Raw genomic sequence first — 57,671 nt, 5'->3', positions numbered from 1 at the left:
GATGTCATATTTAAATTTAATTTTTCATTCACTTGTTCTAAGATTACTGGACTTTTAATAATAACCTTATATGTATTCGTTAATTGAATATTCGTTTGAACTTCACCGGCTTGAATCATTGCCCCTTCTTGCTTCTTCTGGTTAACAAGAATTTGCGTCGAAGATTGATAGATTGGTGTCATGAAGAAAAAGCTAATGATAGCACTTACAATAGCTGCACCAAAGGCGATTACGAGGATCATTGCTAAACGTTTTTTTAAGATATGAAATAATTCTTTTAGACTAATTGTTTCTTCCATAAGTTCCTCCAACTTTCTAAAATTTACACATAGGAAAAATTATAACATATAAATCTTACATTTTTTATTTTTAATAATTCAGTTCTGTATTTGTTCACAAGAAACAAGTTTAATCTTACAAAATAATCTTAAATATGACAACACATTCCAATCATTTTCCAAAATTTTTATTTTATCACGTTTTTCATACTGTGTAACTCGATAAATAATTTTCAGAAAATAACAAAAAGCTAACAAAATTTTTGTTAGCTTTTTATATTTTAGTAATAACCATACTGCTCTTTTTCTTCTCTTTTATCATTTAAAACGACACCTAGTATTTTTCCTGATGCTTTATCTAATATTTGTTTCGCTTTTACGATTTTATCTTTTTCCGTCTTTTCACTTCGTACAACGAGTACGATTCCATCACATTTATTCGCAAGTATTTGTGCATCTGTAACCGCAAGGACAGGTGGTGTGTCAATTAATATAATATCAAACATGTTATATGCTTCTAGCAACGCCTCGTCCATAGCCCGGCTCCCTAATAGTTCTGCTGGGTTTGGCGGGATTGGACCTGCTGCCATTAAGTATACGTTCTCTATATCTGTTTTTTGAATGCATTGCATAAGTTTTGCTTGTCCTGATAATAAGTTCGTTAACCCATTTGAACTATGAACGGCAAATAAGTTTTGTATCGTCGGCTTACGCAAGTCAGCTCCAATTAATAAAACTTTCTTTCCTTGTTGTCCGAAAACAACTGCTAAGTTTGCGATTGTTGTTGTTTTCCCATCACCTGGATCTGCTGAAGTAACAATAATAGAACGAACATGATTATCTACAGATGTAAACTCAATGTTTGTACGAATGTTACGGTATTGTTCTGTAATACGCGATTTAGGCTCTTTATGTGTAATTAATTGTCGTAATGGCTTTCTTTTCTTTCTCCCGAACATATTCATAATCTCCTTTTGTGAAATGCGACATTTCCCTTTTCTCTCTCTTATGCTCGATTTCATACGTCTAATTAATATTCTTGCTGATTTCCTCACATTTCATCATAATCAATAACATTCTACTTTGTCTTATTTAAGTACCTTAACAATATGACAATGCCCTTATTTCTTTATTACCTTTATCACTTATCCTGTTTTCTAGATAAACAATAAAGTAAGTATATGGTAATTCCCATCTATTTACAAGTAATTTTCTGATTAGTTTGTATATTATCGTTTCATCGTTATATAGCAGAAATTAAAAAAATCTCCTTGTCTTTTTACAAGGAGATTTTTTAGTACTATCTATTCTTTTTTATCACCAATCGCAAATGTAATTTCTGCCTCACATGCAACTTCACCATCTACTGTTGCGATTGCTTTTCCTTTTCCAATCGGGCCGCGTACGCGTGTCATTTCTACTTCTAGACGAAGCTGATCACCTGGGCGTACTTGTTTTTTGAAACGGCAATTGTCGATACCTGCAAAGAAAGCAAGTCTTCCGCGGTTTTCTTCTTTCTTTAATACTGCAACTGCTCCGACTTGTGCTAATGCTTCTACAATAAGTACACCAGGCATAACTGCATAGTCAGGGAAGTGTCCGTTAAAGAATTCTTCGTTTGCGGATACATTTTTAATCCCAACCGCTCTTTTGCCTTCATCTACTTCTAATATTTTATCAACAAGTAAAAATGGATAGCGGTGAGGAATGATTTCTTTAATTTGTTCTATATTTAGCATGTAACAATCGCCCCTTTTGTAATATTGGTCTTACCACTTGGACATATTGCTATTATCCCATTTTGTTTATTGTTTGTCATTACAAAGTAACATTTTATATTTAGCACAACTTCCTAAAAAAAAATGCACACACTCTATTCCATTGAAATAGTTGCACATTTTTGCAACTGACACGGAGGTGGAAAAGAGTGTATGCCCAAATTAGGGAAAGGCAATATGTATTGAAACATTATTTGCCTTAATGTCGTATTCGATTCATTATATTATAAACGTTTTCAATTAAGGAAATATTAAATTTAACCATATATATGAATATTTTACCTGTTTCCTTCATATTTCTCTATTTTCCTTCCATTTTCGCAAAAAAACAAAATAAAAAAATATAAAAACGAAAAAAAGAACTAAGGCATTAGCCTTAGTTCTTTCAAATTATCTCAAAGCACGCTTTGGTAATCTGTCGATATTCTCTAACATAATACCTGTACCAACCGCAACGCAGTGCATTGGATTTTCAGCAATTAATACTGGTACTTTTAGTTCTTCTGCTAGAAGCATGTCGATACCGTGTAGTAAAGCTCCACCGCCCGTTAGGATAACACCGCGGTCGATGATATCTGCAGATAATTCTGGTGGTGTGCGCTCTAATACGCCTTTTGCAGCTTGTACAATAACAGCTGCATTTTCTTTTAATGCTTCTGTAATTTCTTCAGAGCATACTGTAATTGTACGTGGTAAGCCTGTTACCATGTCACGTCCGCGAATTTCAAGTTCTTCGCTACGTGCACCTGGGAATACTGTACCAACTTTAATTTTAATATCTTCTGAAGTACGTTCTCCGATTAATAGCTTATACTTACGTTTAATATAGTTTAAGATCTCCATATCAAACTTATCGCCAGCCATTTTGATAGAGGAAGAGGTAACAATATCACCCATAGATAGTACAGCGATATCTGTTGTACCTCCACCAATATCAACAACCATGTTACCGCTTGGTTGGAAGATTTCCATACCAGCACCAACTGCGGCTACTTTTGGTTCTTCTTCTAAAAATACTGTTTTACCACCTGAACGTTCAGCAGCTTCACGAATTGCTTTTTGTTCTACTGATGTAATATTTGTTGGACAACAAATTAAAATACGAGGTTTTGAAAAGAAGCTCTTTACGTCCAATTTGTTAATGAAATACTTTAACATTGCTTCTGTAATTTCGAAATCTGCGATTACACCATCTTTAAGTGGACGAATTGCTACAATATTACCAGGCGTACGTCCCACCATACTTCTCGCTTCTTCACCGACTGCTAATACTTTACCACTATTACGATCAATGGCCACAACAGATGGCTCATTTAATACAATACCCTTACCTTTAACATGAATTAATACGTTAGCCGTACCTAGGTCAATTCCGATATCTCGCGCAAACATTCCCGTTTTTTCCTCCTCGATATTCAAAATCAGGTTACACCCGAATTCTTTTCACCTAATTTCTGATTTTATCATAAATTTAACAGAAACGTAATATTCGCAAAAAGAATTCTTCTGAAAAATATTACCGAATGTGAACGGAATGTTTGCTACTGTAACATTATTGACGTACAGGCTTCTCTACATCTTCTTTTCTATACTTTTGTTTTGTTGCTTCTCCACCTCTTAAATGACGAATAGACTTATGATAATCAAGAATTTCTTTTACTTCATTTGCGAGCTCTGGATTAATCTCTGGTAGACGTTCTGTTAAATCTTTATGGACTGTACTCTTTGATACCCCAAATTCCTTTGCAATGACACGCACTGTCTTTCTTGTCTCCACGATATACTTACCAATCTTGATAGTTCTCTCTTTGATGTAATCGTGCACACCACTCGCCTCCCTAATTTGGATGTGAGAAGGGTGAAATGAGCCTCGCTGCATATGACTAAGAAGTAAGTGTGAGTGCTGTTTGTAAGCGTTAAACATTCTTGGATTTATAATGAAATGATTCACGATTTCTCACCTCAAACACTCTCTTTGCTTTGGTTTATACCATTGTATTGCCCGCACTACTGATATATGCTACATGTTCACTATTTTTGCGGACTAAGTTAAGAAAAATTACGTTTTTTTGTGAGAAATACGTTAAAACTGACTATTATGGCCAAAAAAAAATGACACCTTGTATAAAAGGCGTCATTCTTCTCGTTCCAATTCTTCTTCTAACAACTGATGGTGGGGAACCTCTTTCTTACCGGCAATATAATAATATAAAGTGAATAAAACAAACAATAAAATAATAGCAGTCGACAGAACAAACAAAAATGACACAGTATCCCCTCCCTTTTGTAATATATATTCGAGAATCTCGTCATTTTTCCTTGTTTTTACAACTTTTTTCTCGAAATTGATTATTTTTATATAAAAATGAAAAAATCAATTCTCTTGATGAGAACTGATTTTTTCACTTTCTTATTCTTGTGAAGAAGAATCGTTAGATGATTCTGTAGAACCGTTTGTTGATTTTTCTTCTTTCTTCGGTTCTTCTTTTTTGTCACTAGTTGAACCGCTTGTTGATTTCTCTTCTTTTTGAGACTTGTCTTCTGTTTTATTTTCTGGTTTCGTGCTCGTTGACTTCTCTTCTTTTTGAGATTTGTCATCAGCTTTTTTACCAGAAGCATTCGTAGCCTTTGCAGCACCTGCATCAGCTTTAATTTCTGTTACTGATTTATTTAAGTAACGTTCAGGGTTCACAGCCACATTGTCTTTACGTACTTCAAAGTGAACGTGAGAGCCTGCCTCTTTATTCATTGCACTTAGACCGGATGTTCCTAATACTTCACCTTGTGCAACTCTTGCACCTTTTTCTACTTTCACACTGCCTAAGCTTTGATAAGATACCGCTACACCATTTCCACTATCAACTGTTACAACATAACCAAGAAGTGAATCTTTTTCAGCTTTCGTTACTGTACCACTTAAAGCAGCGGCAACATTGAATTCTTTTCCATTCTTCGCAGCAATGTCAATTCCTTTGTTTGGGGAATATGTGTTGTTATAAAAGACAAGTGCTTTTTCTTGTTCCGCCTCAGTTGCTGCATCTTCATAGAATTTCTTTTGTACGACTACTTCCGCATTCGCGGCAGCTGGCATTTTCACTACTTCTGAAGATTTCGTTACTGGTACTGCTGGATCTTCCGATTGTGTATACGGTGTTGCTTGATCGTGATTTGGAGTCTTCTTCGGATTAGCTCCTTGGAACCATAGCGCAACCATTAAGATTACCGCTGCACAAGCAATGTATAGTGCCGGAAACACCCATCTTTTTTGAAATAAATGTACTACCTTTTGCGACTTTTTATTATTTCTTCCTCGCATTCCATCATCACCTCAGCAATCATTTTGAACAATATTCACGTATCCTATACAACGTATAACTAATTACTTTTCGACAAAATTTGTAAAAATATGTATAAGAACTGTAAAATTTCCGAGGAAATGATAGAAAAAAGAAAAAACTGAGCGTTTCGGCTCAGTTTTTAGTCCATTTGTTTCTTCTTATATACGATTAAACACGCAATAAGCGCAATAATAAGCCACACTCCAACATTTAATACATGCCCACTAATACTACTAAACCCAGCTCCATCTACTAAGCTTTTGATTGCTTTTACAATATGAGATGTTGGAAGATACTCAATTAGTGTCTTAATTACTTTATTTTCAACCATCGGCTCAAATTGTACAGCTAAATACATCGTCATTAAAATAGGCATACCAATTAAAGATGTTTGTGGTACAGAAGATGCAAGTAATCCAATCATTGTTCCAAGCACGATAAACAAAATAGTTCCACATAAGAATACCAATCCTACCAATGGAAGATTAATATTTAACTGATCTAAAATGAATAAATTTGCAATACAAATGACCATCGTCAGACCCGATGTTAATAAACTCTTTCCAAGAAGAACTTCAACAGAAGATGCTGGGGATAACATCAACACACGCAGTGTATGTTTTTCTTTTTCTTCTGCAATTACCATAGATTGAACAAATCCTGCGACAAATAGGAAGGCCATTATAGTAGTAGTGCCTAACATTTCCTTTCCCACTCCAAATCTGCTAAACAAAAATGAAAGTATAATTGGTAAAAATGCCATTAATAACACTTGTGAATTTGTCTTAAAATCTTGGACTTCTTTCCGAAAAATAGCTGAAAATCTTCTCATTGAAAATGTCATTATAGTCCCCTCCCAGTAACTTCAATAAAGATATCGCCTAGCGTTGGTTCGTGTGAATGAATAGATAACAGTTCGCCCTTTTTCATCCATTCTGAAATACGTTTTGCGCCTAATTCATCTTTTTGCACTACTTCTTTTTGTTTATCTTTTAATACGACCTGTATTTGATTCTTAGCGTATTGTAAGCGTAGGTTCTCTGGCGTATCCAGCGCTACAATTTCTCCGCCACAAAGGAAGGCAATACGGTTACAAAGCGTTTCTGCTTCATCCATGTTGTGAGTCGTTAAGAAAATTGTCGTTCCTTCTTCATTTAAGTCTTTTAAGATTTTATGAATGTTTTGTACGTTTACTGGATCGAGTGCAGATGTTGGTTCGTCTAAGAAGAGGATATCTGGTTTATGAAGGATTGCTCTTGCCAGTGTGACGCGTTGCTTCATTCCCTTTGATAGTTTCTTTACTGGTGTTTTTTTATCATCTAATAAATTTACTTGTGTTAGTACTTCATCGATTCTTTCTTTTTTGCAATCGTATAAGTCACAAAATAATAGTAAGTTATCATAAATGCTAAGTCTTTCATATAAGCCGCTGTTATCTGTTAAAATACCAATTCGTTTGTAATCGATGCTACTTGGTCCTGTAATATCTTTCCCTAATACTCTTACCGTTCCAACACTATGAAGCAATTGAGAAGTTAAAATTTTTACTGTTGTCGTCTTACCAGATCCACTCGGTCCGAGGAATCCGAATATCTCTCCTTGCTTCACCTCAATATTTACATTTCGAAGTGCCGTTTTTCCACTGAAACTTTTCATTACATCTTTCATTTCAATTGCCAATGTCATTTCTTCATCCCCTTTGTTTTTCTTCTTTATAGATGAAAGTCGCTTTAGCGCTTTTTGTTTGTTTCGCTTTTCTTGACTCAATCATATGAAAAACAAAGGGTTTGCGCAGTAAAATACCGGTAAAAGGAGTATTTTTACCGGTGAATGAATCGCATGTTGAGCTTATTGGAGCACTTTTTATAGCCCAATCACGCCTTTTAATTCATCCATGCGTCCTTTTGAAAGCGGAATTGAACTTTTTCTTTCGTCATCCAAAATTAAACTGAAACTGTTACGAGTCCAAGTAATCACTTCTCGCACTCTTTGTAAATTCACAAGATACGAGCGATGACATCTAAAGAAACCAAAACCTGTTAATCTCGCTTCTAGTTCACTTAATGTTAATGCACATACAAAATCCCCTTCACGAACGTGAATATGTGTCACTCCGTTTTGTGTTTCAATGAAATGGATTTCCATCGGATCAAGTAAAATGATTTTATCGTTCACTTTCGCAGGTATTCTTTCTAACTTCATTTGCGGAATTATTTGAACGACCTTCTCTTCATCGACTTTTTCTGCTTCCTCTTGTTCAATTTCTACTTTTTTCACACCATCATTGTTTAGTATATATACATCTTCCGTTAACGAAAGGGCATCCGATAGGAAAGATGACGTAATAAAAATCGCCTTTCCTTGTTCTTTCATTTTCATGATTGCTTTTCGAATAATAACCGTACTCTCTATATCTACATTTTGCTCTGGCTCTTCCAAAATAACTAAATCCGGATTATGAATCATCACTCGCCCGATATGAAGACGGCGTTTCTCTGAAAATGATAATTTTTCTATTTTAACGTTTAGTTTATCTAGGAGACCAACAGACTGCACAACTTCTTCTATACTTATCTTTGATTCATAAAGCCCTAATAAAAATTTGAAGTATTCTTTCACCTTCAAACGATCATATGCCTCATCTTTCAAAAAACAAAAACCGATGCGGGAATAATTTTTCTTTCCAATTGCTTCCCCTTCAAACAGTACATTGCCAGTCGACGCCTCTTCTTCACCAATAATGATGCGATGTAACACTTTAGCTGTATGATTATTGCATTGCAAAACAATACATTGTCCCTTCTCCACCTCTAGCTCAATTGCCGGTAACTGGTTCGCCTTCCCTAATTGTTTCAACTCTAGTAACGCCATTTCATTTCCCCCAAATGCCTTTTTATCCTATTATATCAAACAGTTAATGGAAAATTATGATATTTTAAACAGGAAAAAATAGGTGCCAGAGTTCTGACACCTATTTCTTCACCATCAATTTTCCTTCATAATCATTCATCGTCTTTATTTCAACGCCTTTATAGTAATGAGCGACGATATCTGTATATTTCTTTCCTTCCGCTGCCATGCCGTTCGCCCCGTATTGACTCATACCAACGCCATGACCGAAGCCTTTCGTCGTAACGATGATTTTATCTCCTTGTTGTTTCCACGTGAAATCAGAAGAACGTAAATCTAACTTTTCACGAACTTCTTTTCCTGTTAATGTTTTTCCTTGAAAAGCTACATCCTTTACACGCTTTCCTTCCGTAAGGTCTTTAATGTTTCCAACCTTCCCGTCTGCTAGCACTTTCACACCGAGACGTTTTTGAAAATCAGCTACTGTAAATGTTTGCTCGCTCGTAAACTTTGGTGAGGCTTGATCCCACGGACTATCTACACTTTTCAAGTACGGATAATCATTTCCCCAATAGTCAGCTGCATTTTCTGTTCGACCATTACTCGTTGAAAAGAAGGATGCTGAAATTGGTTTTCCATCATACGTTAAAACTTGTCCTGCTGTTTTCGAAACAGCTTCTTCGATTTTCTTCAAATTATTTTCGTAGTTATTGCCCCATTGCTTCTTCAATTCATCTTTGCTTTTGTACACTTGATCTTTCACCGTATCTGTCACGTCTGCATTATTTTTCTTTCCTCCGCTTAGCATACGTTGTACTACAAATGTTCTTGCTGCTAATGCCTGTGCCTTTAGTGCCTCTATTTCAAAACTGGCATTCATCTCAGAAGCTACTACACCGGTCACATACTCCTCCATAGGTAATGATTCTACCTTCTTTTGTTTCTCACGATATACAGCAACTTGAACCGCTGTATCTACTTTTCCTGGAGCTGGTATACTTTCTATCGCTGGAGGAGTTTTAGAGGCCGTTTCTTCCCCTACTTTTGCTTTCGCAAATGGGATAACAAGAGCTGCAGGTACAATGATAACGAGCGCTATTAAGAGCGCTACTGTAATAAAAAGTGGCTTTGAAAATTTCATCCTATTTTTCCCCCAATATAAAAGCTTTACTCCATTCATTCTTATGGAACAACTCTTTCTTTTAGAACACACTTAAGGGGAAGAGCATAAAACGGAAATTTTCTAAATATTTTTACTGGTACGTGCATAAGTATAGAATTTATTGACTATAACAGTAATAACCCAAAAAAAATAGCCCCTATGTCAAAAGACATAGAGACTATTTCAATTAAGCGTGAAGATCAGAAACTTCTTGTTCTTTCACTTCTTCTACTTTTTCGTTTACACGTTCAATAGTTGCACCTAATGCAGCTAATTTCTTATGGAAATCTACATAACCACGGTCAAGATGTTTTAACTCAGTTACACGAGTATAACCTTCTGATACTAAACCAGCTAAGATTAATGCAGCTGCAGCACGTAAATCAGTTGCGCCTACTTCAGCACCTTGTAAGCTGTTTGGACCGTTCATAATAACAGAACGACCTTCAATTTTAATATCAGCATTCATACGACGGAATTCTTCAACGTGCATAAAGCGGTTTTCGAATACCGTTTCTGTAATCATGCTTGTTCCATCAGCTTGTAGTAATAATGCCATCATTTGTGATTGCATGTCTGTTGGGAAACCTGGGTGAGGCATAGTTTTAATATCAACCGCTTTTAACTTATCTGGGCCGATAACACGTACACCTTCGTTTTCCTCAATAATTTTAACACCCATTTCTTCCATTTTCGCTGTAATTGAGCGTAAATGTTCAGGTACAGCATTTTCAATTAAGATGTCTCCACCAGTAATTGCTGCTGCAACCATGAATGTTCCCGCTTCAATACGGTCAGGAATAATAGAGTGGTTTGCACCATATAATTTATCAACGCCTTCGATACGAATCGTTCCAGTTCCAGCTCCGCGTACTTTCGCTCCCATCGCATTTAAGAAGTTAGCTAAGTCAACGATTTCTGGTTCTTTCGCTGCGTTTTCAAGAATTGTTGTCCCTTTTGCTAATGTAGCTGCAGACATAATGTTTTCTGTCGCGCCTACGCTTGGGAAGTCTAAGTAGATTTTAGCTCCTTTTAGTTCTCCCTCAACATATGCCTCAACAAAACCGTTACCAACCTGTACTTTTGCTCCCATTGCTTCGAAGCCTTTTAAATGTTGGTCAATTGGACGTGAACCGATTGCACATCCACCAGGAAGTGCAATACGAGCACGACCGTTACGTGCTAATAATGGTCCCATTACTTGAACAGATGCACGCATTTTACGTACATATTCAAATGGTGCTTCAATGTTTAGTTCTTTAGAAGAATCGATTGTTACTTGATTATTTTCAAATACGACTTCAGCATTTAAATGACGTAATACCTCATTAATTGTGTATACATCAGACAAAACTGGTACTTCAGATAGTACATTCTTTCCATCACTCGCTAATAGGGCTGCAGCGATTATAGGTAATACAGCATTTTTTGCGCCCTCAACACGCACTGTGCCGTTTAACCGCTTTCCGCCACGGACGATGATCTTTTCCAAATTATTCCCCTCCGTGTCCTTTTTTCAGTATCTATTCACTCAATACTCAGAAGTTATGATCGGTGTGCCAACCACAATTGTATCTTTGTTGTCTGTAGAACGTATTGCTATTTGCACATTTATTTTCTCTCTATTTGTTGAAAGAGCGTCATCCCACTTTTTATTGTATGCGGAGACTGACACAAATGCTCTTTCTTCTACTTGTTCGATCGCTCTTGCTGAAAGATCTTTCAAAACCTGATTGGTTTTATTTTGCAAAACACCTTCAATCTTATCATTCAGTACACCTTGAACACAAGTGTAAATTATAGGTTTTTCACTAAAAATTTTATTTACTTTTTGAACATACTTCGGGTCCCATTTCGCCCCACTTACTTCAAAGATAATGAAAGTGTTTTCTTTAGTATTTTCTTTACTCCAAGTTACTACTACTCGTTCTTCATGAGAAGCAAACTTTTTATAGGATGTAGCTTTATATCCATCTGGAGATTGCTCTACTTCCCACTTTTGAATATTTGCCTTGTCCTTCACATCGTTTAACAACTTTTGAAACGTATGTATATTAGAAATTGTTTTTGTTTCTCTAGCTAACCATGACCATTTTTCTACTTTAGCATCATTTTTCTCTAAAGCCTTAATCATGCTCTCCATTTTCTGTTCATCGCTTATCGGTTTCATCTCTCTATATCCAACCAAAAATAAAACAACACTAAGTGCAACAATAAGAATGGCTTTAAGCTTCAATTTCATCCCCTCCTATCCCCATTGTTAACGGAGATTTGAGGTTCTATACACTTACTTTACTAAATACGTTAAACTCTTCGAATAGCCTAAATAATCAAGGAAAAAGTTACTTACAGATGTCCCAATTGCAATTGTAATTAAGATGAGTAATACTCGCGTCTGCAGCACTTTTCCGGACTTCATTAAACGCTCAATGTGAATGCCTTGCAAAGCCCACCACGTAATGGTAATAAACAATAAATGCGAAACAATGGCAATCAGTGCTTGTTGCCCTAAAAGTTGTGCCAAAAAATCGACCCCTTTTTACTCAGCTACTACTTATGAAAGAATATAAAAACGATACCATAATAAGTAGGAGCCACACTTTTTCAAATGCACATAGACATCTTACATTTTACATCGTGATTTTCTTTCAAAAAACGTATATCTACATTACAAGTTAACACAAAATAAAAAGCGCAGAGTACTGACTCCACACCTTTTATTTTCACTATTGTACCACGTTCCCTAAGAAGAAGAAATCTTTCATTAATGGAAAATATTCATAAAAGAAATTGTACCCAATCATCGGCATAATCCCTAGTATTACAATCGAAATTGCACAAAGGCTCATAACAACCTTTATATTTAATGGTAACCGTATCCTCTCTTCTGTCTCTCCGGTGCGGAAAAACATTTGTTGTAAAATACGGAAATAATATACGAATGAAACAACTGTCGTACCCATCATAATCGAAGTTAGTACGTAATGTGCTGGCTCTACATGAAGCGCGCCTAAAAAGATGTTAATCTTTCCAATGAAGCCAGCCGTCCCTGGTATCCCGGCCAGCGATAAAATAAAGATTGTCATCATGATCGCTGCAAATGGTGATCTCTTATATAATCCGGTGAAAATCGTTATGTTTTCCTTATCGTTTTGTAAGATTAAGCCGTGGATAATGGCAAACGCGCCTATATTCATAAGCATGTATGCCAGCATATAAAACCACATGCTATCCAGCGTAAATGGTGATAATGCCACAAGTGGAACGAGCAAATACCCAGCATGCGCAATGCCTGAATAAGCAAATAAACGTTTTATATTGTATTGTTTTAACGCGACTACATTCCCAACAATCATCGTAATACTTGCTAGCACCGCAATATATATACTCATATGCCCATATAAAGACTGCATATCTCCTTGTATTAATACACTTGCAAAAACCATAAGGAACAAACGAATAATGAGTAGGAACCCAGCAATTTTAGAAATCGTTCCAAGAAAAGCGGTAACAGGTGTAGTCGCTCCTTCATACACATCAGGTGCCCACATATGAAACGGCACTGTGGCAATTTTAAATGAGAGACCGACTAGCAATAAAAGAAATGCGAGAGCTAGCAATAACTGAATACCACTAGCGAGCTCCCCAGTGAGTACCTTTTGCATATCTACAATGTTAGTTGAACCTGTAATACCGTATAAATAACTCATTCCGAAGAGCGTGATCGCCGTTCCAATTCCTCCGCTAATGACATATTTCATTGCCGCTTCATTTGATGCACGGTTCTTTTTTCGTATTCCTACTAAAATATAAGAAGAAAGTGAAAGTAACTCTAAACCAACGAAAAGGGTGATAAAGTCAACACTAGAAGCCATGAACATCGCACCAAGAAGTGCCATTAAAAATAAGTAATAATATTCGCCCTTATCTTCAATCGGATTCTTCTTATCATCGCTCATTGCGATGCATAAAATGAGAGCTGAGGCGCCTAATAACAACGTTTTAAACCCTTTTGAAAATCCATCTAACACAAACGATCCATTTAAAATATCTCCAGCTGGTTCGCTATATAGCGTAATTAATGACACAATTGCTAATACGATGGCAGCGATCGCACCAAGAGCTACATATCTATGGTTCAGCTTAAAAAACAAATCACATATGGACAGAAGGATGGCGGCCCCGAGAATAATAAATTCTGGCACCATTAGATGCCACGATAAGCTAAGTAACGTATTCATATCCATCCTACTTCACCCCCAATGTTTTCAATGTATTTTGAAGCGGATCCCCTAGTATCTCTGGCATAACTCCAATTGCAATAATACAAAAGATAAGTAGTAAAACAGGGACGTACTCCCATCCGTGTATATCAGATTTTGCTTCCCACTCTTTCTTTCCAAATGTCACTTGAAGTGTCGCTCTTAATACGTATACAGCAGTTAAAATGATGCCAATCACACCGACTGCAGCAATGACGGGCTCTCCTTGAAATAAACCGAGAAAGGCAAGAAATTCACTAACAAACCCAGACATCCCTGGTAATCCAAGCGATGCCATTCCTCCTGCTAAGAAGAAGCCGCTAAGTACTGGGACACTTTTTGCGAGTCCACCAAGCGCTGTAATTTCTGATGTTCCGAAACGTTGTTCTATAACACCGAGTAAGAAAAACAGTAAGGCTGCAATTAAACCGTGCGATACAACCTGGAATAACGCCCCTTGTGTACCCGGTGCATTAAGTGACGCAAGTCCCATTAACACAATTCCCATATGCGAAATACTAGAGTAAGCCAGTACTTTCCTAAAGTCCGTTTGGATGAGCGCTAAAAAGGCACCGTACAATAAATTAATTACACCTAATATCGCAATTAGCGTTGCAACATCGTGAAAATATTCCGGGAATAGCCCTTTTCCGAAGCGAATAATACCGTACGCTCCAATCTTTAGCAAAACACCAGCATGAAGCATAACTACAGCTGGATGCGCTTCTATGTGCACATTGACCATCCAACGGTGCAACGGAAAAACAGGTAGTTTAATTGCAAAGGCAATCATTATGAAAATAAATACACCAAGCTGCAAGCTACTTGGGATGATGAGTTCTCCTTCTGCACTTACGCTTCTTAATATCTCTTTCAGCTCCACAATATTTGTTGTACCTGTTTTCGCGAACAAAATTGAGAAAACAATGAGCAAAATAGCTGAGCCAATACCGTTATATATTAAATAACTATACGCAGCCTTTTCGCTCGATAATTTCCCCCACTTCCCAATCAATAAGAACATTGGTGGCAACGTAATTTCAAAGAAGATAAAAAACAACATTAGATTTTGAGCAGCAAAGACGCCGAGCATCCCTATTTCTAGCATGAGTAACAGCATATAAAATGCTTTTAAATTTCTTTTAATAGAAAAGGCTGCAATTGCTGCGAGCATCGCTAGAAGAGCCGTCAGCACCATCATAACAAGCGACAAACCATCAATACCGAGCTCGTAATAAATAGAAAACCACCTTTTATCCACCGCTGTAAAATCTCCGAACTTAATCCATTTCACCTTTTCATCAAATAGTGACAAGCTCTTTCCAGAAGCATATGTACAAGCGAGGACGATAGCGATTCCAAATGGAAGTGCCGTCCCAAATAAGCCAAGCGCCCGCACTGTACGCAATTCCTTTTTCGGTGTTAATACAAGCAAGAAAATTCCTAAAAGCGGGGAAAAAATGAAGAACGTTAACAACAAATCATTCATCGTAAATCCCCTCCTGTATAGAGCAAAATAATGACGAGTACAGCGAGCGAAACAGCCGTTACAGTACCGTACACTTGTACATTCCCGTTTTGAAGTTTCGATCCAAGATTACTTGTGCCTTTAACTACGCTTCCAATTAAAACTGCAATTCCCTCGACTACATACACTTCAAATAAGCGAAGCACATGAGCGATTCCTTTTGTAATAGGGATCACCGTCATGGTGTATAGTTCATCCACATAATATTTTTCTTTCAAAAGATTATAAAGCGAGGTTTCCGTACCCCCAGCCCAATCTCTAGAAATTGATTTCTTGCCATATATAAAATATGCAAGAGCGATTCCCGCAAATGAAACGAGCGTCGCAACAATCATAATCCAAACTGGCCCATGCGCTTCTTCAACCTTGAACCCTACATCTTTCGTCAACCAATCTCCGAGAAACGTACCGAACCATGGTGTATTTATATATCCTGCCACTACTGCGAGAACGCCGAGAACAATCATTGGATACGTCATAACGCGGGGCGACTCATGCACATCTTCCTTCGTCTTCGTTTCTCCGGTAAAGACAAGAAAGTATAGGCGGAACATATAAAACGCTGTCAAAAACGCCGCAATTACTGCTAAAGTAAATAAAACGTAATTGCCATTCATCCAAGTCGCCGCTAAAATTTCATCTTTGCTGAAAAAACCGGAAAGGAGCGGAACACCGCTAATGGCAAGGGTACCTATTAGAAATAACGTACCAGTTACTTTCATCTTCTTCTGTAAACCGCCCATTTTATTAATGTTTTGCGTATGCACTGCATGAATTACACTTCCTGCTGCCAAAAATAGTAGTGCTTTAAAAAAAGCATGTGTCGTTAAATGGAAGACACCGGCTACATAACCTGCAGAACCTAACGCAAGCATCATATATCCAAGCTGGCTAACTGTAGAATAAGCAAGTACTCTCTTTATATCTGTTTGCACGAGACCGATAGAGGCCGCAAAGATTGCAGTGAAAGCTCCAACGATTGCCACGGTCTGCATCGCCACTGTACTTGCTGAAAATAGAGGGAACATCGTCGCTACTAAATATACGCCTGCTGCAACCATCGTCGCGGCGTGAATAAGTGCCGAAACAGGCGTTGGCCCCTCCATTGCATCTGGCAACCACGTATGAAGCGGGAACTGACCAGATTTCCCCATCGCCCCGATAAAAATTAATATCGCTGTTATCGTAATCATGTAAGGAGGTAAATCCCCTGTATAAATCGCCCTAAATATTGCGTCATATTCAAAACTACCTGCGTACCAAAAAATTAAAATCATCCCGATAAATAAACCAACATCCCCAATACGGGTCATAATAAAAGCCTTTTTTGCAGCAGCCTTCGCTTCTTCTTTAAAGAAATAAAAACCGATAAGTAAAAATGAGCCAAGGCCAACTAATTCCCAAAATATATAAAGCTGTAATAAATTCGTTGATATAACAAGCCCTAACATCGCAAATGTAAAGAGTCCTAAATATGCGTAAAAAGTTGGTAATCGTTCATCACCTTTCATATAACCTTTCGAATACACATGTACAAGCAGACTCACAAGCGTAACGATAAATAACATTAAAGCTCCTAATGCAGTCACCTCAAAGCCGAATGATATATCCACATCTCCAGCTCTAAGCCACACCCACTTATGCTTCACGCTTGCTTCTGAAAACCTTTCTATTAACACAAGTACCGCAAGTATAAAGGAGAGAAAGACGAAAAAAATACTAAGTACGCTGCTTCCTTCTCTAATTTTCTTCCCGAATATAATAAGTAACAAAAACGAAACGAGTGGGAAAAGCGGTATGAGCCATGCATAATCGATCATTGTTTCCTTCCCCCTTTTTCGGTCACAATGCTATCCTTTGAGCGTATCCATTTCATCTACCTGAACTGTCGTACGATTACGATACAAAGCAATTAAAATAGCGAGTCCTACCGCCGCTTCTGCTGCCGCTACAGCCATCGTAAACAGTGAGAAAATTTGACCTGTTAAATTCGGAAATAGGCCTAATTTACTAAACGCCACTAAGTTTAAATTGGCAGCATTCAGCATTAATTCGATACAAACTAATACGATTACTGTATTCCGCTTTGTTAAAGCTCCAAATAGACCGATGCAAAACAAAATAATCGCAAGTGTTAAATATGCAGAAGCCGGAACGCTACTCATTGGAATCCTCCTCTTTCTCGTCCTTTTTCGCAAGTATAATCGCGCCAACGAGTGCTACAAGTAAAATAACTGAAGTTAGTTCAAATGGAATAATATATTTTGAATAGAGAAGCGTACCGATTTGAAGTGTGTTGTTTTCATGGAGAGGTAAACTTCCTTGTGTGCTTTCATTTGCAAAATCAACATTATTAACAGCGAAATACATAACCGCTCCAAATGCTACAACTGCAAAGAAGATAATCCATTTTCGAAGAGTAAGACGCGATTCATTTTCCGCGTTATGTTTCGTTAACATAATGCCGAAAATCATAATAATTGTGATTGCACCAGAGTAAAGTAAAATTTGTGCAACGCCTATAAATTCAGCTGATAAAAGAAAATACAAACCTGCAATGCTGAGAAATGTCAGAACGAGAGCTAGCATCATGTGCATAACTTTCGTTAAGTTCAACATAAGAACACCGCCGATAATTGCAGACAAGGATAGTATAAAGAATGCTACAAACTCGCCATTCATGCCTTATTCTCCTTCCTGACGTTTTCGTCGTTTTCGTCAAGCCACTGCAAATTTTTAAATAAGTCATCACGTGAATATTCCGCGAGTTCAAAGTTATTTGTCATGACAATTGCCTCTGTCGGGCAAACTTCTGTACATAAATCACAAAGAATACAAATTTCAAAATTAATATCATACGTGTCGATAATTTTTCCTTTTTTCGTAGGATCTGGATGTTTCTTTCCTGTTAACTGAATACAGTCTGTCGGACAAATGTTAGAGCATTGATTACAAACAATACATTTCTCCGGATAAAATTTTTGAATCCCCCGAAAACGGTCTGGCAACGGCAACGGCTGATTTGGATAATCATACGTTACCTTCTTCTTGCTCAAATTACTTAATGTATATTTTAATCCTTTAAATAGTCCTTTCATCTCTTACTGGCACCCCCCTCATAGATTAGAAGAATAACTCCTTAATCAATGCCGTTAAGAAAATATTTGCAAGTGCAATCGGCAATAATACTTTCCATCCAAACTCCATTAACTGGTCACCTCTTATACGTGGGAACGTAACGCGGAACCAAATTAATAGAAAGACTACACTGCTAAATTTCAAAGCAAACCATACGGCACCTGGGATAAATCCAAGAAACATGACTGGATTCCATCCTCCTAAAAAGAGCACTGTAATTAACGATGCCATCCCGAAGAAATATACGTACTCTGAAAGCATGAAAAACGCCCAGCGAAAACCTGAGTATTCCGTATGGTATCCAGAAACAAGTTCTGACTCCGCTTCTGGCAAATCGAATGGCGTCCTATTTAACTCTGCAACTGCTGCGATTAAGAAAACGACGAAGCCAATTGGCTGTACGAAAATGTACCAAACCTTCTCCTGCGCCGCTACAATCTCATTTAAATTCAGGCTACCAGCTAACAAAACGATACCAATTACACTCATTACGAGCGGAATCTCATAAGAAATCATTTGCGCCGCCGCACGCATCCCTCCTAAAAGGGAATATTTATTATTCGATGCCCATCCCCCAGTTACAACACCTATCGTCGTAATACCGGAAACAGCAATATAATAAAGTAGCCCGACTCCAATATCTGCAAATTGAAATTTATCAGTGAACGGGATAACTGCAAGCACCATAAATGCTGGTGCAAATGCAATGACAGGCGCTAATATAAACAGCGGTTTATCTGCTGCTTTCGGAATACTATCTTCTTTCAATAATAGTTTTAAAACATCAGCTACCGTTTGCAGTAAACCGAATCGGCCTCCAACCTGGTTTGGTCCAATCCGCCCTTGCATAAACCCCATCACTTTCCGTTCTGCCAAAATTCCATATGTAACGAAGCCAAGGACTGCAAATAGTAGAAGCACCGCTAATCCGAAAAAAATGAAGAAATTCGTCCAGCTTGAAGGTGATTGTAAGAGCGTCTCAATCATTAGCCATCAACCTCCCCAAGTACAATATCAACTCCACCTAAAATCGTAATTAAATTAGCGATGTTTTCACCTTTTAATAACTTCGGTAAAATTTGCAAGTTATAAAAAGATGGTCTACGAAACTTCAAACGGTACGGCTCTTTCTTTCCATCACTTGCGATATAACAACCAATCTCTCCGCGCGGCGATTCTATACGTACGAATGCTTCTCCCTTAGGTGCCTTAATAATTTTCGGTACTTTTGCCAGCACAGCTCCATCTTTCGGGAACTGTTGAACCGCTTGCTCAACAATCTTTAAAGACTCCTCGATTTCTTGCATTCGGCAAACGTAGCGATCCCAAGCATCTCCCACGCTTCCAACAGGAATATCAAAATCAAAACGATCATAAATCGAATATGGCTCATCTTTGCGAAGATCCCAGTTTACTCCAGTGCACCGCAAATTTGCTCCGCTTAAAGAATACGAAATCGCTTCTTCCGCGCTATATATACCAACGCCTTTCACACGATTTAAGAAAATCTCATTACCGCTAACAAGATCATGATAACCTGCCAATTGCTCTCTCATATACGGAACAAACTCTTCCACCTTTTCAATCCAACCATCTGGCGCATCCCACTTCACACCACCAACTCTCATATAGTTAAAAGTAAGCCGTGCCCCGCATAATTCATTTAATAAATTTATAATCATCTCTCGTTCACGAAACGCGTACAGAAACGGGCTGACCGCTCCTATATCAAGAAGATTCGTCCCCCACCAAACGAGATGGCTTGCAATTCTTCCTAGCTCCATCGCAAGTACTCGCAAGTATTCGGCACGCTCTGGAATTTCAAGCCCCATCATCGTCTCTACAGCATGGCAAATGACGTAATTATTCGTCATGGCTGATAAATAGTCCATTCGATCTGTATAAGGAATAATTTGCGTATACTGTAAGCTCTCAGCAATCTTTTCCGTCCCGCGATGCAAATACCCAATAACCGGTGTAGCTTCTTTAATAATTTCCCCGTCAATCTTAATTACGAGCCTGAACACACCATGTGTACTCGGATGCTGAGGTCCTACATTCAAAAGCATCTCTTCCGTGCGGATCATAGCTACACCTCCACATCATACGGTTCATAGTCTTTTCTAAGCGGATATCCTACCCAATCCTCTGGCATTAAAATACGCGTTAAATTCGGATGCCCTTTAAATACAATGCCGAGCAAATCGTACGCTTCTCTCTCCGGCCAGTCAGCCCCTTTCCAAAGCGCTGTCACAGACTCGACTTGCGGCGCTTCCCGGTCTAGTTTTACCTTCACCGCTACCGATTGTTTCTTGCCATATGAAAACAAATGAACATACACTTCCATATGTGTCACAAAATCCGTCGCATGTAGCTCTGACATATAATCAAAAGCAAGTCCCTCATGGAATCGCAGTGACTCCATCACTTCATAATATTTTGCGGGATCCACCACAAGAGTTGGCACATCCTTTGACAATTTATTAATATAGGAATCTACTAATGCACCCTCTCCTAACTTCTCCCTAATAGCCTCAACATACTGATTTAAATGCGGTTGATTTACGGACGGTTCTTCCTGCTTCGGCTCATCCTCTTTCTTACCTTCAGCTCCCTTTGTCTTCGCTCTTGCAGCCGCTGCTGCTTTCGCTTTTGCAGCTGCAATTGCCTTGGCCTTTTCATCTCCCGAATCCGCATCACCTTGCGAGGCTTTCTGCTTCGCTAATGCTGCCGCTTTTGCCTTGGCCGCCGCCACCGCCTTCGCCTTGGCTTTCGCTTTTTCTTCTTCCGTTACTTCTTCCGTCCCTTCTCTTTTCTGTTTCGCTAACGCCGCCGCTTTTGCTTTTGCTTTTGCTTTTGCTTTTGCTTTTGCAGCTGCTGCCGCCTTCGCCTTGGCTTTCGCTTTTTCTTCTTCCGTTACTTCTTCTGTCCCTTCTCTTTTTTGCTTCGCTAACGCTGCCGCTTTTGCCTTGGCCGCCGCCACCGCCTTCGCCTTGGCTTTCGCTTTTTCTTCTTCCGTTACTTCTTCTGTTCCTTCTCTTTTCTGCTTCGCTAACGCTGCCGCTTTTGCTTTTGCTGCCGCTGCTGCCTTCGCCTTCACTTTCGCTTTTTCTTCTTCCGTTACTTCTTCTGTTCCTTCTCTTTTCTGCTTCGCTAACGCTGCCGTTTTTGCTTTTGCTGCCGCTGCTGCACGTCGTTTTGCTTCTTCTATAGTAATATCATCATTTTTTGGTAGCGCTTTCTCTTTTTCTCGATCTTCTGCCTCAAGCTCACTTATTTCCGCCCCGTGTTTCGCTACAAGGCGTTTTCTCGCTTCTTCTTTTGCACGCCTAGCTGCTTCTTTTTTCAGATCCTCTAAATCTTTGTTTGGATTACTCATTTATTCGTCACCTGCTTCCCGGTCTTTGCTTCGTAACGAATTTTTTCTTTTAATTTATTAATTCCATAAATTAAAGCAGCCGGATTTGGGGGACAACCAGGAATATACACATCAACTGGTACGATTTGGTCTACACCTTTCACAACAGCATATGAATTTACATACGGACCACCTGCTGTCGCACAAGATCCCATCGCAATAACCCATTTCGGTTCAGGCATTTGATCATATAAACGCCGAACAATAGGAGCCATCTTCTTCGTTACTGTTCCCGATACAATCATGACGTCCGATTGCCTTGGTGAAGTTCGAAAAAATGACCCAAATCGATCTAAATCATAATGTGATGAGCCTACTCCCATCATTTCAATTGCACAGCACGCCAGTCCGAATGTCATCGGCCATAAAGAATTGCTCCTCGCCCATCCTTTCAACTGTTCCAATGTAGAAAAAAAGATATTTCGTTCTAATTCTGCTCGCTCATTTGGATGTAATTCCTCAAAATTTATAACCATTGTAACACCTTCTTTTTCCAAGCATACGCTAATCCAACTAGCAACATTACAACAAAGATGAGCATCTCAATTAATGCAAATAAACCTAGCTTGTCATACGCAACAGCCCAAGGATATAAAAATAAAGTTTCTACATCAAAGATCACAAACAATAAAGCGAAAATATAATAACGAGCATGAAACCGAATATTTGCATCGTGAAAAGGCTCAATTCCACTCTCATACGTCGTCGCCTTTGCTGCACTTGGTTTATTTGGGCGCAGCATCCTTCCTAATGTAAGAGCCACTACCGGCAGCAATATACCTAATAGCAAGAAAATCAAAACGATCATATAACTATTTTCATATACACTTGCCATTGTGAAACCCTCCCCCCTAAATTAAGAACAAGTTCACATAGTAAACAATATGTCCTAGTTGCAGTAATTATTATTTTTAAATTTTTCTAAATAATGCAACTATTCTAATCATTATAGCAAACTTCAAATTCCTATGTCGATATGTTGGGAGACAGAAACAAGAATTATTAAAATCTATCTTTACAACTTGCTATAATTGTGCAAAATAAATATAAAACTTATATATGCTTTTCAAGGAACCGTAGGTGATATAAATGAAAAAACAAACACATGTAAGTATTCTTATAAGCATTGTATTGCTGTCCATAACGCTTCACTACGTAGCGATGCCTTTTCTATATGAATACTCATTTCCTTTTCAGCTATTAATCGGAACGAGTACCCTATTAATTGATATTATCGCTTGTAGTTATATTCTTTACTTTTCAAACGTGAAAGAAGGGCTACCTCGTTTATTTTGGATCATATTATCTGTTGGAGCTCTCTCTTATTTTATCGGTGATATAGTCGTTGCCTATCAGCGTTTAATTGTAAAGGACTTCTATACGTTCGTTGATCCGTCTGATTTTTTTTACTTACTTTTTTTAGTTAGTTTTGCCTTTGCCTTTCTATACGAAATCATTTACAACCGAGATTTATTAGAAAAACTTTTTATGCTATGTGATATTTGTATTATCGTTACAGCCCAATTTACTTTAAGTTACTACTTACTTATTGAACGAACCATTCACATCTTTACAACATCCTATATCGACATATTTGTTCAACTTACCTATCCAATGGCTGATTTACTCTTTCTCTTAATAGGAATCAATCTTTTATTCAAACCACTATCCTTATTACCTAAAAAGGTTGGTGCGCTTCTTGGCAGTGCTTTAATTTTATATGCTACTACCGATGCGATTTATGCTTATATAAAATACTTCATACCAGAGTATTCTATGTTTACAGTTACTCCTTTCTATCAAGTAACCTTAGTACTAGTAGCAATTGCCTGTATTCTCCATACAAAAGAACCTGAAAAACAAGAACAAGTACTACTAACACTTAAAATTGGTGAAGCAATCCGATTATCATTACCGTATATTTCGGTAGTAATGCTTATTGTTTTTATATTAGTCGAATACGTTTTTGCGCCTATTATAGTAATCGGACTGATAATAACTTTCTCTTTCGTTCTCATACGTCATAGTTTAGTTCGAAAACAAAATAAAATATTATTGCTAGCTCAAATGCAATTCAACTCAGAACTCGAGAAACAAATTGAACTACGTACAGAAGATTTAGTAGAACAGAAAAATGAACTCTATCATAATCAACAAATGTTTAAATCTTTATACGAGCATCATCCAGATCCAATCTTCACATTAGATTTGTACGGTAATTTTCTCAAAGTAAATAACGCTGGTACTACTTTACTCGGTTATCAAACGAATGAATTATTAAACCAGCCTTACTACTCACTCATATACGAAGAAGATTTAGAAGAAATGATTAACGCCTTTCATCGTGTAAAAAAGGGATATTCTATCTCTTTAGAAATACGGGCGTACCATAAAAACAGAGATATTTACTACTTGCACGTTACCGCCGTACCGATCTTTTTAAAGGAGAAAATTTCTGGAGTTTATTTAATGATTAAAGATATTACGGAAAGCAAACAACAACAAGAACAAATTAATTTCCTAGCATACCATGATACTTTAACAGAGCTTGCAAATCGTCGTGCATTTCATAAACATTTAGAACAGGCAATTGCACGAGCAAAAGTATCGAAAAAGTCTTTTGCTGTTATGTTTCTCGACCTAGACCGTTTTAAAGTTATTAATGATACCCTCGGTCATCGAGTAGGAGACCTATTGCTTATCGCAGTAGCAAAAAGGCTCGAAAGAATATCAACATCAAATATGAAACTCGCGCGGCTAGCTGGAGATGAGTTCACAATCCTTATCGAGAATTACAAAAAAAAGCCAGATGTCCAAAAAATAGCTGATATGATTGTAGCGGCCATGAATGAGCCATTTGAAATCGAAAATCAACATTTACAAATCTCACCGAGTATCGGAATTGCAATATATCCTGAAGCAGGTGAAGATCCACTATCCATTTTGCAGCATGCTGATATGGCCATGTACGAAGCAAAGAATAAAGGAAAAAACGGTAGCTCTCTTTACACGAAAGAACTATATAAAAAAATGGAGCGAAAAGCTCGAATTGAAAAAGATTTGCCAATCGCTTTAGTAAACAAAGAATTTTATCTCGTTTATCAACCACAAATTGATACGACAACAAATAAAATTATCGGTGCTGAAGCTTTAATACGGTGGAAACACCCGCTATTAGGTGACATTTCACCATGTGAGTTTATTCCAATTGTAGAAGAGACGCCACAAGTAGTCCCACTTGGACATTGGGTATTACAAGAAGCTTGTCTCCAATTAAAAATATGGCATACCTTTGGCTACCAAAATTTAAAAATAAGTGTTAATTTATCTGCAAAAGAGTTCCGGCAAGATCAATTAATCGAAAACATTTCACAAATATTAAACGACGTGCAAGTCGATCCAAAATATGTAACCCTTGAGTTAACAGAAAGAATTGCAATGATTGACGAGAAAGAAACGTTATTAAGACTGAAGCAATTAAAAGAATACGGTATCCAAACTTCCATTGATGACTTCGGTACTGGGTATTCTTCTCTTGCTTATTTATCAATTTTTCCAATCGACACATTAAAAGTACCGAGAGAATTTACACAATTAGCTGATCATCGTCCTGAAGAACGAGCCATCGTTTCTACAATCCTTTCCCTCGCAAATACTTTAAATCTTTCAGTCGTTGCCGAAGGAATTGAAACCGAAAAACAGCTTAAGTTTCTGCAAAAACATAAATGTAAATATATGCAAGGTTACTATTTCAGTAAACCACTTACTAGCAATCAATTTATAAAGTTTCTACAAAAAAACCCCAGTATGAACAAATAATTCATACTGGGGGTTTTTTAGTGCTAAATATTTTTCTCATAATATTCTTCTGCGATCTCTTCGTAAAAAGCCGCAGATGTTGTGTAGAAATATGGAATTAACCATAAGAATCCAATCCCTAATGTAATACAACTTAATATAAACCAACCGATAAAACTTAAACATAAAATAAAATACTCCATCTTATGTCCATCCATCATACGACGACTTTCTGTAATAGCTTGGTTCAGTGAATATTCAGGATGATCGTTTATAATAAAGTATGTCATCGCATAAGAAAATGATTTAATAATACCTGGAATAATGAACAATAACGTCCATAAGAAAAGATAAAGATTTACTAATAAATATAATAAAAATGATTTTAGAAATCTCTTTCCCTCTGAAAACCAAATGAATACATTACCGATACTAGCTTGATTTTCACGAAGGATATTTAAACCAAGGTAATATCCACCTAAAGTTAACGGCCCAGTAACAAAAAATGTAAGAATATTCGTTGAAAGTGAACCATTTGTTTTTTGCCAACCGAAAATTAAAGAAAATCCCCAATCAACACTAAAACTAAAAGCCGTGATAAGAATTGAAATGAGCAGTGTAGCTCCAACAGCTAATCCCCACTTCCCTTCTAATGAATCTAGTGCTTCTCCTTTTAGATCACTAATCATGCGTAGCCTCGCCTCCTATACACAATAATTCTATTAGTATAGCATGTTCCTATTGAAATTCACCTTTTGAAATGTAGCGATAAAAGTGTGCTGTCGTTGTACTCATATACGGACTAAGCCAAAGAAATCCTATTCCAAAAGTAAGAAGCGCTAAAACAACCCAGCCTATGAAGCTCAGCCATAAAAGAAACAAATCTAACTTATGACCCCTCATAAGATTCTTACTTTCCTTCATCGCCTGCGAAACACTATATTCTGGATTTTCAATCATCACATAGTACGTCAGTGCATAAGAAAAATACATCACAATCATACCAACAATTGAAATTGCTAATAGTACGAAGAAAGCTATTGCAAATGACGTATTCCCTTCTTCACCTAACAATGCAAATAAGCCTATTAACAGCATCGGAATCCATGTACCCGTATATAACAAAATCGCAAGCATTGCCCACATTGTTTTCATCATTCTTTTAAAGCCACGAAATCCTTCGAATAAGTAATCTACTTTAGCATCTTCTCGTTTACTAATCTGTAAAAATACATTTGTATAACCATATGACGTAATCCCATACGATGCGTTACTCAAAATTATCATAATGCAATAAAAAATTCCAAAGGTAATACCCGCTCCAATTGACATCGTTTCCGCTTCAAATGATCCAGTCACACTTACAACTGAAAGAAATATAATAATTCCTGGAATTAATAATATAAGCATTGCAGCCATCGAAACGACATAACTTAAAATAAAATATAAAATCGTTGATCCAACACCTAGTCCCCATTTCCCCTTTAAAGAGTACAATGCTTCTCGTTTCATTTCACCGATCATTGATTCATCCCCTTCATAAAATATAAATTGTTGTACACTTCTACTTATACAAGCATCAATATAATTATACCAGTTTTGTAAAATTATCCATAAAATACACAAAAAAATCCGTAAAGGCAAGGCCCTTACGGATTTTTTTACTTCATATCAGAAACATTTAAACGGTTCACAGCACGTTGTAATGCCATTTCTGCACGTCTAAAGTCAACATGTGCTTGTTTGTCTTGCATACGTTGCTCAGCGCGACGCTTCGCTTCATTTGCACGATGGATATCGATATGGTTTGCTTCTTCAGCAGATGATGATAATACAGTTACTTTATCTGGACGAACTTCGATAAAGCCACCACTTACTGCTACATAATCAGTGTGTCCACCATTTTTCAGACGAACCGCACTAATTTTTAATGGTGCAACAGTTGGAATGTGACCTGGTAAGATCCCCATTTCCCCACTCTCTGCTTTTACACTTACCATTTCTACTTCTTTTTCGTAAACCGGTCCATCAGGAGTTACAATACTGACTGGAAATGTCTTCATACTTCGTCCCTCCTAAGGCCTTACGCCATCATTTTCTTCGCGTTCTCAATAACTTCTTCAATGCTACCAACAAGGCGGAATGCATCTTCTGGAAGGTCATCATATTTTCCTTCTAGAATTTCTTTGAAGCCACTAACTGTATTTTTTACAGGTACGTAAGAACCTTTTTGACCTGTAAACTGCTCAGCTACGTGGAAGTTTTGAGATAAGAAGAATTGAATACGACGAGCACGATGTACAACTAACTTATCTTCTTCAGATAACTCATCCATACCTAAGATAGCGATGATATCTTGAAGTTCTTTGTAACGTTGTAAAGTTTGCTGCACTTGACGTGCTACTTCATAATGCTCTTCTCCTACGATTTCTGGAGAAAGTGCACGAGATGTAGATGCTAATGGATCTACGGCTGGGTAAATACCCATTTGTGTTAAACGACGCTCTAAGTTTGTTGTTGCATCTAAGTGAGCGAATGTTGTAGCTGGTGCTGGGTCAGTATAGTCATCGGCTGGTACATATACCGCTTGGATAGACGTGATAGACCCTTTATTTGTAGATGTAATACGCTCTTGTAATTGACCCATTTCTGTTGCAAGTGTTGGTTGGTAACCTACCGCAGATGGCATACGACCAAGAAGGGCAGATACTTCAGAACCAGCTTGCGTGAAACGGAAGATGTTATCGATGAACAGAAGTACGTCTTGTCCTTGCTCATCACGGAAATGCTCAGCCATTGTTAAACCTGTTAATGCAACACGTTGACGTGCTCCAGGTGGCTCATTCATTTGTCCGAATACCATCGCAGTTTTCTTGATTACGCCAGAATCGCTCATTTCATGGTATAAGTCATTACCCTCACGAGTACGCTCACCTACACCAGCGAATACAGAGATACCACCGTGCTCTTGTGCGATGTTGTTAATTAATTCCTGAATTAATACTGTTTTACCTACGCCGGCACCACCGAATAGGCCGATCTTACCACCCTTAATGTAAGGAGCAAGTAAGTCTACTACTTTAATACCAGTTTCAAGAATTTCTACTTTAGTAGATAATTCTTCGAATGCAGGTGCTTGACGGTGAATTGGATCACGGTGTACATCCGCAGGAAGTTCACCATCTAAGTCAATTGCATCACCTAATACGTTGAATACACGACCAAGTGTTGCATCACCAACTGGTACAGAGATTGCTTTACCAGTATCTTCTACTTCTGTGCCACGAACAAGTCCATCTGTGGAAGACATCGCAACTGTACGAACTGTATCATCACCTAAATGAAGTGCAACTTCAAATGTTAAGTTCATGCTTCCGTTTTCGTTGCTTTGTTTTACCGTAAGGGCGTTGTAGATTTCTGGTAGCTTTCCGCCATCAAACTTAACGTCTACAACCGGACCCATGATTTGCGTAACGCGCCCTTTATTCATCGGGTTCCCTCCTAGCTTTCTTTTAATTAGCCAGCTTTCTAAGCGAAGTCGGCTTTTAATTTTTTATTAGTTTAGCTTACGCGACTCTTTTGAAAGAGCCGCTTCCACTTTTTATTGAATCTAGTTCCAGCGGCTAGAACAGTCGGTCATTTCGCGCCTTCCTGTGAGGCAAACTACGCCTCTTCGTCAGGAGCTCCAATGCCCTCCTGTTCTGGACGAGCCGCTTCCACTTTTTATTACTATTCTAACGCTGCTGCTCCACCAACGATTTCCGTAATTTCTTGCGTAATCGCTGCCTGACGCGCACGGTTGAATGAAAGTGTAAGTGAATCGATAACTTCCATTGCGTTGTCTGTAGCACTCTTCATTGCTGTCATACGCGCTGCGTGCTCACTTGCTTTACCATCTAGTAATGCACCGTACACTAAGCTTTCTGCGTATTGTGGCAATAATACTTTTAAAATTTCTTCTTCAGAAGGTTCGAATTCATAAGCTGTCGTCGGTTTGTCAGACGCCACATCAGTAAGCGGTAAAATTTTATTTTCCGTTACTTCTTGTGAAATTTTACTTACGTAATGGTTGTAGTAAATATACAGCTCATCATAAGCACCATCTGCGAACATCGCAATTGCTCGAGAAGCAAGATCTTTAATATCAGTAAATGATGGGTGGTCAGATAATCCAACTACTTCATCAATGATGTTAAAGCCGCGACGTTTTAAATAATCACGTCCTAGTCGTCCAAGTACAATAATTGAATATTGATTTGAATCCATATTATGACGTTCACGTATTACGTTACTTACTGTACGTAATACGTTACTGTTATAACCACCTGCTAGTCCGCGATCAGATGTAATAACGATGTATCCTGTACGCTTTACAGGACGCGCATTTAGCATTGGATGATTAATTCCTTTACTTCCTTGCGCAATGCTCGCTACTACTTCTTGAATCTTTTCCATATACGGAACGAAAGATTTAGCATTTTGCTCTGCACGATTTAACTTAGATGCAGATACCATCTCCATCGCCTTCGTAATTTGACTCGTTTTCTTTGTCGAGGTAATCTTCGCTTTTATATCGCGTAAAGATGCCACAGGTTTTCACCACCTTTTTTCCGGAAGTTGGCACGATTAGTAAGAATCCTCTTCCTAATCTACGTTGCAAGATATTCTTGCTCATGATTGAAGGAAAAGAATAGGTGCACCTACTCTTTTCCTTTACATAACCGTCAGCAATCTCAGAGGCTGAGATGCCTTATATATTATCTAGCGTCGGCGGCTTGTACGAGCCGCTTCCGCTTTTATTAATCTAGTTCCGCCTCTTAGCCGATGGGGCTGAACAGTCGGCTTCACTTTTATTATTATTCAGAAGCTACGAATACTTTTTTAAATCCGTTAATTGCTGCTGCAAATTTGTCGTCATCCGCAAGTTTCTTAGTTGTGCGGATTTCTTCTAATAAGTCAGTCGCATTAGAATCTAACCAAGCATGGAATTCTTCTTCGAAACGAGTGATATCTACTACCGGGATATCATCTAGGAATCCACGTGTTAAAGCGTAAAGAATGATAACTTGTTTCTCTACACGTAACGGTTTGTGTAATCCTTGTTTTAATACCTCAACAGTACGAGCACCACGGTTTAATTTCGCTTGAGTTGCTTTATCAAGGTCAGAACCGAACTGAGCGAACGCTTCTAACTCACGGTAAGATGCAAGGTCAAGACGAAGTGTACCTGATACTTTACTCATTGCTTTAATCTGAGCAGATCCACCTACACGAGATACAGAAGTACCCGCATCAATCGCTGGACGTACGCCAGAGAAGAATAGGTCAGATTGTAAGAAGATTTGTCCATCCGTAATAGAAATTACGTTTGTTGGGATGTATGCTGATACGTCCCCTGCTTGTGTTTCGATGAAAGGTAGTGCAGTTAAAGAACCGCCGCCTCTTGCATCACTTAATTTTGCTGCACGCTCTAATAAGCGAGAATGTAAGTAGAATACATCCCCTGGATAAGCTTCACGACCTGGAGGACGACGTAATAGTAATGACAGCTCACGGTAAGCCGCTGCTTGTTTTGATAAGTCATCATATACTACTAATACGTGTTTACCATTGTACATGAACTCTTCACCCATTGTTACACCAGCATAAGGAGCTAAGTATAATAATGGAGCTGGTTGAGAAGCAGATGCAGTTACAACGATTGTGTACTCTAATGCACCGTGCTTACGTAGTGTTTCTACTACGTTACGTACAGTTGATTCTTTTTGTCCGATAGCTACATAGATACAAATCATATCTTCATCTTTTTGGTTAATGATTGTATCAAGTGCAACTGCTGTTTTACCAGTTTGACGGTCACCGATGATTAACTCACGTTGACCACGGCCAATTGGTACAAGAGCGTCGATCGCTTTAATACCTGTTTGAAGTGGCTCATGAACAGATTTACGATCCATTACACCTGGTGCTGGACTTTCGATTGGACGAGTGTTTGTTGTATTGATTGGGCCTAAACCATCAACTGGTTGACCTAATGGGTTTACAACACGACCAATTAGTTCTTTTCCTACTGGTACTTGCATGATGCGACCAGTACGACGAACTTCGTCACCTTCACGGATTTCTGTGTAAGGTCCTAAAATGATAATACCTACGTTGTTTTCCTCTAAGTTTTGTGCTAGTCCCATAACGCCGTTAGAGAACTCTACAAGCTCACCAGCCATAACGTTATCAAGACCATGAGCACGCGCAATACCGTCACCAACTTGGATAACTGTACCAACATCACTAACTTCGATTTCAGACTGATAGTTCTCGATTTGTTGCTTTATCAGTGCGCTAATTTCTTCAGCTCTGATGCTCATGTGCTTCACCCCTATCTATTCTTCATTAATTCACGCTGAATACGTGCTAATTTTCCTTGTAAACTTCCGTCATAAATGCGATTTCCAATGCGTACTTTAATTCCGCCTAGTAAATCTTCATCTACAACATTTTTCACGCGAATTGCATCTTTTCCCGTTCTCTTTGCAAATGCTTCTGCAATGTTAAGCTTCTCTTCTTCAGATAGAAGACGAATAGAATATACAGTTGCATCCGCTACGTTACGTTCTTCATTAGCAAGAACAACATATTCATCTGCAATTTCAGGTAAGATATCAATACGCTTGTTATCAATTAAAATATATAACGTATTTAAAATTGATTCAGAAACAGATCCGAATACGTTTGCAAGAAACGTTTTCTTCTGCTCTTTTGAAATGTTCGGTTGCGTTAAAAAGCTATGTAGTTCTCCGTTCTTTACATAAACGTTTTGTACAAGGCGTAATTCTTCTTCAAACATTTCTAATACGTGTTTTTCTTTTGCAATTTTAAAAAGAGCGACAGCATAACGTTTTGCTACAATCCCATTGCTCATCGCGCTTCTCCTACTTCTTTAATATAATCGCGAATTAACTTAACTTGATCTTCTTCTTTTAATTCTTTTTCAATTACTTTAGAAGCAATTTGAACAGATAAAGAAGCGACTTGTTCTTGTAAAGCAGCAATCGCTTGCTCTTTTTCGCGTTGAATTTCTTGTACAGCAGATGCTTTAATTGATTCTGCTTCTTCTTTCGCAGCAGCAACAATAACATCCTTTTGATCTACAGCTTGTTTTTTCGCTCTTTCGATTAACTCTTGTGCTTCAACACGTGATTGTTTTAACATTTCACGTTGTTCTTCTACTAACTTCTTCGCTTCAGCGTTACTTCTTTCTGCAGCGTCGATTTCATTAGTAACATGCTCTTCACGTTCTTTCATAATTCCCATTAAAGGACCCCACGCAAATTTGCGTAGCATTACTAATAGAATTAAGAAAATGAACAATGTATAAGCAATCGTTCCAAATGGAATGGCAGCTCCTAATAATAAAGTTGGCACAAGGATTCACTCCCTTCAAAATATCTAAATTGATCATATGAAAAAAAAAGACATACGTTTCGTTCATAAAGCAATGGCGAAGAAAGTTCGGAAAAACACTCTTCGCCATCTATGTAAGGGGAGTCTCCCTTATTTGTTCATTACGATGAATGCAATAACTACACCGATGATTGGAAGTGCCTCAACTAAAGCAACCCCGATGAACATAATTGTTTGAAGTGCGCCTTTTAATTCTGGTTGACGAGCAACACCTTCGATTGTACGTGATACGATAAGACCGTTACCAATACCTGCACCTAATGCTGATAAACCAATTGCAATTGCAGCTGCGATTACACCTAAACTCATTTAATTTGTCCTCCTTTGTATTATAAAAAAATAAATTTTTTCTTACTTAAATTATATTAATGGTCATGACTTACTTTATGAGCCATATAAACCATCGTTAACATAACGAAAATAAATGCTTGGATTGATCCAACGAATACACTGAATCCCATCCATGCTAACATTGGTACAAGCGCACCTAATGCTCCAAGGAATGATGCCCCGCCTAACTTAGCAAGTAATCCTAATAAGATCTCACCTGCATAAATGTTACCGAATAAACGAAGACCTAACGTTAATGTGTTAGCAAACTCCTCAATAACCTTTAATGGGAATAAGAATTTCATAGGTTGGAAATAACCTTTAACATACTCTTTCGTACCCTTCATCTTAATTCCATAATAATGGGTGAGGGTAACTACCATCACGGCTAATGTTAATGTAACTGCTGGATCAGACGTTGGTGACCTCCACCATGCAATATGTTCGCCAGCTTCAGTTGCTGAATACATGAATGGTAAACCAAGGAAGTTCGATACGATGATAAACATGATAAGCGTAACGCCAAGCGTTAAGAAACGTCCACCTGTTTTCCAGTCCATCGTACTATTGATAATCCCTTTCACGAAGTCAAACACCCATTCCATGAAGTTTTGCATCCCGGTTGGGCGAAGGGCTAAGCTGCGAGTTCCGATAACAGCGATTAAGAAAACAATAACTGCTGCTACAGTAACCATCATAACTGATGACAAATCGAACGTTAAACCTAGAAATTCAACTAATTTACCGTGTTCCACTAGTAATTCACCTCTCTTCCCTGCTCTTATACTCTAAATAAAGAAAATCTATGATCATGACAAGGTATCCTGTCAGCAATCCTACACCTAAGCCCCACATCGCAATTAACTCTTGATATTTGGCTGCAAATAAAATTAATAACCCAATCGTGGCGAATCTTGAATATGTACTTACAGCTGTCGCCTTAAACTTCACGTTTTCTCCATTTGTTACGCGATCTAACAGCTTGTCTGTTCTACGTGCAATGATGCGCAAACTAAGAAAACTGAAAATCGTTCCGATAATCAGCCCAAGAAATACATCCTTGTAAGAGGTAAATCCCCATCCTAGCACTAGAAGCGCAAGCAAGTAGTACATATATTTCTTTTGTCTTTGGACAAGTCCATGTACGTCTATCATCATTGCTCTCCCGAATAGTAATGTCGAATGAGTCGAATCATTGCGTATACCCCTGTTCCTAACCCGAGTAATAACCCTATAATAAGAAACAATGGAAACGTTCCAACCTTATTATCAATCCACTGCCCACCAAAGATTCCAACAAGTATAGAACCGACTAACTGAGCAAGAATTCCTGACATTAAAGCATATGCTTTTATATGGCTGCGATCGTTTTTTTGCAAGGATTCATCCCTCCAATATGTAACCCTCATTCACGATGTGTTAATAATAACTCATTTTTTTGCATAAATCCTATACAAAACAAAAAGTTTACATTTTCGTCACGGAATAGATGTAATTTTGTCACTGAAAGCCCTACCATCTATCCCCGTTGTTAGCATACAATAGGGTATTAACAGTGTCAACGAGAAATCGTAAAAAATCTAAAAATTTGAGTATTAGGCATTTCCTCCCAAAAATGAAAACGTTCCCCTTCTAAATACTGGTTACATATATGCAATTTCTAACAGTTTTCTCTTTATAATAGAAGGAAATGTTCACAAGTTTGTCACTATTATATTTTCGAGATATAACGCTTTCCTTCCATAATATAGTGTTCCTCAGACGTAAGACTTCTATATTATATGTGATGTGTATGCAACTTATGTTGTATATACGATGTATATTTATCCTCCCCCTCCCCTACTTGCTTGCAGCAAAAAAAAACGAGCAGGGGAATCTCCCCTGCTCGTCAGTTGTCTTACTTCGTTCCGAATAAACGGTCACCAGCATCACCAAGACCTGGTACTACATATCCGTGGTCATTTAATTTCTCATCTAATGCTGCTACATAAATATCAACATCAGGATGTTCTTCTTGTACTACTTTTACCCCTTCTGGAGCTGCAACGATACACATTAATTTAATTTGTTTCGCACCGCGCTTTTTCAGAGAGTTAATCGCTTCAGCCGCAGAACCACCTGTTGCTAGCATCGGATCTAGTACGATAAAGTCGCGCTCTTCTACATCCGTTGGAAGTTTCACATAGTATTCTACCGGTTGCAATGTTTTAGGGTCACGGTATAAACCAACGTGTCCTACTTTTGCTGCTGGAATTAATTTCAGAATTCCATCAACCATTCCTAAACCTGCACGTAAAATCGGAATTAAACCAAGTTTTTTACCAGCGATCACTTTTGTTGTCGCTTTGCTTACAGGCGTTTCAATTTCGATGTCCTTAAGCGGAAGGTCGCGAGTAATTTCGAAAGCCATTAAGCTTGCTACTTCGTCCACTAATTCACGAAAATCTTTCGTACCTGTATTCTTATCGCGAATATATGTAATCTTATGTTGAATTAACGGGTGATCAAATACATACAGTTTTCCCATGTGAATCTCTCCTTTAGATGATATTCATGCGTTTGCACGCTTTTTTACACTATTTACGATTGTAAAGAAAACGCTACTAATATTCAAGGGCAAATTTGGCAAAATCATGATTTTACGATGAATCTATCTAGTATCTTTACCAATTATGGGAGCTGTATCCTTCATTATATCGCCAAAATTTATTCATCATTTGTATACATACTTTAAAAATAATATATGTCCACAAAAAAGACCGCCAAAACAATTAAGTCTCGGCAGTCTTCTTCAATCTATTATAGATTTGGATACATTGGGAATTTGCTAGTTAACGCTTCTACACGCTTACGTACTTCTTCTAATGCAGCTTCATTTTCATGATTTTTTAATGTATAAGCAATAAGTGACGCAATTTCATCCATTTCTTCTAAACCGAAACCACGAGATGTTACAGCTGCTGTACCGATACGTACACCACTTGTTACAAATGGGCTTGCTGTTTCAAATGGAATTGTATTTTTGTTCACTGTAATACCAACTTCATCTAATACGTGCTCTGCTACTTTACCTGTGATTTCTAAGTTACGAACATCAATCAAGATTAAGTGATTGTCTGTTCCGCCAGAAACAAGTGTAAGTCCTTCTTTTTGAAGACCTTCAGCTAAGCGGTTCGCATTGTTAATGATATTTTGTGCATATGTTTTGAAATCATCTTGAAGTGCTTCACCAAACGCAACAGCTTTTGCAGCGATTACGTGCATAAGTGGACCACCTTGAATACCAGGGAAGATTGATTTATCAATTTGTTTTGCAAATTGCTCTTCACATAAAATCATACCACCACGCGGGCCACGTAACGTTTTATGTGTTGTCGTTGTAACGAAATGTGCATGTGGTACTGGATTCGGATGTAAACCAGCAGCTACTAAACCAGCGATATGTGCCATATCAACCATTAAATAAGCGCCCACTTCATCTGCAATCTCACGGAATCGCTTGAAATCGATAACACGAGGGTATGCACTTGCACCTGCAACGATTAATTTTGGTTTATGTTCTTTCGCTTTTGCTAATACATCATCGTAATTAATACGGTGAGAGTCAGCATCCACGCCATATTCTACGAAATTATATTGTACTCCACTGAAGTTAACAGGGCTTCCGTGTGTTAAGTGACCACCATGAGATAAATTCATACCAAGTACTGTATCGCCTTGCTCTAAAATCGTGAAGTATACTGCCATGTTCGCTTGTGCACCAGAGTGTGGTTGAACATTTACGTGCTCTGCGCCGAAAATTTCTTTCACGCGATCACGTGCGATATCTTCTACTACGTCTACGTGTTCACAGCCACCATAATAACGTTTTCCAGGATATCCTTCAGCATACTTATTCGTTAAAACAGAACCTTGCGCCTCCATTACTGCTTCACTTACGAAGTTTTCCGAAGCAATTAACTCAATCTTCGAACGCTGTCTTCCTAGTTCTGCCTCAATTGCAGCAAATACCTTTTCATCTTGACGTTTTAAATGATCCACCAAAATCCCCCTTTTCTGAACGAATTACATCAATTCCCAACAGTTTTTTCTTATTTATTCAGAAAAAACGAAAATTCAGGTTGTAATTCTTTCGAACCTTCATGTTTTCAACTACATTCTAACATGACTTTCTATATCATAAAAGAAAAAAAAGACCGAAAATCGGTCTTTTCTTTCTTCTACTATAAAGTCAGACAACATACCTTTTATCTTATGATAAACAGCTACTATATGACTTCCTAATTTCTCATATTTAACTGCAAGTGGTAGTCTCTTCCGCCACCGCGTAAACAGCACGTGCTCCACCTATTAGTTTTCCACGTGTTTTGGCCATCGTTACATGTGCACTTCCAATTGCCTTCACACTTGTACGAACCGGGACAGCTACATGTTTTAAATGCATACCAATAAACGTATCACCAATATCCATTCCTGCATCTGCTTTAATAAACTCAACTACTACCGGATCTTTCAAATTGTGATACGCATATGTCCCCAATGCACCACCTGCTGATCTAACAGGCGTAACTGTTACAATTTCAAATTGATATTTTATCGCTACTTCTCTCTCAACCACTAAAGCACGGTTTAAATGCTCACAACATTGAAACGCTAATTCAATACCTGTTTGCTCTTGAAATTGTTTTAACTCAGAAAAAATCGCCTCTGCTACTTCCATCGTTCCTGATGTTCCAATTCTTTCGCCTAGCACTTCACTCGTGCTACAACCCACTACAAAAAATTGACCGCTTTGTAATGAAGCTTGTTCTTGGAAATCAGAAAGCGACATTTGTAGCTGTTCTCTTACCTTTACGATTTCTGTCATTACGCCTCTTCCTTTCACAGGTTGGTTCACCAAATTATATTTCACACTACTGATAGTTAGAATGTATTACTTTGTTTCGTATGTTTTAATTTTTCCTACGCGGTTTTCGTGACGACCACCTTCATAGTCAGTTGTTAACCAGATTTTCGCGATATCACGCGCTAGACCAGCACCAATTACACGCTCGCCCATTGCTAGCATGTTAGTGTCATTATGCTCTCTCGTTGCTTTCGCGCTGAAAGTATCATGAACTAACGCACAACGGATACCATTTACTTTGTTTGCTGCGATTGACATACCAATGCCTGTCCCACAAACTAAAATACCACGATCCACTTCACCATTCGCTACCATTTCAGCTGCTGGAAACGCAAAGTCAGGGTAATCAACAGAACCAGCTTCACATTCACAACCTAAATCAACATATTCAATATTTAACTCTTCTAATAAATTTACAAGTTCTTTGCGGATATTCATACCGCCGTGATCAGATGCTATTACTACTTTCATTTTTACCCCTCCAAAGTTTCAATCAATTATCTTCATTTCACACTCGCTACCTTAATAGGAGGAAGTGATCTCCAATATCGTATTATACACGAAACATCAACCTACCGAATGTTTTTTCAGTAAAGTTTGTACAAGTTTTTCCATCTCATCTAACGTTTCTTTATAAATAGAAAGCGAGCCTCCAAATGGATCTGAAATGTCCTTGCCTATACCTTCAGTTAATCCATATAACGTATTCAATTTCTTTTCAACACTCGGATAATGCCCAAGTACAATTTGTTTATGATTTTCTGTCATCGTTACGACAATATCAGCCCAATCAAGCAAAGTTTCATTTACTTGCTGCGCGGTATGGTCAATTGAAATCCCTTTTTCAGCTAAAGCTTCCTTCGCATGTACCGATGCATCGCTCCCAGGATAGGCGAAAACACCGGCAGATTGTACTTCAAACCTATCTCCTCCGTGATGACGAAGCAACGCCTCAGCCATTGGACTACGACATGTATTGCCAGTACAAACAAATAATACTCGTTTCATCCAAACCCACCCCTATATTCGATTTCTTACCACTCATCATAACTTACATTAGAATAGAACAAAAGAAATGTGAATATACAAAAGGCGCATTTCTCTTATATTTTTTCTAAGAAAAATGCGCCTTATCCACATATATGTGAAACCCTATTTCCAAGTGCCCAGAGTATTTTAACATACCTACTGAATATGCAACAAAAATAAGGAATCCATTTCATACGAAACGGATTCCTCTTATACAGCAATTATTTCATTGTAACTTTCATTACTTCTGTTGAACCTTTTGTAGCTGTTACGCCTACAGTTGTCTTAATAGACTCAGCTGCATCTGTGTTTGTAATAACGATTGGAGTAATTGTGCTTTTCGCTTTTTCACGGATTAATTCTAAGTCGAATGAGATTAATTTATCTCCAGCTTTTACAGCTTGGCCTTCAGAAACGTGAGCTTCGAAACCTTCGCCTTCCATTTTTACAGTTTCTAATCCAACGTGGATTAAAATTTCTGTGCCATTTTTCGCTTTAATTCCGATAGCATGTTTTGTGTGGAATAATTGTACGATTTCACCATCAACTGGAGATACAACTACACCTTCAGTAGGATCGATTGCAACACCGTCACCCATCATACGACCAGCGAATACTGGATCTGGTACTTCTTCAATATTTTTCACTGCTCCAGTTAATGGAGCTACGATTGTTTCTTCATTTGTTTTTGAACCAAGACCGAATAATTTTTTAAACATAGGATAGTCCTCCTTATAATTTACCTAAAAGTTTATAGGGCAATCCCTAGTAAAGCTCGGGATACATGTAAGACTTCATACTTCGAATATTATACTGTAAAAACGCTTTCGAAATAAATTACGTCATTACTAATAGACTCTTATTGTAGCGCTTCACAAAATTCCAGTCAATTCTGATTGTCTGAATAACAATAAGAAGTTAACTTCTATTTATATTTTCTCTTTTTTTGCCCAACTTGTCTAGAGGTCTTTACCACATTTTATTTTTTGTTGTTAATTTGTAAAATTTAATTCAAACTTTTTTCAAAATCCACTTGACTAAAGTAAGTAACTATTTTATTATTACTTACGTAAGGTAAGTTAATAACTTTTAGGAGGTTTTTAAAAATGATGGATTTCGGTCTACTTATTATTCGTCTTATTATAGGAATTACATTCATGGGTCATGGCGCTCAAAAATTATTTGGTTGGTTCGGCGGTTACGGTTTAAAAGGAACAGGTGGCTGGATGGAGTCAATCGGTTTACGCCCTGGTGTATTTATGGCATTTATGGCTGGCGCAACTGAATTACTAGGTGGTTTCTTATTCGCATCAGGTATTTTCATTGTAGTTGGTTCATTATTTATCGTTGGAACAATGTTAATGGCTATCTTCACTGTTCACGGAAAAAATGGTTACTGGGTAACACAAAATGGATATGAATATAACTTAATGTTAATCGCTGTTGCTGTTGGTGTAGCTTTAATCGGACCTGGCGCATACGTTTTACTTTAATTTTTATCTCAGATTTGAGATTCTTGAAAAAGAACTTACTTCATTACAATTGAAGTAAGTTCTTTTTATGAAACAAAATATTATTTCCAGCAGGATTTTCTCATCGTTATCTTGTAAACAAACAATAAGTATTCATATTTAGAAAGGGGATTACAAGCATGTTATCCATTAATCCAAATGAACAAACTGAAAAAGATAATTACAAATTACTTACTGGAAGTATCATCCCTCGCCCTGTCGCATTCGTTACTTCTTTAACAAAAGACGGTGTATTAAACGGCGCACCATATAGTTATTTTAATATTGTCGCTGCTAATCCACCACTTATCTCAGTATCTGTACAACGAAAAGCCGGAGAAAGAAAGGACACTTCCCGAAACGCAATTGAAAAAGGTGAATTTGTCGTACATATTTCTGACGAATCATATGTAGCAGCAATTAATGAAACAGCAGCTAATCTCCCGCCAAATGAAAGTGAAATTGAACTAGCAAAACTAACACCAATTGAAAGTGAAGTCATCTCCGTTCCAGGTGTAAAAGAAGCAAATATTCGAATGGAATGCGTATTAGAACGTGCAATTCCACTTGGTGGAACAGAAGACTCACCAGCTTGTGATCTACTAATTGGACGCGTCGTTCGTTTCCACGTTGCCGAACATCTATATGAAAAAGGGCGCATTCACGCAGAAGGACTCAAACCAATAAGCCGCCTAGCAGGACACAACTATGCAAAATTAGGAGAACAATTTGAATTAGTTAGGCCAGTTTAAAAGTGGAATTGGCCCGTTTAGCTCTGACCAGCTAAGGTTCTCTCGCACAAAAGGTGCTTTTTACCTTTCGTGCGGGAGGTTCTTAGATGCGAAGAGCTGGCCACTGGAACTGGATAATATCTAAAAGTGGAAGCGGCTCGCTCAGAATCGATTCCTGCCATCACTTAAACATAAAAATCCCCTGCTTTTTAGCAGGGGATTTTTATCATTGTAATTCTTCCTTCTTTTCCTCTAAAGTAGGCAGTTTTTCTTTTTTCGGTTTCCCTAGCTTAATTACGAAGAAGTATAGGGAAAGCAGTGTAATAAGAAAAACAATTAAAAACGGGTACGGAGAGTAAAAGGCACGCGCCGCCTCAGTCTTTCCCGCAACAAATTTCAATGACTCAATATCTAAAAACTCAGCAAACATTTGTACACCGAGCATACTAAACCAAAAAACAAAAAAACTAATAATAACACCAAAAACTTGCTTCAATCTCGTCATTCATCTCATCCTTTCTATATCTGTAATTTTTAGTGCAATAAATATAGTACCAACAAAATATTCACAGAAAGGAACCATCTCACCATTCACGAATTAACTTAATCCAACCTAACATCGAAATTTGCAAAATAATACCCCAAATTATAAGTATTCTTAGCCATCGAGGAAAGAAGGTTAAAAACTTAACATACCATTCCAATAGCTTGTTCATAATTCCCTCCTACATAAAATTATATAGGAAAAAGGATATATAATCCAAATCCAACCAAAATGATACCACCTACTATCTCACCATATGTACCGAGCATATCTTTCGCATGTCTCCCAATTAATAAACCAATCCACGCTAATAACATGCTAACAAATCCAAAAAGTAATATTGTAATGATTGTTTGTGCCCCATAAATACCAAGACTAAGCCCTACTGAGAAACTATCTATACTAACGCCAAATGCAAATACGAATAAGCTAATTCCAATAGGGGCAGTTCTAGTCTCTTCATTTTGTAAAATGGTCGAATATACGATATAAAAACCTAGTCCGATTAATAAAATAGCACCCGCAAAATGTGCAATATCTCCATATTTCTCTGATAAAAAACGACCTAGTACCATTCCTATAAACGGCATAATAATATGAAATATCCCTATCGTCATACCAATATACAGGATTTGTCTTAACTTTAGAGGCATCATCCCCATACCAAGACTCACCGAGAACGCATCCATCCCTAAGGCGAATGCCATAATTATTAAAGGTATTAGCTGTTCAAACGTCATTCATGCCCCTCCTTGGACGTGCTACTTCACAATATGCTTATCCAAGGAGAAATATTCTGTTTGCTAATCGTACCTTATCATTCAATAATAATATGATGTCCTGCCGCTTTTGTTAAACGATTCATAATAGCATTTCCTATTCCTTCATTAGGGAACGACTCACTAAAAATAACATCCACTTCACTTGCATCAAATGTTCTAAGTACATCATATAATTTAGTCGCAACGCTAGCTAAGTCACTTCGAACACCACAAGATAATATAACATCTGCGCTATATACATGCTGATACTCTTCCGTCGTTAATACGCCTACTTTAAATCCTTCTTCCTTTTTCTCATCTACAAGATGCTGAATAAACTCACGTGAGCCCTCAACAATACTAAGTGGTGCTTTCGGCGCATAATGTGTGTATTTCATTCCAGGTGATTTCGGTTTTTCCTTCTCATCCTTTAAAGCTGGATCTAAAGAAACGGTACCTATCACTGCTTCTAATTGTTCTTTCGTAATCCCACCTGGACGTAATATTGTTGGAACCGCGCTTGTACAATCAATTACAGTTGATTCAACGCCTACTCCAGTTGCACCACCATCAACAATACCTGCAATCTTCCCATTCAAATCTTCATATACGTGAGAAGCTAATGTTGGACTTGGACGCCCTGAACGATTCGCACTTGGTGCCGCAACAGGTACATTCGCCTCTTCAATAAGAGCAAGTGCAATTGGATGATCAGGCATTCTTACTCCAACCGTATTAAGTCCTGCGGTCACCTTCTCTGAAATCCCTTCTTTTCTCGGCAAAATAATTGTTAATGGCCCTGGCCAAAAATGCGCCATTAACTTCTCTGCAACTGGTGGAATTTCTTTCACAATGCCATCTAACTGAGATTTTGTACCTATGTGGACAATAAGTGGATTATCACTCGGTCTTCCTTTCGCTTCGAAAATTTTTGCGATTGCTTCATCATCCATCGCGTTTGCACCTAACCCATATACTGTTTCCGTAGGGAAAGCAACCGCCTCATTTTCTCTTAATAATTTTGCTGCTTCTTGTAACTGTGGATAATATTTTTTTCTTTCCACAACATTATCCACAACCCACATATTTGTATGCATTTTTTTCCACGTCCTTTTCTACCCTTAAATACTTGTCTATTTTTAGTTTACTATGAGATTTATCCAAAAGACAAACAAGGTTTATCCACAAAATGTGGATAAACCTAATTAATCCGTGGATAACTTTGTGAATAGCTGACAATTTAGTATTATTGCATTCTGCTCTTTTATATTTTTACAAAAATGTTCTAACTGTTGAATTCCCTCTGGAACCTCATCCTTTTCTATAGTAAAAAAGTCAAAGAACTGAAAGATTGGTACAGATTGTGGATGGTTTGTTAGTAAGTACAATTGTTGAACACTTTTTTCTTTCATATACTGCAAAAACATTTCAAAAAAATATAAGAAAGTCTGTTTATCCACATGAGGTGTGAATAAACAAGAACGAATAAGTACATCTTCCCCACTTTGTTCATAACCAATTACAGCTCGTATTTCCTCCGCCTCTTCCAAAATCATAAATTGTGCGTACAACTCATTTATTTTATCATCTTTTTTATTAGCTTGTCCGAAAAAAGAATGTAATCTTTCCACATCTGCCTTCGTAGCAAAATACACTTTCTTCATAATAAATCCCTCCTCATTTTTATATATGAGGAGGGATTTATTAATAGTACTATTTAGAGAATAAAGATGTAAAAGCTTCTACAATAAACAATTTAACTTCTGGCTTTTCTTCTTCCTCTTCTACTTTTACATACTCATTTTGCTTTTCTTGTTTTTTCTCCACAGGTTTCTCCACTTTTTCCACAGTTTTTGTTTCTTCTTTGCTTACAGGCTGCTCTTCGACTTTTGTTTCATTTTTTACTACTTTCTTTTCAGAAGATGTTACTTTTTTTACTACTTCCTGTTTTACAACTTTCGTTTCTTTTACCTTATCCACTTTCTTCTCTTCTGTATTTACTACTTCCTCATCTAGTTGTTTCACCTGCTCCTCTTCAGGAGATTCCGCCTTCACAACGTGCTCTTCTTTTCTTACAGCTGTCCCACTCGAAAAATCTAAGAAACACATTGGTGGAAATAATACACACCACCAGTTCGCCCCTTCACCTTCTCCAATTGTAATCAATACCGCTTCATATTCTCCTGCTGGATAAATAAAATTCCCATATACCTTTGTAGGAAACTTTACATTCTTACTAAATTTCACTTGAAATGATTCTTTACTTCCTTCTCTTTTTAACGTATTTTCCACCGTTTTCTCGATTTCTGGAATATGACTTTGAATTACTTTGCGCGCCTCTTCAAATGAAGTTAAATCCGCTACCCATCCATCAATTTGTGCTTTTACTTCATCACGCACTTTACGCTTTAATGCCTGATCTTTATCTGAATCGCTATTTGCTAAAATTCGCAATCGAACGGCCTCTTTCGGAATAACTGAAGGCCCTTTTGCATCAGCTTTCATATATCCAAACTGCACAAGTAACTGTGCACCAATTAATAATATAAGAAGATAAGCAATAACTTGTTTTTTCATTTCCTCCACCGTCCCCTCTACAAACAGTGTGGACAGACTTTCATATTTCTAAACTATTAAATTCAAAATCTATATGAATTTTCCTACAAAAAAAAATAGAGTAAGGTGTGAACCTTACTCCATCTCTGCAAATACCATACGGTCTTTTCCGTTAATATCAAAAACAACCTCAACATGGGCATGTGGAAAAGCTTGTTGTAACAATCTTTTTACATCCTCACCTTGTCCTACTCCAATTTCAAACGCTACAATTGCTTTCTCCTGCAACACATTCGGCAATTCTTCCATAAAACGGCGATAAAAATCTAATCCGTCTTCTCCACCAACAAGCGCTCTCTTCGGCTCATGCTCTTTCACAACAGGAGAAAGACCACGCCAATCCTCTTCCGGTATATATGGAGGATTTGAAACAACAACATCTAGCTTTTGACCCGTTTTATCAAATGGTGACAATAAATCACCGTGATAGAACGTTACTTCTGCACCTAAAGCTTTTGCATTTTCTTTTGCAACTTCAATCGACTCTTGTGCAATATCTACTGTATACACGTGGAGATTTTTATTTTCTAAAGCAAGCGTAATAGAAATCGCTCCACTACCTGTGCCTATATCTGCTACATGTAGTTCCTTGTCGCCAAAATGGCGCTCAATTCTTTCTAATACTCCTACTATAAGCTCTTCTGTTTCCGGTCTTGGTATTAATACTTCTTCATTCACAAAGAACGACCGGCCATAAAACATTTCATAACCAATCATATATTGAATAGGAATACCTTCTACATGCTTGTGGATAAACTCCGTAAAGCTTGCCTCTTGTTCCTCATTTATTTCTTCACGCATATTCATAAGTAATCCTGTTCTGTTCATCTTTAATACATGACAAAGGACAATTTCTCCCGCATTTTCATCTCGTCCATTTTCCTGTAAAAAAGAAGAAGCCCATTTCAGGGCTTCATAGACACGCATTACTCAGCTGCCTCCATCCTTTGAGCCTGATCTTCCATCACTAAGGCATTGATGAAATCATCTAACTTACCTTGTAAGATTTGATCTAGCTTTTGAATCGTTAAACCGATTCGATGGTCTGTAACACGGTTTTGCGGGAAGTTATACGTACGAATACGCTCTGAACGATCACCCGTACCAACAGCTTGTTTACGGTTTTGATCATATTCAGCTTGTGCTTCTTGTCTAAACTTATCATAAACACGTGCGCGTAATACTTTCATCGCTTTTTCTTTATTCTTAATTTGTGATTTCTCATCCTGACAAGATACAACTACACCAGTCGGTAAATGCGTTAAACGTACCGCTGACATCGTTGTATTAACACTTTGTCCTCCAGGACCACTAGAAGCGAATGTATCAACACGAACATCTTTCTCGTGAATGTCGATTTCTACTTCTTCTGCCTCTGGTAATACAGCTACAGTTGCTGTAGATGTATGAATACGTCCACCAGATTCCGTTTCAGGAACACGTTGTACACGGTGAGCACCATTCTCGAATTTCAGCTTCGCGAAAGCACCTTTACCGTTAATCATAAAGATAATCTCTTTATATCCACCTAACTCTGTATAGCTAGCCTCGATAATTTCTGTTTTCCAACCTTGAACCTCAGCATAACGGCTATACATGCGGTATAAGTCACCAGCAAATAAAGCGGCCTCGTCGCCACCAGCAGCCCCACGAACCTCAACGATAACGTTCTTATCATCATTAGGGTCCTTTGGAACTAGTAAAATTTTCAGACGTTCTGATAACGTTTTTTCTTGTGATTCTAACTCAGAAACCTCTTCTTTTACCATGTCACGCATTTCTGCGTCTAACTTCTCTTCTAACATTGCTTTCGCATCTTTTAATTGCTCACGAACATCCTTATACTCACGATACACCTCTACCGTTTCCTGTATATCAGACTGTTCCTTTGAATATTCACGAAGTTTATTTGTATCGCTAATAACCTCTGGGTCACTTAACAATTCATTTAACTTCTCATAACGATTTTCTACAGCTTGCAAACGATCTAACACATCATTCACCTCTACATCCTAGTATCTAATACAAATAGTATATGGTACTTACTCAAAAAAACGCAAATTATATTTAAAAGTGGAGGTGGCTCGTCCAGCTCTGACCAGCTAAGGTTCTCTCGCACAAAAGGTGCTTTTTACCTTTCGTGCGGGAGGTTCTTAGATGCGAAGAGCTAGCCACCGGAACTAGATATATTTAAAAGCGTAAGCGGCTCACACCAACCACACTCTCTATTCTGAAAAAAACCCGCCTTGCGCAGCGAGTTTTACTTATCTTTGTTTGTAGGAACTGCATGACAATGACGACAGCGTGGCTCATACGATTCTGAAGCCCCAACTAAAATAATCGGATCATCAAATGCCGCTGGTTCTCCATCAATTAATCGTTGTGTACGACTTGCCGGAGATCCACATGCAGAACATACTGCTTGTAGCTTTGTTACATGTTCAGCAATCGCCATCAGCTGAGGAACTTGTCCAAATGGTAGACCACGGAAATCTTGGTCTAAACCAGCTACAATGACACGATAGCCACGATTTGCCAATACTTGCACCACTTCCACAATGTCCCCATCAAAGAATTGTACCTCATCGATTGCAATTACATCCATATCTTCAGTGATATGTTCAAATATATCTTTTGAAGCTGAAACAGGAACTGCTTTTACCTTTAATCCGTTATGTGATACAACGTCTTCTTCACTATAGCGATTATCAATACATGGTTTAAATACAATTGCATGTTGTTTCGCAAATTGCGTACGGCGCACACGGCGGATTAACTCTTCTGATTTACCAGAAAACATACTACCGCAAATCACTTCAATCCAGCCATTTTGATTTATTAAGTACATGAAGCTCTCCTTTCATCTACTTTTTAGTTAAAAGTAGGGTAAAGGTATAATATTTTCACAAAAAAAACAGACAAGCGAATACATACACTTGCCTGTTTTATGTTTTTATTACTTGATACCGTATTTCTTATTGAAGCGATCAACGCGTCCGTCTGCAGTAGCAAACTTCTGACGTCCAGTGTAGAATGGGTGAGAATCAGAACTGATCTCAACTTTTAGTAATGGATAAGTGTTACCATCTTCCCACTCAACAGTTTCGCTAGAGCCTTTAGTAGACCCGCTTAAGAATTTGAAGCCTGTGTTTGTGTCCATGAATACAACTTTCTTGTAATCTGGGTGAATTCCTGCTTTCATTCTTTTCATCTCCTTCCGCCCTGAATCATTTTCGAAACAGAGTTTTTCATCTTCAGCTGCATACACAACTATATTGATGAAACACATATGATGAAATTATAACAAGGCTAACTTCATTTTGCAACTACCTGTTTTTGTCTTTTGAAATTTAAAGTGTAGACGGCTCGTTTAGCTCTGACTGGCTAAGGTTCTCTCGCACAAAAGGTGCTTTTTACCTTTAGTGCGGGAGGTTCTTAGACACGAAGAGCTAGCCGTCGGAACTAGATACAATTTAAAAGCAGAAGCGGCTCGTTCAGAATGGGAGGGGGATGGAGCTTCTGACGTAGAGGTGCTTTTTACCTCGTAGAAAGACGCGAAGCCACCTACCATTCTAGCCGCTGGAGCTAGATATCACCTTAAAGTGGAGGCGGTTCGTTCTGCTCTGACCAGCTAAGGTTCTCCCACTTATTTCTCTCTTTAATATCACCTAAAAGGCATAAAAAACTCGCTTACTATAAAATAAGCGAGTCCCAATCTTTTCCCTTTACTTAGTTGTTACATATCTTTTCGAGTCTGCAACAATGTTTTGTAAAAATTCTTCGTTTGTCTTCGTTTGACGAAGCTTACGTAAGAAACCTTCAACAAAGTCTGGTGTATCACGCATTGTTTTACGAATGCCCCATAACTTGTCTAAATGCTCTTTTGGAATTAATAGATCTTCTTTACGTGTACCAGAACGACGAATATCAATCGCTGGGAAGATACGACGTTCAGCTAACGAGCGATCTAAGTGAAGTTCCATATTTCCAGTTCCTTTAAATTCCTCGTAAATAACATCGTCCATACGAGATCCTGTATCAACAAGGGCTGTTGCTAAAATCGTTAAGCTACCGCCTTCTTCAATATTACGTGCAGCTCCAAAGAAACGCTTCGGTCTATGGAAAGCCGCTGGGTCGATACCACCCGATAATGTTCTACCACTTGGCGGAATAACGAGGTTGTAAGCTCGCGCTAAACGGGTAATACTATCCATTAAAATGATAACATCTTTTTTGTGCTCTACAAGACGCATTGCACGTTCTAACACAAGTTCAGCTACTTTAATATGATTTTCTGGTACTTCATCAAAAGTAGAACTTACAACGTCGCCCTTAACAGAACGTTCAATGTCTGTTACTTCCTCTGGACGCTCATCAATTAAAAGCACAATTAATTCTGCTTCTGGATGATTTGTTGTAACACTGTGTGCAATTTCTTTTAATAGACTTGTTTTACCAGCCTTTGGAGGCGCAACAATTAAACCACGTTGTCCAAATCCAACTGGTGCGATTAAATCCATGATACGTGTCGGTAACTTTTTCGGTTCCGTTTCCAATTTCATTTGGCGATCTGGGTATAATGGTGTTAATGCAGGGAAATGCACACGCTCTTTTGCTGAATCTGGATCATCTCCGTTTACAGCTTCAACTTGTAATAACCCAAAATAGCGTTCATTTTCTTTCGGAGGTCGTACTTTACCAGAAACTTTGTCTCCATTACGTAAATCGAAACGACGAATTTGCGAAGCTGAGATATAAATATCTTCTGAGCTTGGAGAATAGTTGATAGGACGTAGGAATCCAAATCCTTCTGATTGAATAATTTCTAATACGCCTTCCATGAAAAAGAAACCTTCTTTTTCTGCTCGAGCTTTCAAAATAGAAAAGATTAACTCTTTTTTCGTTAACTTGCTATAATACGAAATCTTAAATTCTTTCGCAAGCTCGTATAACTCTTTTAATTTCATGTTTTCTAATGCTGCAATTGACAAATTCATTCAGACACCACACTTTAACGTTATTCTCTTTTTTCATGGGTAAAGGGAAAAAATACGGAAGGCAAATAATTAATAATGAAAGGCAATAAGTTCAAGTAGGGTAATATTCACTATTGTAACCCTTTTATCTAGTTTTAATCAATACGTTGGAACACAAATACAAGAAGCGAAGACAAGAAAATTTGTCTTCGCTTCTTATTTAATTTAGTTCCGGCTCCGATAGTTAAAAAGATCGACCATTTTAACCTTTCTGAGCGAGCCGCTTCCACCTTTTACTTAATAACCAAGTTCGGTTTTTTATTTAAGCTATGACGACCATCTACGAAGCGAACTGTGCCTGATTTTGCACGCATAACAAGAGATTGTGTTGTTCCTACGCTACCTTTAAATTGAACACCACGTAATAGTTCACCATCTGTTACACCTGTTGCTGCAAAGATTGCATCGTCACCTTTTACTAAGTCCTCCATACGAAGGATACGATTAATGTCTTCTATGCCCATTTTTTTACAACGTGCTAATTCAGCTTCGTTTTGTGGCAATAGTTTTCCGTGAATTTCTCCACCTAAACATTTTAAAGCAACTGCTGCTAATACACCTTCAGGTGCTCCACCAGATCCAAATAGAATATCTACACCTGTACGGTCAAACGCTGTATTAATTGCTCCAGCTACATCTCCATCGTTAATTAATTTAATACGAGCACCAGCCTTACGAATTTCTTCGATAATTGCTTGGTGACGTGGACGGTTTAAAACTGTTGCTACAACATCTTCAATATCTTTATTTTTCGCTTTCGCAACTGCACGTAAGTTATCAATAATAGGCGCATCAATGTCGACTGCCCCAACTGCTTCTGGGCCAACCGCGATTTTATCCATGTACATGTCAGGAGCATGTAACAAATTACCGTGGTCTGCAATTGCAATAACAGCAAGAGCATTCCAGCCACCAGCTGCTACGATGTTTGTCCCTTCTAAAGGATCAACCGCAACGTCTACACGTGGTCCATATCCTGTACCTAATTTCTCTCCGATATATAGCATTGGTGCTTCATCCATCTCACCTTCACCAATTACGACTGTACCTTTCATCGGAATTGTATCAAATACATCACGCATAGCTGATGTTGCTGCACCGTCTGCTTCATCTTTTTTCCCGCGCCCCATCCAACGCGCTGATGATAATGCTGCAGCCTCTGTTACACGTACTAACTCCATAGATAAACTTCTTTCCACAATAATCCCTCTCCTTTAAGTCTTTATATTTCTGCCGTATTTTGTGAACCGTGTTTTTCTATAAAGTGTACTTCCGCAAGTAGTGATGCTTCGCTTCCCCCTTACGGAAGTATCACTTATGCGTTCTTCATCTCTTCAATTTCTTGTTTTGTCATTTGTTCTCGCCAAATGTTTGCTCCAAGCCCTTTAAGCTTGTCCACTATATTCTCATAACCTCGATCAATATGCTCAAGTCCTGTTACTTCTGTAATTCCATCTGCCATTAACCCTGCAATAACAAGTGCCGCTCCCGCTCGTAAATCACTCGCCTTCACTTTTGCACCTTGTAGTAACACAGGACCAGTTACAATTGCCGAACGACCTTCTACTTTAATTTGAGCATTCATACGACGTAATTCATCAATGTGTTTGAAACGGGCACCGTAAATTGTATCTGTTACAACTCCCGTCCCGTGTGCTTTTGTTAAAAGCGTCGTAAAAGGCTGTTGTAAATCTGTTGGAAAACCTGGATATACAAGCGTTTTGATATCAACTACTTTTAACTTTCTATTACCGTTCACTGTAATTTGATCATCATTCGTTTCAACTTGAACACCAGCTTCTCTTAGCTTAGCAGTAACTGATTCTAAATGCTGAGGAATAACGTTATCAACCGTTACTTCTCCTCCTGATGCAGCTCCTAGAATCATATACGTACCAGCTTCAATACGATCTGGGATGATAGTATGGTGACAACCATGTAAAGAGTCCACACCATCTATTCGGATTACATCTGTACCAGCACCTTTAATACGTGCTCCCATGCTTGTTAACAATGTAGCTACATCAATAATCTCGGGCTCTTTCGCTGCATTTTCAATAACAGTTCTACCTTTTGCTCGTACAGCTGCTAGCATAATATTAATCGTAGCCCCCACACTAACAACATCTAAATAAATACGTGCTCCATGTAGTTCATCTGCTCTTAAATAGATGGCACCTTGTTCATTTGTAACATGTGCACCTAGCGCTTCAAACCCTTTAATATGCTGATCAATCGGCCTCGGTCCTAAGTGACATCCACCCGGAAGCCCAATAACAGCTTTTTTAAAACGGCCAAGCATCGCACCCATTAAATAATAAGAAGCGCGCAATTTTTTCACTTTTCCATTTGGCAAAGGCATTGCAACCATGTTAGAAGGATCGACTACCATCTCTTCCTCCTGTCCATAAGTTACTTTCCCTCCAATTTCCTCTAGTAAGTCGCCTAACATTTTCACGTCCGAAATATTAGGGACACCACCAATAGTTACTGGAGTATCTGCTAAAATTGTCGCTGGAATTAATGCAACGGCACTGTTCTTTGCACCGCTTACTCGAATTGTTCCATTTAAAGCTCTTCCGCCTTCAATTAGCAATTTTTCCATATTGAGCTCCCTTCTTGTGAATGTATTTACTTTCTATCTTTTCATAGAAAGCTCCCCTTAAGAATCTCAATTACTCTTTCCATCCCAAAACTCAATAAATAGGAAACCATTATCTCCATTTCTCCTGTAGCACGAATAGATAAAGATCAACTATTCATCGAATTCACTTTATCAATTTAGATACGTTATCACATTTATTAATAGGACTATGCACATTATTTTCTATTTAAAAACCAAAAATGATAAAATCTTTCGACTTGTTCACGCTTTCATTATACAACGAAAGGAAACCGTCTAAAAGACTAGACGGTTTCCAAAACGGAATTTTATTCTTACGCTTTACCGTTAGAACCGAACTCACGCATTTTACCAGCAACAGTTGCTTTAATAGCGTCGCGGCCAGGTCCAATAAATTTACGAGGATCGTAAACTTCTTGGTCTTTGTTTAATACTTCACGAACAGCTTTTGTAAACTCGATTTGGTTCTCAGTGTTTACGTTGATTTTTGAAGTACCTAAAGAGATAGCTTTTACGATATCAGCAGTTGGGATACCAGTACCACCGTGTAATACTAAAGGTACGCCAGTGAAGTCACGAACTTGTTCCATTTCAGCGAATCCTAAGTTAGGCTCACCTTTGTAAGGACCGTGTACAGAACCTAAAGCTGGAGCTAGGCAATCGATACCTGTTGCTTCAACAAGGTGCTTACACTCTGCTGGGTCAGCGTAAATTACGCCTTCAGCGATTACGTCGTCTTCTTGTCCGCCAACTGTTCCAAGCTCAGCTTCAACAGATACGTTACGAGCGTGTGCGTATTCTACTACTTGTTTAGTAGTTTCAACGTTTTCTTCGAATGGGTGGTGAGAAGCGTCGATCATTACAGATGTGAAACCTGCATCGATTGCTTCTTTACATTTTTCGAAGCTTGAACCATGGTCAAGGTGAATCGCTACAGGAACAGTGATGTTCATTTCTTCGATTAAAGCTTTAACCATAGCTACAACTGTTTTGAAACCAGTCATATGACGAGCTGCACCCTCAGATACACCTAGGATTACAGGAGATTTTTCTTCTTCCGCAGCAGCTAAGATAGCTTGAGTCCACTCTAAGTTGTTCATGTTGAATTGACCAACTGCGTATTTTCCTTCTAGTGCTTTGTTTAGCATTTCTTTCATAGAAACTAAAGGCATGGTGAATCCTCCTAAAAAACGTTTTTTGTATCCGATAAGTTCTTATCGCTGGTAGTATGACCAGAATAAGGTAAAATATGTATATCTACATACCGGACTTTTTTCTACACTCAATAGGATAACAACTTGTACTCAAAAACTCAACCGTATTCACCTGCACAATAGTCCATGTAAACGCTTTTTTCCATATTTTTTATAAAAAATTCATTTTTATGCCTCTACAGCGAGCTCATTTCTCACAGCTTGACGAATTTCATCAATATCAAATGGTTTAGCAAAATGCATTAAAGCTCCTAAATCTTTTGCTTCTTGGATCATATCAAGCTCTCCATAAGCAGTCATTAAAATTACTTTAATACTCTCATCAATTTCTTTTACATGCTTTAAAATCTCTATACCATCCATGCCTGGAATTTTCATATCTAACACTACTAAATCTGGATTATCTTTTTTCACGATATCTAAAGCTTGAAATCCATTCGCTGCTTGGAATGTCTGATAACCTTCTTTTTGGAACACTTCATGTAATAACACACGAATCCCATATTGATCATCAACGATTAAAATTTTACCTTCCATAATTCCCAACCTTTCTGTGTAAGTACAAGATTTAAAGCTTCTTATATCTTAACGATTTAATTTCGCTATTCTTTGGCAAATTCCTTCCTATTCTTTCTTATTTTACCGTTTCCTATTTTGTTATGCTACCCTACGATTTCACCTTTCTAAAAAAATAAATTATAATGAAAGCCGGCAAACACGTACGAAGGGAGTAACATTATGTTAAAAATTTTTTCAACTCAATTAAGTGGTTATTTCTCCAGAGTTTCTCAAAAAGAAGAAATGAATATAGAAGATAGCGCTCGTTTACTTGCTCAAGCATTAGTTGGCGATGGTTTCATTTATTTACATGGTACAAATGAAATGGAGGGCGTTGTTGCCGAGGCACTATTCGGTGCTGAACCAATGAAGCAAGCAAAACGCTTATTTGAAAATGGTAAAGAAGCAGAAGTAACCTCTGCGGATCGTGTACTTCTTATTAGCCGTTTTTCAACAGATGAAGCGGTTGTAGAAATTGCAAAAAAACTACAAGAAGAGGGACACTCTATTGTCGGCATTTCTGCTCTTCAAGAAGGTACGGAATCACTCGAACGATATACAGACGTACATATTGATACAAAACTGTTAAAAGGTCTTATTCCAGACGATGAAGGTAATCGCTACGGATTCCCAAGTTTAATAGTAGCCTTATTTGCTTATCACGGGATCAAATTCACAATCGATGAAATGTTAAATGAATATTAAAAAAAGCGCCTTATTTCAGGCGCTTTTTTTATTACTTGCTCTCTTTATTCGTAATAGAAGCTCTTACGAAGTCATGGAACAATGGTTGTGGACGGTTTGGACGTGAAACAAGTTCTGGGTGGAACTGTGCTGCCACGAACCAAGGATGGTCTTTTAATTCAATGATTTCAACTAGACGGCCGTCTGGGCTTGTACCAGAGAATACAAATCCTTCTTTTTCCATATCCGGACGGAACTGATTGTTGAACTCATAACGATGACGATGACGCTCATATACAACCGGCTCATTATAAGCATTGTAAGCATTTGTTTCTTCAGCAAGCTTACATGGGTATAGACCAAGACGAAGTGTACCACCTAAGTCCTCTACATCTTTTTGTTCTGGTAATAAGTCAATGATTGCATATGGCGTATCAGGATTGATCTCAGAAGAGTTAGCACCTTCTAAACCTAATACATTACGTGCGAATTCGATTGATGCAAGTTGCATACCTAAGCAAATTCCTAAGAATGGAACTTTGTTTTCACGAGCATATTGAATCGCAACGATTTTACCTTCTACACCACGATCGCCGAAGCCACCTGGTACAAGGATACCATCTGTGTCTCCTACTAATTCTTGTACATTTTCTGCTGTTACGTGCTCAGCATTTACCCATTTTACTTCTACATCTGTGTCGAATGAGTAACCAGCATGACGAAGTGCTTCTACAACAGAAATATATGCATCTTGAAGTTCTACATATTTACCAACAAGAGCGATTTTTGTTTTCTTAGAAAGGTTACGTACTTTGTTAACTAGCGCAGTCCACTCTGTCATATCTGCAGCTGGATTGTCTAATTTTAAGTGATCACAAACGATTTGGTCCATGTTTTGTTCTTGAAGAGATAATGGAACCGCATATAAAGTATCTGCATCGCGAGCTTCGATAACTGCTTTTGTATCGATGTCACAGAATAATGCAAGCTTGTCTTTCATATCTTGAGAAACAGGCATTTCTGTACGAACAACGATGATGTTTGGTTGAATACCTAAGCTACGAAGTTCTTTAACGCTATGTTGTGTTGGTTTTGTTTTCATTTCACCCGCTGCTTTTAAGTACGGGATTAACGTACAGTGAATGTACATTACATTGTCACGACCGATGTCGCTCTTAATTTGACGGATTGCTTCTAAGAATGGTAGAGACTCGATATCACCAACAGTTCCACCGATTTCTGTAATAACAACATCCGCATTTGTTTCACGACCAGAACGATATACGCGTTCTTTAATTTCGTTAGTAATGTGAGGAATAACTTGAACCGTTCCTCCTAAATATTCACCGCGACGCTCTTTTTGAAGAACTGAAGAGTAAATTTTACCTGTTGTTACGTTGCTGTATTTGTTTAAGTTAATGTCGATGAAACGCTCATAGTGACCAAGGTCTAAGTCAGTTTCTGCGCCATCATCTGTTACGAATACCTCACCGTGTTGATATGGGCTCATAGTCCCTGGGTCTACGTTAATGTATGGATCAAACTTTTGAATCGTTACGTTTAAACCACGATTTTTTAAAAGTCTTCCAAGAGATGCTGCTGTAATACCTTTTCCTAAAGACGATACTACACCGCCTGTTACAAAAATATACTTAGTCATGAAAAAGCTCCCTTCTATTTTGCTGTTATATAATCACCGTTGCAAAGCGCAACGTATGTAGATAACACTGTATCCATCTTATTGTTAGACTCTTTTTATTTTCTAAACAAAAAACAAAAAAGAAAATTGCTCCCCTCATCACATAAAGTAATAAGTAGGGAGCAATTTTCTTTTATATTTACACTTTAAAAGTATTATCGTCCTTTTTTAAAGAGCCCAAAAATGATTCTACATGGACGATAATGAAAAGTCAAGAACTACAGTTCTTCCTCTTCTTCTTCTTCAGTTTCATCATACTCAAGTTCTTCTTCAGCGAAGTCGTCGTCTTCATCTTCTTCTAAATCATCAAGATCGTCGTCATCTCCGTCTTCATCTTCAAGAACCTTGTCCAAATCTTCTACATCATCTTCGTCGTCTGCATTTCCGTCTGCATCGTCAAAGTCATCTTCATCTTCTT

At 38.0% G+C, this 57,671-nt stretch carries 65 protein-coding genes (2 of these 65 only partly in view); 4 read left to right on the top strand and 61 right to left on the bottom strand.

Annotated features, from left to right (window positions below):
- The 25 genes from MRP26_RS12980 to nuoA all read right to left on the bottom strand — a co-directional run.
- Positions 1–299: the start of a YveK family protein gene (locus MRP26_RS12980; RefSeq protein WP_161114166.1), read on the bottom strand. It extends 445 nt beyond the left edge of the window; only the first 299 of its 744 coding nucleotides appear in the window; its start codon is at positions 297–299; its stop codon lies beyond the left edge, outside the window.
- A gap of 260 nt (positions 300–559) precedes the next feature.
- Positions 560–1,237, bottom strand: a complete 678-nt coding sequence (locus MRP26_RS12975; protein ID WP_050844744.1) for a CpsD/CapB family tyrosine-protein kinase — start codon at positions 1,235–1,237, stop codon at positions 560–562.
- 345 nt (positions 1,238–1,582) lie between these two features.
- Complete coding sequence (gene fabZ, locus MRP26_RS12970; protein ID WP_000931959.1) at positions 1,583–2,017, bottom strand: 3-hydroxyacyl-ACP dehydratase FabZ; 435 nt, start codon at positions 2,015–2,017, stop codon at positions 1,583–1,585.
- Positions 2,018–2,446: 429 nt separating this feature from the next.
- Complete coding sequence (gene mreB, locus MRP26_RS12965; RefSeq protein WP_000457978.1) at positions 2,447–3,448, bottom strand: rod shape-determining protein; 1,002 nt, start codon at positions 3,446–3,448, stop codon at positions 2,447–2,449.
- A gap of 160 nt (positions 3,449–3,608) precedes the next feature.
- A complete protein-coding gene (spoIIID, locus tag MRP26_RS12960; protein ID WP_000544012.1) occupies positions 3,609–3,881 on the bottom strand; it encodes a sporulation transcriptional regulator SpoIIID in 273 nt (90 codons plus the stop codon).
- 309 nt (positions 3,882–4,190) lie between these two features.
- Entirely contained in the window at positions 4,191–4,325 is a 135-nt protein-coding gene (locus MRP26_RS12955) for a hypothetical protein (protein ID WP_000008903.1), read from the bottom strand.
- Between the two features lie 141 nt (positions 4,326–4,466).
- Positions 4,467–5,372, bottom strand: coding sequence for a stage II sporulation protein SpoIIQ (spoIIQ, locus tag MRP26_RS12950; protein WP_001214922.1), 906 nt, complete (start codon positions 5,370–5,372; stop codon positions 4,467–4,469).
- A gap of 161 nt (positions 5,373–5,533) precedes the next feature.
- Positions 5,534–6,238 carry an ABC transporter permease gene (locus MRP26_RS12945; RefSeq protein WP_078400607.1) on the bottom strand — a complete coding sequence of 235 codons (705 nt, stop codon included), beginning with the start codon at positions 6,236–6,238 and terminating at the stop codon, positions 5,534–5,536.
- Positions 6,238–7,080, bottom strand: coding sequence for an ABC transporter ATP-binding protein (locus MRP26_RS12940; RefSeq protein WP_088022160.1), 843 nt, complete (start codon positions 7,078–7,080; stop codon positions 6,238–6,240). The genes MRP26_RS12945 and MRP26_RS12940 overlap by 1 nt, the downstream gene beginning before the upstream one ends.
- A 177-nt stretch (positions 7,081–7,257) precedes the next feature.
- Complete coding sequence (locus MRP26_RS12935) at positions 7,258–8,265, bottom strand: LytTR family transcriptional regulator DNA-binding domain-containing protein (protein WP_053563319.1); 1,008 nt, start codon at positions 8,263–8,265, stop codon at positions 7,258–7,260.
- A 100-nt stretch (positions 8,266–8,365) separates the two neighbouring features.
- Positions 8,366–9,385 (bottom strand): stage II sporulation protein D, encoded by a 1,020-nt coding sequence (spoIID, locus tag MRP26_RS12930; protein ID WP_000672651.1) that lies wholly within the window; start codon positions 9,383–9,385, stop codon positions 8,366–8,368.
- Between the two features lie 208 nt (positions 9,386–9,593).
- Complete coding sequence (gene murA, locus MRP26_RS12925; protein ID WP_000411275.1) at positions 9,594–10,898, bottom strand: UDP-N-acetylglucosamine 1-carboxyvinyltransferase; 1,305 nt, start codon at positions 10,896–10,898, stop codon at positions 9,594–9,596.
- A 39-nt stretch (positions 10,899–10,937) separates the two neighbouring features.
- Positions 10,938–11,642 carry a YwmB family TATA-box binding protein gene (locus MRP26_RS12920; RefSeq protein ID WP_000767913.1) on the bottom strand — a complete coding sequence of 235 codons (705 nt, stop codon included), beginning with the start codon at positions 11,640–11,642 and terminating at the stop codon, positions 10,938–10,940.
- Between the two features lie 51 nt (positions 11,643–11,693).
- On the bottom strand, positions 11,694–11,930 hold the full coding sequence (locus MRP26_RS12915; protein ID WP_000057889.1) for a DUF1146 family protein: 237 nt from the start codon (positions 11,928–11,930) through the stop codon (positions 11,694–11,696).
- A gap of 202 nt (positions 11,931–12,132) precedes the next feature.
- On the bottom strand, positions 12,133–13,647 hold the full coding sequence (gene nuoN, locus MRP26_RS12910) for an NADH-quinone oxidoreductase subunit NuoN (RefSeq protein ID WP_346770925.1): 1,515 nt from the start codon (positions 13,645–13,647) through the stop codon (positions 12,133–12,135).
- Positions 13,648–13,654: 7 nt separating this feature from the next.
- Positions 13,655–15,157: an NADH-quinone oxidoreductase subunit M gene (locus MRP26_RS12905; protein WP_242806186.1), complete on the bottom strand. Its 1,503-nt coding sequence runs from the start codon at positions 15,155–15,157 to the stop codon at positions 13,655–13,657.
- A complete protein-coding gene (gene nuoL, locus MRP26_RS12900; RefSeq protein ID WP_242806185.1) occupies positions 15,154–17,016 on the bottom strand; it encodes an NADH-quinone oxidoreductase subunit L in 1,863 nt (620 codons plus the stop codon). The genes MRP26_RS12905 and nuoL overlap by 4 nt, the downstream gene beginning before the upstream one ends.
- A 30-nt stretch (positions 17,017–17,046) precedes the next feature.
- A complete protein-coding gene (nuoK, locus tag MRP26_RS12895; protein WP_000100079.1) occupies positions 17,047–17,361 on the bottom strand; it encodes an NADH-quinone oxidoreductase subunit NuoK in 315 nt (104 codons plus the stop codon).
- Complete coding sequence (locus MRP26_RS12890) at positions 17,354–17,878, bottom strand: NADH-quinone oxidoreductase subunit J (RefSeq protein WP_001012812.1); 525 nt, start codon at positions 17,876–17,878, stop codon at positions 17,354–17,356. The genes nuoK and MRP26_RS12890 overlap by 8 nt, the downstream gene beginning before the upstream one ends.
- Positions 17,875–18,294: an NADH-quinone oxidoreductase subunit NuoI gene (gene nuoI, locus MRP26_RS12885; protein ID WP_000677191.1), complete on the bottom strand. Its 420-nt coding sequence runs from the start codon at positions 18,292–18,294 to the stop codon at positions 17,875–17,877. The genes MRP26_RS12890 and nuoI overlap by 4 nt, the downstream gene beginning before the upstream one ends.
- A gap of 25 nt (positions 18,295–18,319) precedes the next feature.
- Positions 18,320–19,321 carry an NADH-quinone oxidoreductase subunit NuoH gene (gene nuoH / locus MRP26_RS12880; protein WP_000573426.1) on the bottom strand — a complete coding sequence of 334 codons (1,002 nt, stop codon included), beginning with the start codon at positions 19,319–19,321 and terminating at the stop codon, positions 18,320–18,322.
- Positions 19,321–20,421 (bottom strand): NADH-quinone oxidoreductase subunit NuoD, encoded by a 1,101-nt coding sequence (nuoD, locus tag MRP26_RS12875; RefSeq protein ID WP_000621434.1) that lies wholly within the window; start codon positions 20,419–20,421, stop codon positions 19,321–19,323. Before nuoD ends, nuoH begins: the two co-directional genes overlap by 1 nt.
- Before the next feature lie 2 nt (positions 20,422–20,423).
- A complete protein-coding gene (locus tag MRP26_RS12870; protein WP_242806184.1) occupies positions 20,424–21,713 on the bottom strand; it encodes an NADH-quinone oxidoreductase subunit C in 1,290 nt (429 codons plus the stop codon).
- Entirely contained in the window at positions 21,710–22,228 is a 519-nt protein-coding gene (gene nuoB / locus MRP26_RS12865) for an NADH-quinone oxidoreductase subunit NuoB (RefSeq protein WP_000236331.1), read from the bottom strand. Before nuoB ends, MRP26_RS12870 begins: the two co-directional genes overlap by 4 nt.
- On the bottom strand, positions 22,219–22,587 hold the full coding sequence (nuoA, locus tag MRP26_RS12860; RefSeq protein WP_000179273.1) for an NADH-quinone oxidoreductase subunit NuoA: 369 nt from the start codon (positions 22,585–22,587) through the stop codon (positions 22,219–22,221). Before nuoA ends, nuoB begins: the two co-directional genes overlap by 10 nt.
- A 254-nt stretch (positions 22,588–22,841) precedes the next feature.
- Between nuoA and MRP26_RS12855 the strand changes: the two genes are divergently transcribed.
- Positions 22,842–25,571: a putative bifunctional diguanylate cyclase/phosphodiesterase gene (locus MRP26_RS12855; RefSeq protein ID WP_242806181.1), complete on the top strand. Its 2,730-nt coding sequence runs from the start codon at positions 22,842–22,844 to the stop codon at positions 25,569–25,571.
- A gap of 23 nt (positions 25,572–25,594) precedes the next feature.
- On the opposite strand, the gene MRP26_RS12850 is transcribed toward MRP26_RS12855, so the two are convergent.
- The 19 genes from MRP26_RS12850 to MRP26_RS12760 all read right to left on the bottom strand — a co-directional run bounded on the left by MRP26_RS12850 (position 25,595) and on the right by MRP26_RS12760 (position 39,995).
- Entirely contained in the window at positions 25,595–26,239 is a 645-nt protein-coding gene (locus tag MRP26_RS12850) for a DUF975 family protein (protein ID WP_023523558.1), read from the bottom strand.
- A gap of 49 nt (positions 26,240–26,288) precedes the next feature.
- Positions 26,289–27,074, bottom strand: a complete 786-nt coding sequence (locus MRP26_RS12845; RefSeq protein WP_053563312.1) for a DUF975 family protein — start codon at positions 27,072–27,074, stop codon at positions 26,289–26,291.
- Positions 27,075–27,211: 137 nt separating this feature from the next.
- Entirely contained in the window at positions 27,212–27,613 is a 402-nt protein-coding gene (gene atpC / locus MRP26_RS12840; protein ID WP_000847215.1) for a F0F1 ATP synthase subunit epsilon, read from the bottom strand.
- A gap of 20 nt (positions 27,614–27,633) precedes the next feature.
- Positions 27,634–29,040 (bottom strand): F0F1 ATP synthase subunit beta, encoded by a 1,407-nt coding sequence (atpD, locus tag MRP26_RS12835; RefSeq protein ID WP_001032596.1) that lies wholly within the window; start codon positions 29,038–29,040, stop codon positions 27,634–27,636.
- 239 nt (positions 29,041–29,279) lie between these two features.
- Positions 29,280–30,140 carry a F0F1 ATP synthase subunit gamma gene (gene atpG, locus MRP26_RS12830; RefSeq protein WP_000157703.1) on the bottom strand — a complete coding sequence of 287 codons (861 nt, stop codon included), beginning with the start codon at positions 30,138–30,140 and terminating at the stop codon, positions 29,280–29,282.
- Positions 30,141–30,406: 266 nt separating this feature from the next.
- Complete coding sequence (gene atpA / locus MRP26_RS12825; RefSeq protein ID WP_000027521.1) at positions 30,407–31,915, bottom strand: F0F1 ATP synthase subunit alpha; 1,509 nt, start codon at positions 31,913–31,915, stop codon at positions 30,407–30,409.
- An 11-nt stretch (positions 31,916–31,926) separates the two neighbouring features.
- Positions 31,927–32,469, bottom strand: a complete 543-nt coding sequence (atpH, locus tag MRP26_RS12820) for a F0F1 ATP synthase subunit delta (protein WP_000064682.1) — start codon at positions 32,467–32,469, stop codon at positions 31,927–31,929.
- Positions 32,466–32,972, bottom strand: a complete 507-nt coding sequence (gene atpF, locus MRP26_RS12815) for a F0F1 ATP synthase subunit B (RefSeq protein ID WP_001142615.1) — start codon at positions 32,970–32,972, stop codon at positions 32,466–32,468. The genes atpH and atpF overlap by 4 nt, the downstream gene beginning before the upstream one ends.
- A gap of 129 nt (positions 32,973–33,101) precedes the next feature.
- Positions 33,102–33,320 (bottom strand): F0F1 ATP synthase subunit C, encoded by a 219-nt coding sequence (atpE, locus tag MRP26_RS12810; protein ID WP_000052064.1) that lies wholly within the window; start codon positions 33,318–33,320, stop codon positions 33,102–33,104.
- A 56-nt stretch (positions 33,321–33,376) separates the two neighbouring features.
- Positions 33,377–34,096, bottom strand: coding sequence for a F0F1 ATP synthase subunit A (gene atpB / locus MRP26_RS12805; RefSeq protein ID WP_000399870.1), 720 nt, complete (start codon positions 34,094–34,096; stop codon positions 33,377–33,379).
- A gap of 7 nt (positions 34,097–34,103) precedes the next feature.
- Positions 34,104–34,496: an ATP synthase subunit I gene (locus MRP26_RS12800; RefSeq protein ID WP_000567600.1), complete on the bottom strand. Its 393-nt coding sequence runs from the start codon at positions 34,494–34,496 to the stop codon at positions 34,104–34,106.
- Positions 34,496–34,720: an AtpZ/AtpI family protein gene (locus tag MRP26_RS12795; protein ID WP_001171223.1), complete on the bottom strand. Its 225-nt coding sequence runs from the start codon at positions 34,718–34,720 to the stop codon at positions 34,496–34,498. Before MRP26_RS12795 ends, MRP26_RS12800 begins: the two co-directional genes overlap by 1 nt.
- Positions 34,721–34,746: 26 nt before the next feature.
- Positions 34,747–34,860, bottom strand: a complete 114-nt coding sequence (locus tag MRP26_RS12790) for a DUF4024 domain-containing protein (RefSeq protein WP_000232962.1) — start codon at positions 34,858–34,860, stop codon at positions 34,747–34,749.
- Between the two features lie 378 nt (positions 34,861–35,238).
- The gene (gene upp / locus MRP26_RS12785; RefSeq protein WP_000517539.1) at positions 35,239–35,868 is read right to left on the bottom strand and encodes a uracil phosphoribosyltransferase; all 630 of its coding nucleotides are present in this window, start codon (positions 35,866–35,868) and stop codon (positions 35,239–35,241) included.
- 272 nt (positions 35,869–36,140) lie between these two features.
- The gene (gene glyA / locus MRP26_RS12780; RefSeq protein WP_000349806.1) at positions 36,141–37,382 is read right to left on the bottom strand and encodes a serine hydroxymethyltransferase; all 1,242 of its coding nucleotides are present in this window, start codon (positions 37,380–37,382) and stop codon (positions 36,141–36,143) included.
- Positions 37,383–37,635: 253 nt separating this feature from the next.
- Complete coding sequence (locus tag MRP26_RS12775) at positions 37,636–38,208, bottom strand: TIGR01440 family protein (protein WP_242806180.1); 573 nt, start codon at positions 38,206–38,208, stop codon at positions 37,636–37,638.
- 66 nt (positions 38,209–38,274) lie between these two features.
- Positions 38,275–38,718: a ribose 5-phosphate isomerase B gene (gene rpiB / locus MRP26_RS12770; protein WP_000869539.1), complete on the bottom strand. Its 444-nt coding sequence runs from the start codon at positions 38,716–38,718 to the stop codon at positions 38,275–38,277.
- Positions 38,719–38,814: 96 nt separating this feature from the next.
- The gene (locus tag MRP26_RS12765; RefSeq protein ID WP_000832375.1) at positions 38,815–39,255 is read right to left on the bottom strand and encodes a low molecular weight protein arginine phosphatase; all 441 of its coding nucleotides are present in this window, start codon (positions 39,253–39,255) and stop codon (positions 38,815–38,817) included.
- Between the two features lie 242 nt (positions 39,256–39,497).
- On the bottom strand, positions 39,498–39,995 hold the full coding sequence (locus MRP26_RS12760; protein WP_000473666.1) for a PTS sugar transporter subunit IIA: 498 nt from the start codon (positions 39,993–39,995) through the stop codon (positions 39,498–39,500).
- 387 nt (positions 39,996–40,382) lie between these two features.
- Between MRP26_RS12760 and MRP26_RS12755 the strand changes: the two genes are divergently transcribed.
- Positions 40,383–40,769, top strand: a complete 387-nt coding sequence (locus MRP26_RS12755) for a DoxX family protein (protein WP_000968616.1) — start codon at positions 40,383–40,385, stop codon at positions 40,767–40,769.
- Between the two features lie 158 nt (positions 40,770–40,927).
- Positions 40,928–41,539 carry a flavin reductase family protein gene (locus MRP26_RS12750; RefSeq protein ID WP_000949046.1) on the top strand — a complete coding sequence of 204 codons (612 nt, stop codon included), beginning with the start codon at positions 40,928–40,930 and terminating at the stop codon, positions 41,537–41,539.
- 205 nt (positions 41,540–41,744) lie between these two features.
- Here MRP26_RS12750 and MRP26_RS12745 read toward each other — a convergent pair whose 3' ends face one another.
- From MRP26_RS12745 to spo0F, 15 genes are all read right to left on the bottom strand, one after another.
- On the bottom strand, positions 41,745–42,023 hold the full coding sequence (locus MRP26_RS12745) for a DUF3935 domain-containing protein (protein WP_023523563.1): 279 nt from the start codon (positions 42,021–42,023) through the stop codon (positions 41,745–41,747).
- Positions 42,024–42,102: 79 nt separating this feature from the next.
- Positions 42,103–42,234: a hypothetical protein gene (locus MRP26_RS30770; RefSeq protein WP_023523564.1), complete on the bottom strand. Its 132-nt coding sequence runs from the start codon at positions 42,232–42,234 to the stop codon at positions 42,103–42,105.
- A gap of 19 nt (positions 42,235–42,253) precedes the next feature.
- Complete coding sequence (locus MRP26_RS12740; protein WP_000142475.1) at positions 42,254–42,802, bottom strand: manganese efflux pump MntP; 549 nt, start codon at positions 42,800–42,802, stop codon at positions 42,254–42,256.
- Positions 42,803–42,879: 77 nt separating this feature from the next.
- Positions 42,880–43,920 (bottom strand): L-threonylcarbamoyladenylate synthase, encoded by a 1,041-nt coding sequence (locus MRP26_RS12735; RefSeq protein ID WP_000557351.1) that lies wholly within the window; start codon positions 43,918–43,920, stop codon positions 42,880–42,882.
- 108 nt (positions 43,921–44,028) lie between these two features.
- A complete protein-coding gene (locus tag MRP26_RS12730; protein WP_000758437.1) occupies positions 44,029–44,487 on the bottom strand; it encodes a GNAT family N-acetyltransferase in 459 nt (152 codons plus the stop codon).
- Between the two features lie 49 nt (positions 44,488–44,536).
- Entirely contained in the window at positions 44,537–45,400 is an 864-nt protein-coding gene (gene spoIIR, locus MRP26_RS12725; RefSeq protein ID WP_000745068.1) for a stage II sporulation protein R, read from the bottom strand.
- Between the two features lie 114 nt (positions 45,401–45,514).
- Positions 45,515–46,366 carry a peptide chain release factor N(5)-glutamine methyltransferase gene (gene prmC, locus MRP26_RS12720; RefSeq protein WP_001267022.1) on the bottom strand — a complete coding sequence of 284 codons (852 nt, stop codon included), beginning with the start codon at positions 46,364–46,366 and terminating at the stop codon, positions 45,515–45,517.
- On the bottom strand, positions 46,366–47,433 hold the full coding sequence (prfA, locus tag MRP26_RS12715; protein ID WP_000887066.1) for a peptide chain release factor 1: 1,068 nt from the start codon (positions 47,431–47,433) through the stop codon (positions 46,366–46,368). Before prfA ends, prmC begins: the two co-directional genes overlap by 1 nt.
- Before the next feature lie 266 nt (positions 47,434–47,699).
- The gene (locus tag MRP26_RS12710) at positions 47,700–48,287 is read right to left on the bottom strand and encodes a thymidine kinase (protein WP_000280851.1); all 588 of its coding nucleotides are present in this window, start codon (positions 48,285–48,287) and stop codon (positions 47,700–47,702) included.
- 108 nt (positions 48,288–48,395) lie between these two features.
- Positions 48,396–48,641, bottom strand: a complete 246-nt coding sequence (locus MRP26_RS12705) for a type B 50S ribosomal protein L31 (RefSeq protein WP_000643435.1) — start codon at positions 48,639–48,641, stop codon at positions 48,396–48,398.
- A gap of 523 nt (positions 48,642–49,164) precedes the next feature.
- Complete coding sequence (gene rho / locus MRP26_RS12700; RefSeq protein ID WP_001053902.1) at positions 49,165–50,436, bottom strand: transcription termination factor Rho; 1,272 nt, start codon at positions 50,434–50,436, stop codon at positions 49,165–49,167.
- A gap of 272 nt (positions 50,437–50,708) precedes the next feature.
- Entirely contained in the window at positions 50,709–51,674 is a 966-nt protein-coding gene (gene glpX, locus MRP26_RS12695; protein ID WP_000442336.1) for a class II fructose-bisphosphatase, read from the bottom strand.
- A gap of 116 nt (positions 51,675–51,790) precedes the next feature.
- Positions 51,791–53,080 carry a UDP-N-acetylglucosamine 1-carboxyvinyltransferase gene (gene murA / locus MRP26_RS12690; protein WP_000413248.1) on the bottom strand — a complete coding sequence of 430 codons (1,290 nt, stop codon included), beginning with the start codon at positions 53,078–53,080 and terminating at the stop codon, positions 51,791–51,793.
- A gap of 332 nt (positions 53,081–53,412) precedes the next feature.
- Positions 53,413–54,270, bottom strand: a complete 858-nt coding sequence (locus tag MRP26_RS12685; RefSeq protein WP_001131856.1) for a class II fructose-bisphosphate aldolase — start codon at positions 54,268–54,270, stop codon at positions 53,413–53,415.
- Between the two features lie 210 nt (positions 54,271–54,480).
- Positions 54,481–54,849 carry a sporulation initiation phosphotransferase Spo0F gene (spo0F, locus tag MRP26_RS12680; protein ID WP_000398594.1) on the bottom strand — a complete coding sequence of 123 codons (369 nt, stop codon included), beginning with the start codon at positions 54,847–54,849 and terminating at the stop codon, positions 54,481–54,483.
- A gap of 201 nt (positions 54,850–55,050) precedes the next feature.
- Here spo0F and MRP26_RS12675 point away from each other — a divergent pair, with 201 nt between their 5' ends.
- Positions 55,051–55,575, top strand: a complete 525-nt coding sequence (locus tag MRP26_RS12675; protein ID WP_000912402.1) for a DUF2529 domain-containing protein — start codon at positions 55,051–55,053, stop codon at positions 55,573–55,575.
- A gap of 31 nt (positions 55,576–55,606) precedes the next feature.
- Here the strand turns inward: MRP26_RS12675 and pyrG are convergent, their stop codons facing one another.
- Positions 55,607–57,214, bottom strand: coding sequence for a CTP synthase (gene pyrG, locus MRP26_RS12670; protein ID WP_000170461.1), 1,608 nt, complete (start codon positions 57,212–57,214; stop codon positions 55,607–55,609).
- Positions 57,215–57,471: 257 nt separating this feature from the next.
- Positions 57,472–57,671, bottom strand: the end of a protein-coding gene (rpoE, locus tag MRP26_RS12665; protein WP_069356559.1) for a DNA-directed RNA polymerase subunit delta. It continues 337 nt past the right edge of the window; only the last 200 of its 537 coding nucleotides appear in the window; its start codon lies beyond the right edge, outside the window — the gene reads right to left on this strand; it ends in the stop codon at positions 57,472–57,474.

Origin of the sequence: Bacillus sp. CCB-MMP212 (assembly GCF_022748145.1) — a bacterium.
Classification (GTDB): domain Bacteria; phylum Bacillota; class Bacilli; order Bacillales; family Bacillaceae_G; genus Bacillus_A; species Bacillus_A cereus.
This window is presented reverse-complemented; position numbering and strand designations above follow the sequence as displayed.

Coding starts and splice junctions, on each gene's coding strand:
- murA (WP_000413248.1), bottom strand. CDS start 53,080: ATGGAAAAATTGCTAATTGAAGGCGGAAGAGCTTTAAATGGAACAATT.
- nuoD (WP_000621434.1), bottom strand. CDS start 20,421: ATGATCCGCACGGAAGAGATGCTTTTGAATGTAGGACCTCAGCATCCG.
- MRP26_RS12850 (WP_023523558.1), bottom strand. CDS start 26,239: ATGATTAGTGATCTAAAAGGAGAAGCACTAGATTCATTAGAAGGGAAG.
- spoIID (WP_000672651.1), bottom strand. CDS start 9,385: ATGAAATTTTCAAAGCCACTTTTTATTACAGTAGCGCTCTTAATAGCG.
- atpD (WP_001032596.1), bottom strand. CDS start 29,040: ATGAATAAAGGGCGCGTTACGCAAATCATGGGTCCGGTTGTAGACGTT.
- MRP26_RS12710 (WP_000280851.1), bottom strand. CDS start 48,287: ATGTACTTAATAAATCAAAATGGCTGGATTGAAGTGATTTGCGGTAGT.
- MRP26_RS12755 (WP_000968616.1), top strand. CDS start 40,383: ATGATGGATTTCGGTCTACTTATTATTCGTCTTATTATAGGAATTACA.
- rpiB (WP_000869539.1), bottom strand. CDS start 38,718: ATGAAAGTAGTAATAGCATCTGATCACGGCGGTATGAATATCCGCAAA.
- pyrG (WP_000170461.1), bottom strand. CDS start 57,214: ATGACTAAGTATATTTTTGTAACAGGCGGTGTAGTATCGTCTTTAGGA.
- nuoK (WP_000100079.1), bottom strand. CDS start 17,361: ATGAGTAGCGTTCCGGCTTCTGCATATTTAACACTTGCGATTATTTTG.
- nuoA (WP_000179273.1), bottom strand. CDS start 22,587: ATGGCAAGTGTATATGAAAATAGTTATATGATCGTTTTGATTTTCTTG.
- MRP26_RS12745 (WP_023523563.1), bottom strand. CDS start 42,023: ATGACGAGATTGAAGCAAGTTTTTGGTGTTATTATTAGTTTTTTTGTT.
- MRP26_RS12855 (WP_242806181.1), top strand. CDS start 22,842: ATGAAAAAACAAACACATGTAAGTATTCTTATAAGCATTGTATTGCTG.
- MRP26_RS12935 (WP_053563319.1), bottom strand. CDS start 8,265: ATGGCGTTACTAGAGTTGAAACAATTAGGGAAGGCGAACCAGTTACCG.
- prmC (WP_001267022.1), bottom strand. CDS start 46,366: ATGCGTGTCTATGAAGCCCTGAAATGGGCTTCTTCTTTTTTACAGGAA.
- atpC (WP_000847215.1), bottom strand. CDS start 27,613: ATGAAGACATTTCCAGTCAGTATTGTAACTCCTGATGGACCGGTTTAC.
- nuoL (WP_242806185.1), bottom strand. CDS start 17,016: ATGATCGATTATGCATGGCTCATACCGCTTTTCCCACTCGTTTCGTTT.
- MRP26_RS30770 (WP_023523564.1), bottom strand. CDS start 42,234: ATGAACAAGCTATTGGAATGGTATGTTAAGTTTTTAACCTTCTTTCCT.
- MRP26_RS12845 (WP_053563312.1), bottom strand. CDS start 27,074: ATGATCGGTGAAATGAAACGAGAAGCATTGTACTCTTTAAAGGGGAAA.
- nuoH (WP_000573426.1), bottom strand. CDS start 19,321: ATGATTGAGACGCTCTTACAATCACCTTCAAGCTGGACGAATTTCTTC.
- fabZ (WP_000931959.1), bottom strand. CDS start 2,017: ATGCTAAATATAGAACAAATTAAAGAAATCATTCCTCACCGCTATCCA.
- MRP26_RS12730 (WP_000758437.1), bottom strand. CDS start 44,487: ATGAAGAAAGTGTATTTTGCTACGAAGGCAGATGTGGAAAGATTACAT.
- nuoI (WP_000677191.1), bottom strand. CDS start 18,294: ATGAAAGGACTATTTAAAGGATTAAAATATACATTAAGTAATTTGAGC.
- MRP26_RS12945 (WP_078400607.1), bottom strand. CDS start 6,238: ATGACATTTTCAATGAGAAGATTTTCAGCTATTTTTCGGAAAGAAGTC.
- MRP26_RS12905 (WP_242806186.1), bottom strand. CDS start 15,157: ATGAATGATTTGTTGTTAACGTTCTTCATTTTTTCCCCGCTTTTAGGA.
- atpH (WP_000064682.1), bottom strand. CDS start 32,469: ATGAGCAATGGGATTGTAGCAAAACGTTATGCTGTCGCTCTTTTTAAA.
- MRP26_RS12800 (WP_000567600.1), bottom strand. CDS start 34,496: ATGATAGACGTACATGGACTTGTCCAAAGACAAAAGAAATATATGTAC.
- spoIIR (WP_000745068.1), bottom strand. CDS start 45,400: ATGAAAAAACAAGTTATTGCTTATCTTCTTATATTATTAATTGGTGCA.
- mreB (WP_000457978.1), bottom strand. CDS start 3,448: ATGTTTGCGCGAGATATCGGAATTGACCTAGGTACGGCTAACGTATTA.
- MRP26_RS12775 (WP_242806180.1), bottom strand. CDS start 38,208: ATGACAGAAATCGTAAAGGTAAGAGAACAGCTACAAATGTCGCTTTCT.
- MRP26_RS12975 (WP_050844744.1), bottom strand. CDS start 1,237: ATGTTCGGGAGAAAGAAAAGAAAGCCATTACGACAATTAATTACACAT.
- MRP26_RS12740 (WP_000142475.1), bottom strand. CDS start 42,802: ATGACGTTTGAACAGCTAATACCTTTAATAATTATGGCATTCGCCTTA.
- MRP26_RS12705 (WP_000643435.1), bottom strand. CDS start 48,641: ATGAAAGCAGGAATTCACCCAGATTACAAGAAAGTTGTATTCATGGAC.
- MRP26_RS12675 (WP_000912402.1), top strand. CDS start 55,051: ATGTTAAAAATTTTTTCAACTCAATTAAGTGGTTATTTCTCCAGAGTT.
- nuoB (WP_000236331.1), bottom strand. CDS start 22,228: ATGGTTATAAATTTTGAGGAATTACATCCAAATGAGCGAGCAGAATTA.
- nuoN (WP_346770925.1), bottom strand. CDS start 13,647: ATGAATACGTTACTTAGCTTATCGTGGCATCTAATGGTGCCAGAATTT.
- MRP26_RS12870 (WP_242806184.1), bottom strand. CDS start 21,713: ATGAGTAATCCAAACAAAGATTTAGAGGATCTGAAAAAAGAAGCAGCT.
- atpA (WP_000027521.1), bottom strand. CDS start 31,915: ATGAGCATCAGAGCTGAAGAAATTAGCGCACTGATAAAGCAACAAATC.
- upp (WP_000517539.1), bottom strand. CDS start 35,868: ATGGGAAAACTGTATGTATTTGATCACCCGTTAATTCAACATAAGATT.
- MRP26_RS12750 (WP_000949046.1), top strand. CDS start 40,928: ATGTTATCCATTAATCCAAATGAACAAACTGAAAAAGATAATTACAAA.
- MRP26_RS12760 (WP_000473666.1), bottom strand. CDS start 39,995: ATGTTTAAAAAATTATTCGGTCTTGGTTCAAAAACAAATGAAGAAACA.
- MRP26_RS12790 (WP_000232962.1), bottom strand. CDS start 34,860: ATGGTAGGGCTTTCAGTGACAAAATTACATCTATTCCGTGACGAAAAT.
- MRP26_RS12685 (WP_001131856.1), bottom strand. CDS start 54,270: ATGCCTTTAGTTTCTATGAAAGAAATGCTAAACAAAGCACTAGAAGGA.
- atpE (WP_000052064.1), bottom strand. CDS start 33,320: ATGAGTTTAGGTGTAATCGCAGCTGCAATTGCAATTGGTTTATCAGCA.
- rho (WP_001053902.1), bottom strand. CDS start 50,436: ATGAATTTGTCAATTGCAGCATTAGAAAACATGAAATTAAAAGAGTTA.
- spoIIQ (WP_001214922.1), bottom strand. CDS start 5,372: ATGCGAGGAAGAAATAATAAAAAGTCGCAAAAGGTAGTACATTTATTT.
- MRP26_RS12890 (WP_001012812.1), bottom strand. CDS start 17,878: ATGAATGGCGAGTTTGTAGCATTCTTTATACTATCCTTGTCTGCAATT.
- MRP26_RS12940 (WP_088022160.1), bottom strand. CDS start 7,080: ATGACATTGGCAATTGAAATGAAAGATGTAATGAAAAGTTTCAGTGGA.
- MRP26_RS12735 (WP_000557351.1), bottom strand. CDS start 43,920: ATGCATACAAATATGTGGGTTGTGGATAATGTTGTGGAAAGAAAAAAA.
- spo0F (WP_000398594.1), bottom strand. CDS start 54,849: ATGGAAGGTAAAATTTTAATCGTTGATGATCAATATGGGATTCGTGTG.
- MRP26_RS12765 (WP_000832375.1), bottom strand. CDS start 39,255: ATGAAACGAGTATTATTTGTTTGTACTGGCAATACATGTCGTAGTCCA.